At 44.5% G+C, this 57,671-nt stretch carries 50 protein-coding genes (1 of these 50 running past the window's edge); 24 read left to right on the forward strand and 26 right to left on the reverse strand.

Annotation, left to right across the window (positions count from 1 at the left end):
- Positions 1-174: 174 nt before the first annotated feature.
- From ftcD to BLR84_RS29205, 5 genes are all read right to left on the reverse strand, one after another.
- Entirely contained in the window at positions 175-1,833 is a 1,659-nt protein-coding gene (ftcD, locus tag BLR84_RS29185; protein WP_090473796.1) for a glutamate formimidoyltransferase, read from the reverse strand.
- Positions 1,830-3,092 (reverse strand): imidazolonepropionase, encoded by a 1,263-nt coding sequence (hutI, locus tag BLR84_RS29190; RefSeq protein ID WP_090473797.1) that lies wholly within the window; start codon positions 3,090-3,092, stop codon positions 1,830-1,832. Before hutI ends, ftcD begins: the two co-directional genes overlap by 4 nt.
- 320 nt (positions 3,093-3,412) lie before the next feature.
- Positions 3,413-5,086: a urocanate hydratase gene (gene hutU, locus BLR84_RS29195; RefSeq protein ID WP_090473798.1), complete on the reverse strand. Its 1,674-nt coding sequence runs from the start codon at positions 5,084-5,086 to the stop codon at positions 3,413-3,415.
- Positions 5,064-6,623: a histidine ammonia-lyase gene (gene hutH / locus BLR84_RS29200; protein WP_090473799.1), complete on the reverse strand. Its 1,560-nt coding sequence runs from the start codon at positions 6,621-6,623 to the stop codon at positions 5,064-5,066. The genes hutU and hutH overlap by 23 nt, the downstream gene beginning before the upstream one ends.
- The gene (locus BLR84_RS29205; protein ID WP_090473800.1) at positions 6,616-7,125 is read right to left on the reverse strand and encodes a MarR family winged helix-turn-helix transcriptional regulator; all 510 of its coding nucleotides are present in this window, start codon (positions 7,123-7,125) and stop codon (positions 6,616-6,618) included. Before BLR84_RS29205 ends, hutH begins: the two co-directional genes overlap by 8 nt.
- A 231-nt stretch (positions 7,126-7,356) precedes the next feature.
- On the opposite strand from BLR84_RS29205, the gene BLR84_RS29210 reads away from it, so the two are divergent.
- The 3 genes from BLR84_RS29210 (at position 7,357) to BLR84_RS29220 (ending at position 10,946) form a co-directional block, all read left to right on the forward strand.
- Positions 7,357-9,225, forward strand: a complete 1,869-nt coding sequence (locus BLR84_RS29210; RefSeq protein ID WP_090473801.1) for a patatin-like phospholipase family protein — start codon at positions 7,357-7,359, stop codon at positions 9,223-9,225.
- A gap of 41 nt (positions 9,226-9,266) precedes the next feature.
- On the forward strand, positions 9,267-10,112 hold the full coding sequence (locus BLR84_RS29215) for a class I SAM-dependent methyltransferase (RefSeq protein ID WP_090473851.1): 846 nt from the start codon (positions 9,267-9,269) through the stop codon (positions 10,110-10,112).
- Positions 10,113-10,184: 72 nt separating this feature from the next.
- Positions 10,185-10,946, forward strand: coding sequence for a hypothetical protein (locus BLR84_RS29220; RefSeq protein WP_090473802.1), 762 nt, complete (start codon positions 10,185-10,187; stop codon positions 10,944-10,946).
- Between the two features lie 32 nt (positions 10,947-10,978).
- Here BLR84_RS29220 and BLR84_RS29225 read toward each other — a convergent pair whose 3' ends face one another.
- A complete protein-coding gene (locus BLR84_RS29225; protein WP_255367076.1) occupies positions 10,979-11,515 on the reverse strand; it encodes a YdeI/OmpD-associated family protein in 537 nt (178 codons plus the stop codon).
- Between the two features lie 149 nt (positions 11,516-11,664).
- Here BLR84_RS29225 and BLR84_RS29230 point away from each other — a divergent pair, with 149 nt between their 5' ends.
- On the forward strand, positions 11,665-12,093 hold the full coding sequence (locus BLR84_RS29230) for a nuclear transport factor 2 family protein (protein ID WP_090473803.1): 429 nt from the start codon (positions 11,665-11,667) through the stop codon (positions 12,091-12,093).
- Positions 12,094-12,251: 158 nt separating this feature from the next.
- Positions 12,252-12,680 (forward strand): nuclear transport factor 2 family protein, encoded by a 429-nt coding sequence (locus tag BLR84_RS29235; RefSeq protein ID WP_090473804.1) that lies wholly within the window; start codon positions 12,252-12,254, stop codon positions 12,678-12,680.
- A 56-nt stretch (positions 12,681-12,736) separates the two neighbouring features.
- On the opposite strand, the gene BLR84_RS29240 is transcribed toward BLR84_RS29235, so the two are convergent.
- The 4 genes from BLR84_RS29240 to BLR84_RS29260 form a co-directional block, all read right to left on the reverse strand.
- Positions 12,737-13,396, reverse strand: coding sequence for a GDSL-type esterase/lipase family protein (locus BLR84_RS29240; RefSeq protein ID WP_090473805.1), 660 nt, complete (start codon positions 13,394-13,396; stop codon positions 12,737-12,739).
- Between the two features lie 73 nt (positions 13,397-13,469).
- Positions 13,470-13,964, reverse strand: a complete 495-nt coding sequence (locus BLR84_RS29245; protein ID WP_090473806.1) for a cytidine deaminase — start codon at positions 13,962-13,964, stop codon at positions 13,470-13,472.
- A 650-nt stretch (positions 13,965-14,614) separates the two neighbouring features.
- Positions 14,615-16,510, reverse strand: coding sequence for a DNA topoisomerase IV subunit B (locus BLR84_RS29255; RefSeq protein WP_090473808.1), 1,896 nt, complete (start codon positions 16,508-16,510; stop codon positions 14,615-14,617).
- A 313-nt stretch (positions 16,511-16,823) separates the two neighbouring features.
- Complete coding sequence (locus tag BLR84_RS29260) at positions 16,824-17,513, reverse strand: hypothetical protein (RefSeq protein ID WP_090473809.1); 690 nt, start codon at positions 17,511-17,513, stop codon at positions 16,824-16,826.
- Positions 17,514-17,812: 299 nt separating this feature from the next.
- On the opposite strand from BLR84_RS29260, the gene BLR84_RS29265 reads away from it, so the two are divergent.
- Complete coding sequence (locus tag BLR84_RS29265; RefSeq protein ID WP_090473810.1) at positions 17,813-18,106, forward strand: GNAT family N-acetyltransferase; 294 nt, start codon at positions 17,813-17,815, stop codon at positions 18,104-18,106.
- A gap of 135 nt (positions 18,107-18,241) precedes the next feature.
- Here the strand turns inward: BLR84_RS29265 and BLR84_RS29270 are convergent, their stop codons facing one another.
- Both BLR84_RS29270 and BLR84_RS29275 read right to left on the reverse strand, forming a co-directional pair.
- A complete protein-coding gene (locus tag BLR84_RS29270; protein ID WP_090473811.1) occupies positions 18,242-19,009 on the reverse strand; it encodes an SDR family NAD(P)-dependent oxidoreductase in 768 nt (255 codons plus the stop codon).
- A gap of 167 nt (positions 19,010-19,176) precedes the next feature.
- Complete coding sequence (locus BLR84_RS29275; RefSeq protein WP_090473812.1) at positions 19,177-20,892, reverse strand: IlvD/Edd family dehydratase; 1,716 nt, start codon at positions 20,890-20,892, stop codon at positions 19,177-19,179.
- A 318-nt stretch (positions 20,893-21,210) separates the two neighbouring features.
- Between BLR84_RS29275 and BLR84_RS29280 the strand changes: the two genes are divergently transcribed.
- The 4 genes from BLR84_RS29280 to BLR84_RS29295 all read left to right on the forward strand — a co-directional run bounded on the left by BLR84_RS29280 (position 21,211) and on the right by BLR84_RS29295 (position 29,326).
- Positions 21,211-21,816 carry a DUF1684 domain-containing protein gene (locus BLR84_RS29280; RefSeq protein ID WP_090473813.1) on the forward strand — a complete coding sequence of 202 codons (606 nt, stop codon included), beginning with the start codon at positions 21,211-21,213 and terminating at the stop codon, positions 21,814-21,816.
- A gap of 194 nt (positions 21,817-22,010) precedes the next feature.
- Positions 22,011-24,332 (forward strand): glycoside hydrolase family 31 protein, encoded by a 2,322-nt coding sequence (locus BLR84_RS29285; protein WP_176852191.1) that lies wholly within the window; start codon positions 22,011-22,013, stop codon positions 24,330-24,332.
- Between the two features lie 290 nt (positions 24,333-24,622).
- On the forward strand, positions 24,623-26,797 hold the full coding sequence (locus BLR84_RS29290; RefSeq protein ID WP_218128526.1) for a carbohydrate binding family 9 domain-containing protein: 2,175 nt from the start codon (positions 24,623-24,625) through the stop codon (positions 26,795-26,797).
- A 441-nt stretch (positions 26,798-27,238) separates the two neighbouring features.
- Complete coding sequence (locus tag BLR84_RS29295) at positions 27,239-29,326, forward strand: TonB-dependent receptor (protein ID WP_090473816.1); 2,088 nt, start codon at positions 27,239-27,241, stop codon at positions 29,324-29,326.
- A 164-nt stretch (positions 29,327-29,490) separates the two neighbouring features.
- On the opposite strand, the gene BLR84_RS29300 is transcribed toward BLR84_RS29295, so the two are convergent.
- A complete protein-coding gene (locus tag BLR84_RS29300) occupies positions 29,491-32,046 on the reverse strand; it encodes a family 20 glycosylhydrolase (RefSeq protein ID WP_090473817.1) in 2,556 nt (851 codons plus the stop codon).
- A 188-nt stretch (positions 32,047-32,234) separates the two neighbouring features.
- Entirely contained in the window at positions 32,235-33,164 is a 930-nt protein-coding gene (locus tag BLR84_RS29305; protein WP_090473853.1) for a cobalamin-binding protein, read from the reverse strand.
- Between the two features lie 134 nt (positions 33,165-33,298).
- Here BLR84_RS29305 and BLR84_RS29310 point away from each other — a divergent pair, with 134 nt between their 5' ends.
- The 6 genes from BLR84_RS29310 to BLR84_RS29335 all read left to right on the forward strand — a co-directional run bounded on the left by BLR84_RS29310 (position 33,299) and on the right by BLR84_RS29335 (position 37,584).
- A complete protein-coding gene (locus BLR84_RS29310) occupies positions 33,299-33,922 on the forward strand; it encodes a LysE family transporter (protein ID WP_090473818.1) in 624 nt (207 codons plus the stop codon).
- Between the two features lie 153 nt (positions 33,923-34,075).
- On the forward strand, positions 34,076-34,636 hold the full coding sequence (locus BLR84_RS29315) for an NUDIX domain-containing protein (RefSeq protein WP_090473854.1): 561 nt from the start codon (positions 34,076-34,078) through the stop codon (positions 34,634-34,636).
- Between the two features lie 40 nt (positions 34,637-34,676).
- The gene (locus BLR84_RS29320; protein WP_090473819.1) at positions 34,677-35,420 is read left to right on the forward strand and encodes a lysophospholipid acyltransferase family protein; all 744 of its coding nucleotides are present in this window, start codon (positions 34,677-34,679) and stop codon (positions 35,418-35,420) included.
- Between the two features lie 269 nt (positions 35,421-35,689).
- Positions 35,690-36,163 (forward strand): ribonuclease H-like YkuK family protein, encoded by a 474-nt coding sequence (locus BLR84_RS29325; RefSeq protein ID WP_090473820.1) that lies wholly within the window; start codon positions 35,690-35,692, stop codon positions 36,161-36,163.
- A gap of 59 nt (positions 36,164-36,222) precedes the next feature.
- On the forward strand, positions 36,223-37,059 hold the full coding sequence (locus tag BLR84_RS29330) for a sulfurtransferase (protein WP_090473821.1): 837 nt from the start codon (positions 36,223-36,225) through the stop codon (positions 37,057-37,059).
- Positions 37,060-37,107: 48 nt separating this feature from the next.
- Positions 37,108-37,584 carry an SRPBCC family protein gene (locus BLR84_RS29335; RefSeq protein ID WP_090473822.1) on the forward strand — a complete coding sequence of 159 codons (477 nt, stop codon included), beginning with the start codon at positions 37,108-37,110 and terminating at the stop codon, positions 37,582-37,584.
- A gap of 370 nt (positions 37,585-37,954) precedes the next feature.
- Here the strand turns inward: BLR84_RS29335 and BLR84_RS29340 are convergent, their stop codons facing one another.
- The 5 genes from BLR84_RS29340 to BLR84_RS29360 form a co-directional block, all read right to left on the reverse strand.
- Positions 37,955-39,280, reverse strand: coding sequence for an acetylxylan esterase (locus BLR84_RS29340; RefSeq protein ID WP_090473823.1), 1,326 nt, complete (start codon positions 39,278-39,280; stop codon positions 37,955-37,957).
- 8 nt (positions 39,281-39,288) lie between these two features.
- Complete coding sequence (locus BLR84_RS29345; protein ID WP_143014022.1) at positions 39,289-40,104, reverse strand: hypothetical protein; 816 nt, start codon at positions 40,102-40,104, stop codon at positions 39,289-39,291.
- A 218-nt stretch (positions 40,105-40,322) separates the two neighbouring features.
- The gene (locus BLR84_RS29350) at positions 40,323-41,663 is read right to left on the reverse strand and encodes an acetylxylan esterase (protein WP_090473825.1); all 1,341 of its coding nucleotides are present in this window, start codon (positions 41,661-41,663) and stop codon (positions 40,323-40,325) included.
- Positions 41,664-41,671: 8 nt separating this feature from the next.
- Positions 41,672-42,502 (reverse strand): hypothetical protein, encoded by an 831-nt coding sequence (locus tag BLR84_RS29355; protein WP_090473826.1) that lies wholly within the window; start codon positions 42,500-42,502, stop codon positions 41,672-41,674.
- Positions 42,503-42,536: 34 nt separating this feature from the next.
- The gene (locus tag BLR84_RS29360; protein WP_143014023.1) at positions 42,537-43,760 is read right to left on the reverse strand and encodes an acyltransferase family protein; all 1,224 of its coding nucleotides are present in this window, start codon (positions 43,758-43,760) and stop codon (positions 42,537-42,539) included.
- Positions 43,761-43,865: 105 nt separating this feature from the next.
- On the opposite strand from BLR84_RS29360, the gene BLR84_RS29365 reads away from it, so the two are divergent.
- Positions 43,866-44,387 (forward strand): hypothetical protein, encoded by a 522-nt coding sequence (locus BLR84_RS29365; RefSeq protein WP_090473828.1) that lies wholly within the window; start codon positions 43,866-43,868, stop codon positions 44,385-44,387.
- Between the two features lie 10 nt (positions 44,388-44,397).
- Here the strand turns inward: BLR84_RS29365 and BLR84_RS29370 are convergent, their stop codons facing one another.
- Positions 44,398-45,348: a tRNA modification radical SAM protein MnmL/YtqA gene (locus BLR84_RS29370; RefSeq protein WP_090473829.1), complete on the reverse strand. Its 951-nt coding sequence runs from the start codon at positions 45,346-45,348 to the stop codon at positions 44,398-44,400.
- Between the two features lie 179 nt (positions 45,349-45,527).
- Between BLR84_RS29370 and BLR84_RS29375 the strand changes: the two genes are divergently transcribed.
- The 3 genes from BLR84_RS29375 (at position 45,528) to BLR84_RS29385 (ending at position 47,893) form a co-directional block, all read left to right on the forward strand.
- On the forward strand, positions 45,528-45,932 hold the full coding sequence (locus BLR84_RS29375; protein WP_090473830.1) for a DoxX family protein: 405 nt from the start codon (positions 45,528-45,530) through the stop codon (positions 45,930-45,932).
- 406 nt (positions 45,933-46,338) lie between these two features.
- On the forward strand, positions 46,339-46,614 hold the full coding sequence (locus BLR84_RS29380; RefSeq protein WP_090473831.1) for an ArsR/SmtB family transcription factor: 276 nt from the start codon (positions 46,339-46,341) through the stop codon (positions 46,612-46,614).
- A gap of 76 nt (positions 46,615-46,690) precedes the next feature.
- Positions 46,691-47,893, forward strand: coding sequence for an MFS transporter (locus tag BLR84_RS29385; RefSeq protein WP_090473832.1), 1,203 nt, complete (start codon positions 46,691-46,693; stop codon positions 47,891-47,893).
- Positions 47,894-47,957: 64 nt separating this feature from the next.
- Here BLR84_RS29385 and BLR84_RS29390 read toward each other — a convergent pair whose 3' ends face one another.
- The 3 genes from BLR84_RS29390 to BLR84_RS29400 form a co-directional block, all read right to left on the reverse strand.
- Positions 47,958-48,536, reverse strand: a complete 579-nt coding sequence (locus BLR84_RS29390) for a YdeI/OmpD-associated family protein (RefSeq protein WP_090473833.1) — start codon at positions 48,534-48,536, stop codon at positions 47,958-47,960.
- 6 nt (positions 48,537-48,542) lie between these two features.
- Positions 48,543-48,977 carry a VOC family protein gene (locus BLR84_RS29395; protein ID WP_090473834.1) on the reverse strand — a complete coding sequence of 145 codons (435 nt, stop codon included), beginning with the start codon at positions 48,975-48,977 and terminating at the stop codon, positions 48,543-48,545.
- Positions 48,978-49,111: 134 nt separating this feature from the next.
- Positions 49,112-49,318: a hypothetical protein gene (locus tag BLR84_RS29400; RefSeq protein WP_090473835.1), complete on the reverse strand. Its 207-nt coding sequence runs from the start codon at positions 49,316-49,318 to the stop codon at positions 49,112-49,114.
- A 281-nt stretch (positions 49,319-49,599) separates the two neighbouring features.
- Here BLR84_RS29400 and BLR84_RS29405 point away from each other — a divergent pair, with 281 nt between their 5' ends.
- The gene (locus BLR84_RS29405; protein ID WP_090473836.1) at positions 49,600-53,211 is read left to right on the forward strand and encodes a methylmalonyl-CoA mutase family protein; all 3,612 of its coding nucleotides are present in this window, start codon (positions 49,600-49,602) and stop codon (positions 53,209-53,211) included.
- A gap of 48 nt (positions 53,212-53,259) precedes the next feature.
- On the opposite strand, the gene BLR84_RS29835 is transcribed toward BLR84_RS29405, so the two are convergent.
- Positions 53,260-53,460, reverse strand: coding sequence for a hypothetical protein (locus BLR84_RS29835; RefSeq protein WP_143014024.1), 201 nt, complete (start codon positions 53,458-53,460; stop codon positions 53,260-53,262).
- 153 nt (positions 53,461-53,613) lie between these two features.
- On the opposite strand from BLR84_RS29835, the gene BLR84_RS29410 reads away from it, so the two are divergent.
- The gene (locus BLR84_RS29410; RefSeq protein ID WP_090473837.1) at positions 53,614-54,189 is read left to right on the forward strand and encodes a pentapeptide repeat-containing protein; all 576 of its coding nucleotides are present in this window, start codon (positions 53,614-53,616) and stop codon (positions 54,187-54,189) included.
- Here the strand turns inward: BLR84_RS29410 and BLR84_RS29415 are convergent, their stop codons facing one another.
- Complete coding sequence (locus BLR84_RS29415) at positions 54,190-54,966, reverse strand: hypothetical protein (protein WP_090473838.1); 777 nt, start codon at positions 54,964-54,966, stop codon at positions 54,190-54,192.
- A 145-nt stretch (positions 54,967-55,111) separates the two neighbouring features.
- Here BLR84_RS29415 and BLR84_RS29420 point away from each other — a divergent pair, with 145 nt between their 5' ends.
- Entirely contained in the window at positions 55,112-55,822 is a 711-nt protein-coding gene (locus tag BLR84_RS29420) for a M23 family metallopeptidase (RefSeq protein WP_090473839.1), read from the forward strand.
- Positions 55,819-56,580, forward strand: a complete 762-nt coding sequence (locus tag BLR84_RS29425; RefSeq protein WP_090473840.1) for a DUF4846 domain-containing protein — start codon at positions 55,819-55,821, stop codon at positions 56,578-56,580. Before BLR84_RS29420 ends, BLR84_RS29425 begins: the two co-directional genes overlap by 4 nt.
- A 391-nt stretch (positions 56,581-56,971) precedes the next feature.
- Here the strand turns inward: BLR84_RS29425 and BLR84_RS29430 are convergent, their stop codons facing one another.
- A protein-coding gene (locus BLR84_RS29430; RefSeq protein ID WP_090473841.1) for an aldo/keto reductase crosses the window boundary here: on the reverse strand, positions 56,972-57,671 show its 3' portion. The gene runs 320 nt beyond the window's last position; the window shows 700 of its 1,020 coding nt (coding positions 321-1,020); the start codon falls outside the window, past its right edge; its stop codon occupies positions 56,972-56,974.

Here is a 57,671-nt window from a genome sequence, read left to right on the forward strand (position 1 = left end):
AATGTGAGTCACTAACTCGGAGCGAAGCTTAGTTTACCCTGCTTCTTGCTCAATCAAATAGTCCAATATAATAATTATGCTAATCTAAAGGAGCGGAGCGTGGCAATCTCATCCCAGGTAGAGGTGCGCGAGGAGATTGCTTCGTCGTTCCTCCTCGCAATGACATATTTTTATTTACACTCCTATCTTCCCGTTCACCAGTTCAATAACTTCTGCTTCCAGCGCAATCGACTTACGTTCAATATCATTGCCTTTTGCAATTATATCAGTCACAAAATCTTTATCCTTATAGCCGGAAGCATTGATCTTTACGTTCATAAAAGCCCCTAGAACGGCAGTACGGGCACAAAGGGCAGCAACACCGGCGTCAGTTACCGAATTGGGGTTACCGATCTCTGCCATAGCCTTGATCACTTCCATACTGTTCAATGCAACCTGCATCACTTTAAACGGTACTTCAATAGCGTATTTGGTAGCATCCTGTATAGCTTTATTTCTTGCGGCTTTTTCCTCTGATGTCGATTTTGGTAAACCAAATGATTCCATGATGCGGTTAAACGCGGTTGTATCCAGATCAACGAGGCGAATGAGTTCATCTTTATAAACCTGTGCTTTTTCGGCCCAGTTACTAAATTCCTCCCAGCGATCATCCCAGCCTTTTTTATGCGAGCTGAGGTTAGCCACCATCCCCGCCAACGAAGCTCCTAAAGAACCAACATAAGCAGAGATAGAACCACCACCCGGAGCAGGGCTTTCACTGGCTGTTTCATCGGCAAACTCCACTAGGCTCATGCTTACCAATTTGCTGGCAGCTTTATCTTTCAACAGATATTCAATAATACGTTCCTCGGGGATAAAAGGTCCAAGTTCATCCAGTCCCATGGATTTAATGGCAATCCGAATCAGTTCTTTTTCACTCACGCCCACCGAGCGTTTTTGTTTCTGCAGAAAGTATTTACCAGCATCCAGCATGGCTTTCAGCGGTATCAATCCCACCAATTCGCTACCGGTAACCCGGATGCCGCGCGCATTGGCCTTATCACAAACTTCATCAAAGGCTTTATGTACGGGTGTTATTTCGATATTGGTCAAATTCATCGAAATCTGGGCAATGCCGTACTCTTCAATATACCAACCGATAGCTTTTACCGCTTTCAATGAACCGGGGATGTTTTTGGGTTTGCCAGCCTCGTCGTTTACCGTACGACCCGCTTCGCGCACATCAAAAGCAATGGCATTTGCCCTGCGGGTTGATGTGGTGTTCAAATTCACATTATAAGCCACCAGGAAATCGCGCGCACCAATTACCGTAGCCCCCCGTTTTACATCATTCTCTGCCGGACCAAAATCGGGAGCCCATTCCGGCAGTTTGATCTTCTTGAAAAAGCCTTCATACTCGCCAGCCCTGATCACCGACAAATTGCTGCGGCTTTTATTGGGCTGCGCCTGCTCGTACAAATAAACCGGGATCTGTAATTCTTCGCCAACACGTTTAGCCAACTGGCGCGCGTACTCCGCAGTTTCTTCCATGCTGATATTACTGATGGGTATCAGCGGACAAACATCAGTTGCCCCCATCCGTGGATGTTCGCCTTTTTGTTTGCTCATATCGATCAGTTCACCGGCCTTTTTTAAAGCAAGGAAAGCTGCCTGTATCACCTTCTCTGGTTCGCCTACAAAAGTTACCACGGTCCGGTTAGTAGCCTTACCGGGATCAACATTCAGCAGACGCACGCCTTCTACAGACTCTACTTCATTAGTGATCTGTTTGATAATATCAAGGTTTACACCTTCACTAAAATTCGGAACGCATTCAATTAGTTTCTGGCTCATTGGTTTAGTATTTTATTTGTCCATTGGTTGATATCGTTCATTTGTTCACCAGCCGTCCACACTTGATCCGGTTTTAATTTCCCCTGGTGATATAATATCTCGCGGTAATCATCGCATGGATAAGCTTGCATATCGGCCAGCTTATTTTTGATCAATATACCGCGGTCGTTTAATTTTAATGCTGATGCCGCCCGGAAAGTCAACCCTGCAAATACTTCAGCTGCGCACAATTTTTCGGCAGCGCCCATTACGGCAGCTTGCATCAGCAGATCGCCCATCGGGGCCGAGCCGGGGTTCCAGTCGCTGGCAATAGCCAGGCAGGCCCCGGCATCCAGTAGTTTACGGGCAGGCGCATAGGCCATTCCCAATCCCAAAGATGCACCCGGCAAAGTTACGGCTACGGTATCAGATTGCGCCAGCATATTTATTTCCCGATCTGTACTGGCTTCCAGATGATCCGCCGAAACCGCCCTTGCTTTAACAGAAACTTCACTGCCGCCGGTAGTAAACTGATCAGCATGAACAGTTACTTCAAAGCCCATTTGCTTGGCTTTGGCCAGGTAGTTCAGCGCATCGCTGATATTAAAAGCGCTCTCTTCAATAAATATATCAACACGGTTTGCCAGGCGCTGTTGTTTAATAACCGGTAACAGATTTTGCAAAACATGGTTGAGGTATTCGGAATGGGTTCCATCAAAATCTTTGGGCAGCATATGTGCAGCGAGACAAGTTGACACCAGGCTCGCTCGGGTTTTATCGGCAGCTGATTTGATGGTTCTTAACTGTTTTAATTCGGCATCAATACCTAAACCGTAGCCGCTTTTTACTTCGATAGTGGTAACCCCTTCTACCAGATGCCGTTGTACCCGATTTAAAAGCAGATTAGTTAAAGTGGCCTCATCAGCTGCACGGGTTTGGGTAACCGAATCCCAGATACCGCCACCTGCTTTGGCTATTTCCAGGTAGGTTTTACCCGCTGTACGCAGCGCATAATCCTTTGCCCGGCTGCCTGCAAAACAGATGTGCGTATGGCAATCCACAAAGCCCGGCAACAATACCTGATCACCGGTAATTTCTTCAATTTGTACTGATGGGTTAGTGACTCGTAATTGCTCAAAATCGTCAACAGCCATAATCAGCCCATCATCAACCAGCACGCCCCCCTGCGAAATGATCTGCAATTGCTCATCCTTTAAAGCACCTTTTAAAGGAAGCCCCCCCAATGGTAGTATTTGAGTAAATGGACCTATTAGTTTCATTTTTTAAGCTTTGAGTAATGAGTTCCCTAACTTAACGTGAGTTCGGGATAAGAAATGCAAACCTGATCCCGATGTCTGCTATGTTAAAATTGGGTTTACATGGTTTACACTTTTTATGGTTTACATTTTTTTATATTATTGATAATCAATTGATTAATTTGTTTCATATCAAAAAAAACGGTTTACAGTGTAAACCATAAATAATGGAGTTTACATTGATCAGCTTTAAGCAAAGTATTCAGGTAGCCTTTAAATAACCTGAGCTGCTTACTCCGGGCTCAGGCTAATTTAAAACTCATCACTCAAAACTTTGGACTTTTTTACCACACCTTCAATCCAAACTTATCCGCCCATTCCTGCGCTTTATCATAACCGGCATCGGCATGGCGGAAAATACCCATCGCAGGGTCATTGTGCAAAACACGTTTAAGGCAAGTGGCGGCGCGATCCGTACCGTCGGCCAAAACAACCATACCTGCATGCTGGGAGTAGCCCATACCTACTCCGCCACCATGATGGAACGAGATCCAGGTTGCCCCGCCTGATGCATTAGCCATCAGGTTAAGCAGCGGCCAGTCGGATACCGCATCTGATCCATCTTTCATGGATTCTGTTTCGCGGTTTGGCGACGCAACCGAGCCGCAATCCAAGTGATCACGACCGATGACTATCGGACCTTTTACCTTACCCGTTTTTACCAGTTCATTAAATAATAAGCCTGCCTTTTCCCTGTCGCCCATGCCCAGCCAGCAAATACGTGCCGGCAGGCCCTGGAAGGAGATCTTTTCCTGTGCATTTTTGAGCCATTTGATCAGTGGTTTATCTTCGGGGAATAATTCCATCAGTGCCCTATCCGTAGTAAAAATATCTTCCGGATCACCCGATAAGGCTACCCAGCGGAAAGGCCCTTTCCCCTCGCAAAACAGCGGACGGATATAGGCCGGGGTAAATCCGGGGAAGTTAAATGAATCAGGTTCACCTCCTTGTTTAGCAAACTCACGCAGGTTGTTACCATAGTCAAAGGTAATAGCACCTTTATTCTGCAATTGCAGCATCAGGCTTACATGACGGGCCATGCTTTTCAGCGATAGCCGTTTGTATTCCACCGCATCACTTTTTCGCAAGGTGGCAGCTTCTACCAGCGATAATCCATTAGGGATATAACCGTTCAAGGGGTCATGTGCCGATGTTTGATCGGTTAAAATATCAGGGATAATATTGTCTTTTAGTAAATGCTCCAACAGATCGCCGGCGTCCCTTACCAAGCCTACCGAAAGGGTTTCTTTTTTGGCGATAGCTTCCTTTACCCAGGCAATAGCCTCCTCATACGAGTGGGTTATTCTGTCGATGTATTGTGTATCTACCCGTTTTTGGATACGCGTGGCATCAACATCGGCACCTAAAAAAACACCGCCGGCCATAGTAGCGGCTAATGGCTGAGCGCCCCCCATGCCGCCTAAACCCGCGCTTACGATGAGTTTACCGGTCAGGTCGCCGTTAAAATGCTGATTGCCGCATTCTACAAAGGTTTCGTACGTACCTTGTAAAATACCTTGTGTACCAATATAGATCCAGCTACCAGCGGTCATCTGGCCGTACATCATCAAACCTTTGGCACGCAGTTCATTAAAATGCTCCCAATTGGCCCAGGCAGGCACCAGGTTACTATTAGCTATCAATACACGTGGTGCTTCGGGGTGGCTACGTACAATGCCTACCGGTTTACCCGATTGGATCAGCAGTGAATGGTATTCATCCAACTCCAGTAATAACTCAATAATTTTCCGGAGCGATTCCGGATTACGTGCTGCCTGACCGATTCCGCCGTAAACCACCAGCTCCTCTGGGTTTTCGGCCACCTGACCATCCAGGTTGTTGAGCAGCATGCGTAATGGCGCTTCTGTTTGCCAGCTTTTAGCATGCAGTTGCATACCGCGTGGTGCTTTGTACACCGGGTGGTTGGCGTAGGTTTTAATAAATTCCGAACTCGTCATGGCTGAGATTGATTTGGTGATGAATAGCTGTTTCGTTGGCAATGGCCAGCAAAGAGCCCTTAGTGATCAGTTGATGTAAGTTATTGATATCGTCTGCAAAAACACGATCGTCCTGTATATGGGGCACATGCTCCCTTACCTTGGCATGAATGGCCTCAATAACCGGGGTTGATTTTAATGGCCGCCTGAAATCAACTGCCTGCGCGGCGTACAGCAATTCAATGGCCTGTATATATTCCAGGTTATCAATTACCTGGTGCAGTTTGCGCCCGCTGATAGAACCCATGGATACATGATCTTCCTGACCTAAAGAGGTAGGCACACTGTCGGCACTGGCCGGAAAACACAGGGTTTTATTTTCGGTGACAAGCGCCGCAGTGGTATATTGAGGGATCATTAAACCGGAATTTAGCCCGGCATCCTGCGTAAGCAGTTTGGGCAGGCCATAACGGCCCTCACTCATGAGGTAGCAGCGACGGTCGGCAATATTGCCCAGTTCGGCAGCGGCAACGGTGGCATAATCCAGCGGCAAAGCCAATGGCTGTCCGTGGAAATTGCCTCCGCTAATGGTATCATCGGCATTAAAAATAACGGGGTTATCCGTTACCGAATTGAGCTCTATCTCGGTCAACTCTTTCAGATGCAGCCAGGCATTGCGCGATGCGCCATGCACCTGCGGCATACACCGTAAAGAATACGGATCCTGTACCCTGTCGCAATTCACATGTGATGAATTGATCTCAGACCCGGTTAATAAAGTAAATAATCTATCTGCTACCATCTTTGTGCCTTTAAACGGACGGATGGCATGCAAACGCGCATCAAACGGTCGTGCCGAACCCATCAAGCCTTCTAATGACAGGGCTCCGATCAGATCGGCACGATTCAGGGCATCATCCAGGCGCTGCACTGCTTTTACGGCGAAGGCCAGTATAAATTGTGTACCGTTGATGAGTGCAAGCCCTTCTTTAGGGCCCAATATTAGGGGTTGCAGGTTGTACTTTTTTAGTAATTGCCCGGCTGGTATGCGTTCGTTATTTTCATATACCTCGCCCAAACCTATCAATGGCAAAAACAGGTGCGATAAGGGGGCTAGATCGCCAGAGGCGCCAACCGATCCTTTTTCGGGAACTACCGGGATAATATCATGATCAATATGCCAGATGATGCGCTGTAATGTTTCGGGTGCAACACCAGAGTAGCCCTGCGCCAATGCCTGCACCTTGGTGATCAGCATAAGCTTGGCAATTTCCTGCGGGATAGGGTTACCTACTCCTACGCTGTGACTTTTCAGGATATTGCATTGCAGCAGGCTGGTATCGGCTTCGGATATGCGGGTATCGCACAGCGGACCAAAGCCGGTATTGATACCATAAACCGGATGCTGGGCATGTACAATTTTTTCTACCTCGCGCCATGAAGCACGGATGGCTTTATCGGCATCAGCGTTAATAATACCTTTGGTTTTGCCGGCGGCTATATCCAGGCAAATGCCTATAGTTAAATGATCGGTACCATAATTAAATATACTATTCATGGTCGGTTGTTTTTAGATCGGTAATTAATTTCTGACTGATTACTTCGGCCAGGTTAGCCTGGCGAAAGGCAGTTTCCAGTCCAGTTATGGCAGGTAATAATTGTTTAGCCAGCTCATCGCTTTCAACCAGCTCAGTCATGGCGGCACTGATCGCATCCCACATGGGTAATATTTGCGTCAATAGCTCGCGGCCACTATCGGTAAGCGTTACCAGTTGCCTGCGGCCATCGTCGGTACAGGTAGCCGAAGTAACCAATTTGCGGTTTTTTAAATTGGTGATCAGCTGACTTGCAGCCGGGTGCGAAACCTCGATCTGCTCGCTCAATTCTTTGATCGATAGCGCTTCGTTTTTAGATAACAAATAAAAAACAGGAAACCAGCTGGCATCAAAATCAATACCTTCATTTTGATAGGCACGGTTAATTTCGGCCAGAAAAGCTTCGCTCAGGCGGCGTAAACGGCTGCCCAAAACCAGGTACCCCAGGCTTTGATATAAATTCATTGTGCAATTTATATAAGTGCTTATATAATTGCAAATTTTATTTTCAAAGCCTCACCCCGGCCCTCTCCAAAAGGAGAGGGAGCTAAAAACAATATGCAAAGCAAAGCCCTCTCCTTTGGAGAGGGTTGGGTGAGGTCAATACCGTGATAATACCCCTGTAAATAGGGTATTTTTACGTATACTGAAATGTTTTTTATTGCCTAATTTTACCTTAACCAAACCCATTACCTTATGGCAAATACCCCACCCGATAAGTTAGCCGAAAACAAACTCGAGGTTGATTGTATTAAACCGTTTGAAAACATAGCACTGGCATTTTCTGGCGGTGGCTTCCGCGCGGCCTCCTTCGCGTTAGGCGTATTATCATACCTGAATAAAGTAACATTTGACGACGATACTGACGGGCTTCACGGCCAGACGCTTTTGCAGCAGGTAAGCTATCTATCATCGGCATCGGGCGGCACTATTACCACTACTTTGTATGCCCTGTACAATGCGCAGGGTAAAACCTTTGGGCAATTTTATACTAAATTATCTGCCGGACTTAACGGCGACGATCTGCTGAGGCAATCATTAGAAATATTATCTGATAAAAAGCACTGGAAAAACAGACCGCAAAAAACCCGAAACATTATCAATTCCTTCGCGCTTGCGTATGACCAATATCTGTTTGACGGATCAACACTGGAAGCACTTTGTCACGGGGCATCGCCAACAGCCCACCTCCAGGAGGTTTGTTTCAACGCTACTGAATTTTATACCGGACAATCGTTCCGGCAAAATATCAAACTGGTTCCAGATAAGGGTACAGATGAACGATTTAAATATGGCAACGAAGTTATTTATGTGGATAGCTTAGTTGCCGGTAAAATAAAACTGGGCGATGTGCTGGCCGCGTCATCTTGTTTCCCGGCCGGGTTTGAGCCCATCATTTATCCTAACGACTATACGCATCAGCATTTAAATATCCACGACCTGAAAAACGCGCTGTCGCTGGTGCCACAAACCGGCGACAAGGAAGAGGCTGAATTTATACAACACAAACAATTTGGCCTAATGGACGGTGGTATTACAGATAACCAGGGTCTGCAAAGTATGATGGAAGCCGATGGCCGCCGGCTTGACAAAAAAACCAGCTTCCCGTATTTTGAACTGATGCTGGTGAACGATGTGGGCAGTCATTATATACACCCATATGTATTACCTAAGATAAGCAAAGGCTTTGAGCTGAACCTCTGGGGTGTATTTTATATTACCGCCGCCATTTTACTCGCTGCTTTAACCGGAGTTTGGTATGGAATAAGCCATCACAGCACATCCTGGGTAATCGCCGGTGCTTTATTTATACCTATTCCCTTTATATGGGTATCCGGCGTATTATATGTAAGGCACCAGTTATTTAGTGTGTCAAAAGCGTCGGCTGGAATGGACTTAAAACGCAACTTTACCGAACAGATCATCCATATACTGGTCAGTTTTTTTTCCAAAACATCCATCAGCCTTATTATACATATGCTCAATACCCGGGCGCAATCTGTACTGATGCTTAACACCAGTATATTTTTAAAACGCATCAGGCAATTGCTTTATGATAAGTTTTATGGGAGCACCCAGTGGAATAACCGTGGTAAAGGCAACCACGTTTATGACCTTTCTTTCTCCAATGATATTAACCGCAACCAGGGGAATAGTCAATACATGACCACACCATCATCACTCGCCCCCAGTACCGATATGCAGATAGTAGCTCAAACCGCCTATAATATGGGCACCACATTATGGTTCGATAAAAAATCGGCCGAACAACAACATACGGAGGCCTGCCTGGTAGCCTGCGGACAGTTTACCACCTGCTATAATCTGCTGGAATATATAGACCGGCTGCTGGATAAAAACACCGGTACTCCCTATGATGATAAATACGAAAACCGCCTGCTTAAACTCAAAGCCCAAATGACTGCGAATTATGAACATTTTAAAACTGATCCGTTTTTCCTGTACAATACATCAGGCACCGATTATCAGATACCGGGCTTTAAACCCATCAAAATGATCGATATCCCCTTTCCAAAAAATTGGAAGGAGAAGAAGAAACCATAAATACTGCCATACAAACTTACCTGAACCACAGAAAAAAACAGATGGAAAAACAACTTGAACAAATACGCGAACAGCAAAAAGAGTCATGGAATAAATTTTCATCAGGCTGGAAAAAATGGGACGATCTTACAATGGATTTTTTAAAGCCCGTGGGTGCTGAAATTATCCGATCGATCAGCCCCGAAAATGGTCAGGTAATTTTGGATGTGGCCGGAGGAACCGGAGAACCTGGATTGACTATTGCAGGTATGCTGAATGGTGGAAAAGTGATCATCACCGATCTGTCACAGGATATGCTGGATATAGCCCGCGAAAACGCTGATCAAAAAAATATTAAAAATGTTGAATTTAAGGCCTGTGATGTTTGCGAGCTTCCATTTGCAGATAATACATTTGATGCTATAAGTTGTCGATTTGGGTTTATGTTTTTCCCTGATATGTTGCTGGCAGCCAAAGAAATGGCTCGGGTACTTAAGCCCGGCGGCAAAATTGCCACCTCGGTTTGGAATGTTCCCGAAAAAAATTTCTGGATTACCGCCACTATGGGCACCATCAATAAAAACATGGAACTGCCCGCTCCTCCGCCCGGCGCACCAGGCATGTTTCGCTGTGCCAAGGATGGTCTTATTGCTGATCTGTTTTCCCAGGCTGGATTAAAAAATATTACCCAGAAAGAGATTACCGGAAAACTTAATTGCCAAACAACCGATACCTACTGGATTATGATGACCGAGATAGCTGCCCCAATTGTTGCTGCATTAAGCAAAGCAGATGAGGCAACAAAAGAAAAAATAAAAACAGAGGTTTATCATGCTATAGATCAAAGATATCCCGCAGGAGATGTGGTGATGGATTCCAGTGCGCTGGTAATTTATGGTGAGAAATAATATAAGAAATGATTGTAACTGGGTCAAATTTTAATAAGTAAATTATTTCAACTTTTATTAAATCCTGATCTTATGCCAAAAGATGAAACAAAAGATACGGACAACGGTACCGGACAAACCAACAAACCACTTTTTTCCAATACTGTAAGTGCCTGGATAGGAGTAATTACCTCGGTGATCACTATTATATTGACCATTTACACTACTTCGAACAAAGTTCGCTTAGATCAGCTCGAAACCGACTTTAAAGACCGCTCCACAAAGGTGGAAGAATCAAAGGAACGGGTTGAGCGCTATAAATGGGTTTACAGTCTTTATAACGACCTGAATGATGTTGATAAGCGAAAAAAAAACTTCACCGTTGGCTTAATAACACTCGCGTTAACTGATGTGGAATCAAAAAAACTGTTTTCGGCCCTCCAAACCTCCAGCGATACTGTATTGCAGAGCGTAGGCCAAAGCGGGCTCAAAGCTTTAAAAGCAATAGGCAATGAAGATATAACTGCCCTGGTATCAAAGATCGACACTTCAAGCTCTGCCGACAGGATAAAAGCTGTAGGCGAACTTGAAAATAAATATGCTTCATCCTCACCTGCCATAACTATGGTGCTAAATTTATACAACCCGGATAATATAACAACGCTTTCGCCCGATGGTATTATTAACGGACTATACTATTTAAACCGTACCAATGCCAAAGTTTGGAATAAGCAGCAAATTAAACAAGGACAGGATGCTGCTGTTAGAATTGCTGGCCTAAACCCCGGCAAAAATACCAGTAAAGAATTGGCTAATTTCAAATCATTATTAACACTTGCTGCAACGGGCCAATAGGGTGCTTTAAACATCCGATACTTCTGAAGGAGCTATTCCCTTGCCTTTTTCAAGGCCCTTAGCATTTCGGAATAACCCTGGTGACGTAGCATAGCCTCTATGGTATTGGCTATGCGGTTAGCACGCGTATTTTCGGTTTTGGCGCTATTGATCCATTTAATAAAATAGTCGCGATGGCCTTGTGGCAGGGTAAAAAAGAAATCATTGGCCTCGGGTTCAAAATCAAAACACTCCTGCAGATCGGCCGGAACCTCAACCTTATAATCATTATCAGGCTCCAAACGTACCCGCAACATAGCACCCCTGTGTTTGTGTAAGCCTTTACATATTTCCCGTTTTAGGGCCATAATAAAGTTGCCTTCGCCCATGGGCATCAGGGCCATACCGGCAATGGGCATCTCGTCCAGTTTACCCTTTACCCTGAATGATTTTTTATTACCGGGCTTCATTTGCTGGGCCAGATCGGCAGGAATTTCAATATAGGTCCAGCCGGTTTTTTCTCCTTGTTCTGCAAATTGCAAAATAATGGTGTTAAAATCAATCATAGCGGAGTTTAAGGCGGCTTCCATTGCTAAGAATCTAAAGAAACCAGTAATATATTAAATTTATGTTAAATCAACAAAATTTTTAACATAATCTGTAACGTAAGGCATATTGCTGATGTCTTATGAGTATAAAAATTAATTAATAATAATAAACAACCTTAAATAGCAATACAATGAAAACTTTAAAATCAATATTATTAGGCTTAACTTTATTAGTAGTAGCCACTGTTGCCAAAGCAACCACCTATACCGAAGGTGAAAATTTAACAAAAAATTATGCTATCAGCACATACATCGACGCCATGACCCATGGTAAATTAAAAGGCCTTAGTGAAGTGATTGATCAGGATGCTAAATTCAGCATGTTACGCGGTAAAACCGTTTTGAACTTTAGCAAAGATGAGATGATCCAATCATTAAACGCCTCTAAAGGTACCGAGCAAACCTGCACCACTACTACATCAGTAGTTGAAAGCAACGAAGCTATTGCCGTTATCAAAGTTGATATGCAATATGAAGGCTTTACCCGCAGCAACTTTGTAACCGTATCAAATACTGGCAAAGGCTGGAAAATCACTAACGTGTACAGCGTTTTTAAATAAGAGTTTAGTTTTAGTTTAGTGTTAATATGTAAGTAGAGAGCCCCGCCCAGCGGGGCTTTTTATTTTTATTGGTATTTATTGATTTTTCTTGTAACGTATTGAAAATAAGTGTTGTCTTATAGATATAATTTAATCATTGATCAAACAACAACAACAATATGAAAACCTTAAAATCAATAATACTCGGCTTTGCACTACTGGTGGTAGGCAGCGCCGCCAAAGCCATCCCTTATGGTGACGGCGACAATTTAACCAGAACCTTTGCCATCAACACCTATGTTGATGCCATGACCCGCGGTAAATTACAGGGGCTGAACGATGTGGTAGATCAAAATGCCAAATTCAGCCTGTTAAGCGGTAAAAAGATCGTAACCTTTACCCGCGACGAAATATTTCAATCCATAAGACTCAACAAAAATGTGGAACAGGATTGTACTACCAGCACCACCATTATTCAAAGCAACTCCGATATAACCGTTGTAAAAGTTGATATGCAGTATGAAAAGTTTGTACGCAGCAATTATGTAACCATTGCCAATACCGGCAAAGGCTGGAAAATCACCAACGTGTACAGTGTATTTAAATAGAACTTGGTTTAGTGTAATAGTTCAAGTAGATGAGAGCCCCGCCAGTCGGGGCTTTTTTATTTCACCATAGGCTGTAAAACCGACTGCCATTTATCATATCCCTTATTATTTAAATGCAGGTAATCACTTTTGAATAAACTGGAATCGGGTGTGGTGGTGCCCGGTTTATAAATTACGTTAACCAGGTCAACAAAATGGCTATTGGGCTTATTTGTAAGATACGTTTTTATCAACTCATTGGCCTGTGCCACTGTTGCATAATATTTGGCCCGAACCGGGCTTGGTTTTATGGACAGGTAGTAGATCTCGGTTTTAGGTAATTTTTGGTGCAGCAGGGGCCATAATTTAGCAAACTCCTTTGCCACAAACGGAGCAGATTTACCCTCGGCAATGTCATTTTCGCCGGCGTAAATAAATATTTTGCGTGGCTGATATGGGAAAAGGATATATGGGGTATAATAATCAACCAATTGCTCCAATGTTGAACCGCCTACACCCCGCTTAATGATAGGCTCAGCAGGAAAACGCTGTTCCAGATCGCTCCATAAGCGGATGGATGAACTGCCGATGAACAGTATCCCGCCCGGTTTAGGGAAGCTTAAACTATCCTGGTGTTTAAAAGCCCGGATCTCGTTATCAAACGGAAAACCCTGTTGTGCAGATACTTTGCCTATAAAAGTACAGGCAGCTAAAAACAAAAACAATTTCAGTTTCATGGTGCTAAGATAAGTCTTGAGTCTAAAGTCAAAAGTCTGTTTTTGTCTTTCACTTTAGACTTAATACTTCAGACTATTGACTTGATATTAGTCGTTCTTCAAAAAATAAAAATGGTAGTTGGTTCTCGATACCTTTTATTACCCATACCGGGCCACCCTCCACAAACAATAAAATTTTGATGGCTTTGTTCTGTTTTTTTTCAACTTCGGCCAGTACCTGCAGGCATGATCCACAGGAGGTTACGGGCTTGGTGAGCATAAATTCATCTGTTTGGGCGGTAACCGCCATGGCCACAACCGGGTCATTCGGGTGATTGGCACCCCAGTAAAACAGGGCCACCCGCTCAGCACACAGGCCCGAAGGATAGGCTACGTTTTCCTGGTTGCTGCCATAAATAATTTTACCACTTTGTAAACGCAGGGCTGCCCCTACCCGGAACTTTGAATATGGTGAATGTGAATTTTTTAATGCTTCGGTTGCCTCCAGGCACAACTCGCGGTCGGCGGTGGGCAGTTCTTTTAACGAATCATATTCATCAAAAGCTATTTTTATTTCATGGTTGGTCATAAATATTCATCCGCATAAAAAGCGGGGGAAACAAGATAAGGATTTTTTAACAGGATTAAAAAATTTGACAGGATTTATTAGATCCCGCTTACCTAACCTATCCTCCAAAAACTTTTTAAACCTTTAATTTTAACAAATTTCTGATCAAAAACAGGGTAAAATGGACTCAAAATCGTTCAAAAAACCCTCATTTTAACACTTTTTAACAAATTTTAACACAGTTTTGAGCAGTTTTGAAAGCTTTAAAAAGTATTAAAATATTGATTATCAAATAACTACACATCAAATACTCTGTTTTTGACCTTGTTTTGGTCTTAACAAAACAGCCCGGCTTTCTTAAAAAAGAAGCCGGGCTGGTGTTTATATAAAGATACGAAAAATCGGGGAGAATATTTCAGGTCATGCCGAACTTGTTTCGGCATCCCATAGGTCTGTGTACAACGGGGTGGTTAAATGTCCTGAGGGATCCTGAAACAAGTTCAGGATGACATAGCTGATTATGTCAATATCGCCCGCAAATGTTTGTCGTCCTGAGCGGAGCGAAGGATCTATCTCCATGCTTATCCAAGAAGATGCTTCAACCATCCGCATGACAAGCAAAAGAGACGCATTACATGCGTCTCTTACAAAATTATATCGTTCGGCTAAGTTTACACGGCTACTGGCAGGGCCAGGGTTTCGGCTTCTTCTGCTACCAGCGGGTTGATACTTTCGTCGTCCTTTTCAACACGCAGGTTGTTAACGATGTGCAGCTGACGGGTCGGCGTATTTTTACCCATAAAATATTCCAGCAAGCCTTTGATGTTGGCATCTTTCAGGATCACCGGGTCAAGGCGGATATCCTTGCCAATGAACAAACCAAATTCCTCGGGCGATATTTCACCCAAACCTTTAAAGCGGGTTATCTCGGGTTTGTTGCCCAGTTTGGCAATGGCGTTGCGGCGTTCCTCGTCGCTGTAGCAATAAATAGTTTCCTTTTTGTTGCGCACCCTAAACAATGGCGTTTGCAGTATGGATACGTGACCGGCCTTCACCAGGTCGGGGAAAAATTGCAAAAAGAAGGTCATCAGCAGCAGGCGGATGTGCATACCATCCACATCGGCATCGGTAGCTATCACAATATTGTTATAACGCAGGCCGTCGATACCGTCCTCAATGTTCAGGGCGTGCTGCAGCAGGTTAAATTCTTCATTTTCGTAAACCACCTTTTTGGTTAGTCCGTAACAGTTTAGCGGCTTACCTTTTAAGCTGAATACGGCCTGGGTTTGTACATCGCGCGATTTGGTGATGGATCCGCTGGCCGAGTCACCTTCGGTGATAAACAGCGTGGTATCCTGGCGGCGTTCGTGCGTATCTTCAAAATGAAGCTTACAATCGCGCAGTTTACGGTTATGTAAGGATGCTTTTTTGGCGCGTTCATTGGCCAGTTTTTTGATACCGGCAATATCCTTACGCTCACGTTCCGATTGCAGGATACGTTTCAGCAATGAATCGGCCGCGGCAGGGTTTTTATGCAGGTAATTATCCAGTTCCTTTTTCAGGAAATCATTGATAAATCCACGCACAGATGGCCCTTCGGGACCAATATTTTGCGAACCCAGTTTGGTTTTGGTCTGCGATTCAAACACCGGCTCCTGTACTTTGATGGCGATAGCCGCTACGATAGAAGCCCGGATATCCGCAGCGTCAAATTCCTTTTTGTAAAACTCGCGTACGGTTTTTACTACGGCCTCGCGAAAAGCTGCCTGGTGCGTACCGCCCTGTGTGGTATTTTGTCCGTTCACAAAGGAGTAATATTCTTCACCGTAGGCCTGGCCGTGGGTCATGGCTATCTCAATGTCTTCGCCTTTAAGGTGAATGATGGGATAGCGCAGTGTTTCCACATCGGTATTGCGGGTAAGCAGATCATACAGTCCGCGTTCCGAAAAATATTTTTGACCGTTAAAATTGAGCGTTAAGCCCGAGTTGAGGAACACGTAATTCCAGATCATGCTTTCCACAAACTCCGGTATAAAGCGGTAATGACGGAAAATGGTATCGTCGGGTGTAAAATTAATGGCGGTACCGTTGCGCTGGGTAGTTTCCTTTTCAGCCTCATCACGGATCAGTTCGCCTTTGGCAAACTCGGCCTGTTTGGTGCGGCCATCGCGGTATGATTGTACAATGAATACATTGGATAGCGCGTTAACCGCCTTGGTACCTACACCATTTAAACCTACCGATTTCTGGAAGGCTTTGCTATCGTATTTACCACCGGTATTGATCTTGGATACGCAATCGATCACCTTGCCCAGGGGTATACCCCTGCCATAATCACGTACGGATACTTTATGATCGCTCATGCTTACCTCAATGGTTTTGCCCGATCCCATCACAAACTCATCAATCGAGTTATCGATGATCTCTTTGAGCAATACGTACACACCATCGTCATAAGCCGAGCCATCGCCCAGTTTACCGATGTACATACCAGGGCGTAAACGGATGTGTTCTTTCCAATCCAGCGAGCGGATACTATCTTCACTATAATTAACTGCGTCTGCCATTTATAAAGTAGATTTTTTAAACCAGTGCAAAAAATGCACTTAGCTGCAAAAATATGGTTTAAGTCCCGAACTTAGGATTCAAAACTGTCAACTTATTAACATTTGTGGTGGTTTTAACTCACCCGACATCGCTTCGGCTCCGCCGCAAAGAGGGTTTGGTTTTATGTACATATGTCATTTCGATAGAGCTGGATGGGATTGAGCGCAGGAGCGAAAGAGAAATCTTCTGCAGCGTAAAAAGTTTCAACTATATATCGAAGAAGATTTCTCCTCGTACCTCGTTCGAAATGACAATACTTCCGGGACTATTCCTTTACATTTTAAACTTCAGGCTGTTACCGGCTTTATCGATATTCTTAAAAAACTCGGGATCTTTTTCGTTAGCAAAGCAAACCATTAAAATGATGCCGGTATGGTTGCGCTGCAGGGTAATGAGCAGCGCGTATTTATAATGTTTGGTGGCAGGCAGGTCGAGCAGATTAAGCAAGTATGATTTACCGGCATCGGCATTGTAACGGTCGAGCACATTTTGCGGCATGTTACGTATAAAATAATTATTATCGCCGGTAAAGGCTATAGCATGTGCCTTGCCCATCTCTACGTACAAGGAATCGGGATTGGCCAACTGACGGCCTTTATCATTCTGCGACCGTTCATAACTGGCCCAGTTTTCTTTTTGTGATTTTACCTGGAACCATACTTCAAAGCCCTTCCCGGGCATTTCCATAGCATAATCAAAAGAAAAATCCTCGTTGTTGGTAGCTGGTATTTCTTTAAAACCTTTTGGGAACGTGAACGTGGCGCTGGCCTGTGCCAATAGCTGCAAAAACTCTTTAAATTGCTGGCTTCCCTGTACTGCAGGCTTAACCAATGTGGGTATTGGTTTCTTTTTAACCTTAGTTTTAGTATGCGGATGACTTACCTGCGCCCAGCCGCCTGTAACAAAAAACAAAAGCGCAAGCTGTAGTAATATGTGCTTATTTTGTTTCACAATGGCTTTCATTTTCTGGGAAGGTCCAAATCGCTTTAAGGTATTGTTATAAATATATAAATACAAATCAAAACTAATTAAATTTTTAAAGAAATGAACAACTTGCTAACTCCTTTTAGTTTTCCTGTATAGTCCCTGTACCAAACGTATTCCCGGCCCGTTTATTGAATGGCGCATAAAATATTATTCATTAAAGTTGTTTATTATTACGGTATCAAAGCTTGTTCGTAAATTAACTTAGATGAAATAAGGATATTTATGTTACCAAAACAGACGATGTATTTAAATTATTTAAATAATACTCAATAAACATGAAGTACGAAGATATTCCATTAATAAATAACGAGGCCATACATCATTTTGAACTCACGGTTGATGGCACCAGCTCTTTTATTGATTATAAGCTACGAGGTGATGTGGTATACCTGATACACACCGAAGTGCCCGAGGAAATGGAAGGCCAGGGTATTGCCGCGGCACTGGTTGAAAAAGCCTTTGTATACCTGGAGCAGCATAACCTGAAAATGGTACCCTTATGCGCTTACATACAGGCCTACCTGAAACGCCACCCCGAATGGACCAAACTAAGAGCAGTGTTCGAATGAATTGTGAGTGGAGAGTAGTGAATAGAGAGTGGTTGATTTACGAATGATAATTCGTCACCAACAGACCATCATATTAATGATCAAAATCTTAACATATAAATAACTACTCACCACTCCCTATTCACCACTCACCAATTAATAAGGTGATGCGCTAACCGCCGACCAGCCACCATCAACTACAATATTTTGCCCGGTGATCTGTGTGGCCTGCGGCGATACCAGGAATAGTACGGCATTAGCTACATCCTGCACGGTGCCCGGCCGGCCCATAGGTGTAATGCGCGACCAGGTATCTTTATAGCTGACATCCTCCATGGTGCGCTCGGTTAAGGTGGCGCCGGGGGCTACGGTATTTACGGTAATATGATAAGGCGACAATTCCACGACCAAACTTTTGGCCAGCATCTCGAGTCCGGCTTTGGTCATGCCGTAAGCAGCCAGATCCTGATGCGCCTGGTGTCCCGTTACCGACGACATAAACAGGATACTCCCTCCGCTTTTTTGTTTGATGATCTGTTTAGCAGTACGCTGCGCCAGGAAAAAACTGCCCTGCAAATTCAGGTTCATGACACTTTGCAATGATTGTGCCGGGTAATCCAGGAAACTGCCAAACAGGGTGATGCCCGCGTTGGCTATGGCTATGGTCAATTTGCCAAACTGCGTTATGGCGGTATCAACCATTTGCTGTATAAAATCAATATCAGCAGCATCGCCGGCCAGATCAATACAGTTACCGCCAAGTCTGTTGATGGTCTCCGCAGCGTTGGCGGCCAGTTCCGGGCTCACATCATTGATCAATACTGCCGCACCCTGCAGGGATATTTGCTTGGCAATTTCAAAACCAATGCCCTGCCCTGCTCCCGTTACAATGGCTACCTGCCCGGTAAAATTATTTGATGTCATATTTGGGTTCATAATCAATTCTTATTTCCAATTCCCCTCTTGAGAGGGGAAGCGTTGTTGCAGGGGTGTGTTCTGCGACTTGCCCCCTCCCCCCTCTCAGGAGGGGATTCGCACTTACCCTACCCTTTTTATTTATTTCCTCACCCAATCAATAATTCACTAATTAATCAATGAGAGTCCCTCACTACCTCGCTGCCTGATCCGCCTTTTAAAAAGTCAAAGTCGGCACCGAGATGAGCCTGCTCCACATGGGTTTGGTACAGATGTACATAACCCCGTTTAGCGATGTTGGTATGCAATACCAGCCGCTCTTTACGGGCGGCAATTTCCTGGTCGCTTACGTCCAGATGTAATGTGCCTGCATAAACATCCAGGCTAATGATATCGCCATCCTGTACAATGGCGAGTGTGCCGCCTACAGCGGCTTCGGGCGATACGTGCAGCACTACCGTGCCGAAGCCGGTACCGCTCATGCGCCCGTCCGAGATCCGTACCATGTCACGCACACCTTTATCCAGCAGTTTTTTGGGGATGGCCATATTGCCTACCTCGGGCATACCGGGATAGCCTTTGGGGCCTACATTTTTGAGCACCAGCACGTTGGTTTCATCAACCTCGAGGTTGGGATCGTTGATTTTATTTTTGTAGTCCTCAATATCTTCAAACACGATAGCCCTGCCCGTATGGATCATCAACTCGGTACTTGCCGCCGATGGTTTCATGACCGCGCCGTTTTCGCACAAGTTGCCCTTCAGCACTACGATGCCTGCTACTTCGTTAAATGGTTTTTTCCAGCTGGCTATCAGCTCGCGGTTAAAACATTCGCTGTGTTCATAGTTATCCTTGATGGGTTTGCCGGTTACGGTTATGGTATCGCCGTGCAATACTTCATGCAGTTCTTTCATGAGGGCAGGCAATCCGCCGGCATAATAAAAATCCTCCATAAAATATTTGCCCGATGGCTGCAGGTTGGCCAGCAGTGGGATACGTTTGGCGGTAGTATTAAAATCGTCCATATTGAGCTCAACCCCAATGCGTGCCGCTATGGCCAGCAAATGGATAATAAAATTGGTTGAACCGCCGATGGCCGCGTTTACGCTGATGGCATTTTCAAAAGCCGGGCGGGTGAGTATATCTGATAGTTTCAGATCTTCCCGAACCATCTCCACAATACGGTTACCCGATAAGTGGGCCAGTACTTTTCTGCGCGAATCAGCTGCCGGAATGGCGGCGTTCTCTGCCAGTGACAAACCTAGCGACTCCACCATACAAGCCATGGTTGAGGCCGTACCCATCACCGCACAATGGCCACGACTGCGGGCCATACAGGCTTCGGCGGTATACAGCTCCTCATCGCTCATATGACCGGCACGATGATCTTCGGAAAAACGCCAGATATCTGAGGTACCGATGTCGTGCCCGCGGTATTTACCGGTCAGCATAGCACCGCCCGATACCACAATAGTAGGGATATCCACACTACAGGCGCCCATAATGAGCGCGGGCGTAGTTTTATCGCAACCGCAAAGCAGCACCACGCCATCAAGCGGATTAGCGCGAATAGATTCTTCCACATCCATACTCACCAGATTGCGGTACAGCATGGCCGTGGGCTTGATGAGCGTTTCGCCCAATGACATTACCGGGAACTCCACCGGGTAGCCGCCCGCTTCATAAATACCATTTTTTACAGATTCGGCCAGTTCACGAAAATGGGCGTTACAAGGTGTAAGCTCCGACCAGGTATTGCAAATGCCGATAACCGGCTTACCCTGCAGCTGATGTGCCGGGATACCCTGATTTTTCATCCAGGCCCGGTAAATAAATCCGTCCTTGCCTGTTTTGCCAAACCAGCCTCTGCTTCTTAGCGGTTTATTGTCCATAAGTATAATTGGTATATTGAGGGTTCAATAAGCAAATATAAATTTCTGTAAATCGTTTTAGGTAGAGATAAAATAAATTTATTTCGACTCCTTCACTGTGCGGCTCTCTCTTCGGCGTCGCGGAAAAGAGGGTGGGGAAATTTTCTCCGCGCGTCATTGCGAGGCACGAAGCAATCTCTATGCTATACAGAGCGCCCCTGTAAAGTCAGGGATTGCTTCGTGCCTCGCAATGACGCGTGAAGGGAAAGGGTTAAGGCTATGACCGAGTCAATACTCCGCTTTATTTTTTTACATATATTGGCTCAAACTTTACCCGTCATGACAAAGTACTTCCTTATCCTGCTGATGCTAACCGGTCTAAACTCTTTCGGCCAGGATTTTAAAAAGCAGATAGCCGATTACCGTAAAGGTTATATGGACGATTTTCTAAAAGACGCCCACTCGCCCCTAAAAAAGGATGATCTCCAGTTCTTACGTTTCTATGATGCCGACAGTACTTACCGCGTTACCGCGCAGGCCACAGTACAGGTGAACGCGCAGGCTTTTATTATGCCGGTATTCAGCGGTACGGGTAGCGAATACACTCCATACGCCATATTAAAATTTACGCTCAAGGGTAAACCTTTGGAGTTGACAGTATACAAAAACACCAGGCTAGCCAATGTTCCCGGGTACAGTGATTACCTGTTTCTGCCTTTTATTGATGATACCAATGGCACTACTACCTACGGTGGCGGCCGCTATATTGACCTGCGCACAGGTGATTTTAAAGATGGCAGTGTCATGATCGATTTTAATAAAGCTTATAACCCCTACTGTGCCTTCAGCGCCGGATATTCTTGTCCCAAACCACCAGATGGCAACCGCCTGACTATAGCCGTTGAAGCGGGAGAAAAACTGTTTGGCAAAACGGTGCAGCATTGAAAATATTTCCTTTTTTAATTTCAAAAAACTATTCTATATTCACAACATCAAAACAAGTGTTACTCTCACACTCATTATAAACCAATAAACTGATGTTCAATATGCTTAAACCCTTACATCATTCCCTTGCTAAAAAAATACAATCGATTGCGATAATAATATCACTCGCTCTCTGCGGCGTTACAACATCTGCTTTGGCAGTTGTTAAATCGTACAAAAAAGCCGCGGATGGCGTTACTTTTTCCCTGGATAAAGGTCTGCTGAAAGTGCTGGTGCGCCGGGCTGATATTATTGAGATCAAGTACACCATATTCAATGCTTTTGAAACCAAACCATCCCTGGTGGTCAACAATAGCTGGAAAACCCCTACCCTTTACCAGGTGGCGGAAAATAAAATTGAAGTAACTATTACCACCGCTAAATTAAAAATCAGGGTAAACAAGGCCACCAATGCTATCACCTATACCGACCTGAAAGGCAATATCATTACCGCCGAAGACAGCGAAAACAAAACCATTACCCCGGCAACTGTCGCTGGCATCAGTACCAATACCATCAGTACCCAGTTTGTTTCACCACAAAACGAGGGCTTGTTTGGGCTGGGCTGCCATCCGTTGGATTCCTTATCTATCAATTACAAGGGCCGCAACCAGGATCTGCTTATCAAATATCTTACCGGCGCTATTCCCGTACTGCTATCAACCAAAGGTTATGGCCTGATGTGGGATAACTACTCTGCATCAAACTTTTATGGCGCCGAGGCCGATAATACCAAATTCAAATACGTATCCGAAAGTGGTAAACAGGTTGATTATTACTTTTTCTACGGCCCGGGCTTTGATCATATTATCGATGCTTACCGTACCGCTACGGGCAAGGCGCCCATGTTTGGTAAATGGGCTTTCGGCTTGTTCCAGTCGCAGGACAGGTACATGAGCGAGGACGAGATTATCAGCGTTAAAGATAATTACCGAAACAACCATATCCCGGTTGATGTACTGGTACAGGACTGGTATTACTGGGATCCGCTGCCTATTGGTTCGCACGTGATGAAACCGGAGCGTTACCCGCATCCGCAGCAACTGATCGATGAGTTGCACAAGGCCAATCTGCATGCCATGATCTCCATATGGCCGGTATTTGGCAAAGGCACACCTAATTATGATGCCCTGCAAAAAATGGGGGGATTGACCGATATTACCTGGGACAACGTAGTCACCCACACTTTTGATACCTATTACGATGCCCACAACCCCAAAGCCCGTGAGCTATACTGGGACCAGGCCCGCGACAGCCTCATCAAACGCTATGGTTGGGATGCCTGGTGGATAGACCAGTGCGAGCCGGATAATGGCGCTTTGCAGGATGCCCGCCGCCAAAGCAATTTTAGTATTGGTAAAGGGATCGATTATTTTAATACTTACTCCTTACAGCATACCAAGGGGGTTTACGAAGGCTGGCGCAGGGATATTCCGGGCAAACGCGCTTTCTTCCTGGTAAGGCAATCCTTTGCCGGGGAACAGCGTAATGCTTCAACCTTATGGTCAGGTGATATTGAGTGTACTTTTAAGGACTTTAAGAACCAGGTGCCTCAGGGTATCAACACCGGCGTATCGGGCATCCCTTACTGGACATCAGACATTGGTGGTTATCATTTTCACTGGAAAGCTGCTGATTGGTCGCAACCCGATAAGCGCGAGCTGTTTACCCGCTGGTTCCAGTTTGGTACATTTTGCCCTATCTTCCGTGTACATGGTAAAGGCGAACGAGCATTGTTCAGCAAAAACTGGGATGATAAAACCAAAGCTATCCTGCTGAACTTTGATAAGTTGCGTTACCGCCTGCTGCCTTATATCTACTCGCTTGCTGGTCGCGTTACTACCGATAATTATACCATCATGCGTTCCCTGGCTTTTGATTTCAGAGACGATAGTAAGGTTTATGGCATACCCGATCAGTATATGTTCGGTCCGGCATTTATGGTGAACCCGGTTACCGAGCAGCTTTATACATCGGCTGATGCCGACAGAAAAGCCAAGGCCCGCCAGGTATATTTGCCTGCCGCCAGTAAATGGTACGATTTCTGGACTGGCGAACTGCTAGACGGCGGACAAACCATCAGCGCGGCCGCGCCGATTGATATACTGCCGCTTTATGTAAAAGCAGGTTCCATCATCCCAATGGGGCCGCATATGGAATACGCCACCGAAAAACCGGCCGATCATATCGAACTGCGCATTTACCCCGGCGCCGATGGCTCGTTTAAATTTTATGAGGACGAGAACGATAACTACAATTACGAGAAAGGCCAATACACAACTTTCAACCTCAACTGGAACGACAAAACCCGCAAACTCACGATATCCGATACCAAGGGCAAATTCCCCGGAATGTTAAAAAGCCGCACCTTTAATATTGTGCTGGTGAAAGGCAGCCACGGAGCCAATGTGGAGGTAACCGACAAAGCCGATAAGATGGTTAAATATGCAGGGAAAGCATTGGTGGTGAATTTGTAATGAAGACATATTTAGATAAATAAAGTTATTCCTACCTGTAAACATCGACCGCAGAACCGACTCACCCGATCTGCGCTTCACTGGATCCTCTCTCTTCGCCTTCAGCGGAAAGAGGGGATTACTTTTTGCGCGTCATTGCGAGGTACGAAGACAACCGACCGGAGCCATGCATGTGGGATCCAGAAATAAATTCGGGTAACCTGTTAATTAATTTTTTCAAAACACCGTAAATCGCTAACTTACCGCATCTAAGTAAATCGATTTAATAAAACCTATACAAAGCATTAATTTTGAATTTTATCCGTCCTTTATCACCAGGAAAAACATTAATGCTGATGGTATTTTGCCTGTTTGCTTTTACGGCATCGGCACAAAAAAAGAATGCCGCCTATCAATACCACATCCGTAAGGCAACCGGGCCGATAGTTATTGACGGGATGATGGATGATGCCTGGTACAAGGCCGACTCCACCAGCAGCTTTTTTATGGTGCTGCCCATGGATACCAGCAAAGCCACCTTACAAACCCAGGTACGGATGACCTATGACAATAACTACATTTACATTATTGCCACCTGTTATACCCGGGGAACGGGACAATACATGGTGGAATCAATGAAGCGGGATTTTGCCTTTCTCAAAAACGACAATTTTATATTCTTCCTTGACCCTTTTGATGCCCGCACCGATGGCTTCAGTTTTGGATCTAATGCTGCCGGAGCCCAATGGGACGGCAGCATGTACGAAGGCGGCAAGGTCGACCTGAGTTGGGATAATAAATGGGTATCTGTTGTAAAAAACTATCCTGATCGTTGGGTGTTTGAAGCATCCATCCCTTTCAAAAGCATCCGGTATAAAAAGGGTGTAGATGTTTGGGGTATCAATTTTAGTCGTAACGACCTTAAAACCACCGAAAAATCAAGCTGGGCACCTGTGCCGCGGCAGTTCCCGACCGCTTCGCTGGCCTATACCGGGTCATTGGTTTGGGACGAGCCTCCACCCGAGGCTGGTACTAATATTTCCCTTATCCCTTACGCCCTGGCTGGTGTATCTAAAGATTATCAGGCCAAAACTGGTACCACCTGGAAAAAAGAGATAGGCGGTGATGCCAAGATAGGTCTTACCTCATCCCTTAACCTGGACCTGACCGTAAATCCCGATTTTTCGCAGGTGGATGTGGACCAGCAGGTAGTTAACCTGAACCGCTATGAGCTGTTCTTTCCAGAAAAACGGCAATTCTTTTTAGAGAACGGCGATCTCTTCGCCAACTTTGGATACGCTGATATACGACCATTTTTTTCGCGCCGTATCGGGCTTAATGCGCCCATCCGCTTTGGTACCAGGCTCACCGGCAAAATTGATAAAGACTGGCGCGTGGGCCTCATGGATATACAAACCGGCGAGGCAGATGCAGCAGCTTCACCCGCTCAAAATTATGGCGTACTTACCCTGCAGCGCCGTGTATTCGCCCGCTCCAACATCGGTTTTATGTTTATCAATAAGGATGCTACAGGCACAGCCACACCGGGCACGCAATACAACCGCAACGTGGGTATGGAATTTAACCTGGCATCGTCCAATAATTTACTGACGGGCAAACTATTGGGCATCAAATCATTTACACCGGGGCTGAAAGGTCATGATATCGTAGCCGCCGGTCACCTCCAATATCTGAGTAAATACTGGACGGCTTATCTACAGGATGAATATGTGGGTAAAAACTACACCGCCGGTGTGGGTTATGTACCACGGACGGGCTATAACAAGATCAGTCCCCTGTTGCTACGTAATTTCTTTCCAAAAGCAGGTGGGATATTGAGTCATGGTGTACAGTTGGTATCTAACTATTATTTCGATGAGCATTTTAAACGCACCGATAATGAAAGCACGCTCTCCTATCTCATCACCCTGCGCAATCGCAGTACCTTTACGCTATCCGCCATTAATGATTATATCAAGCTGCTGGTACCTTTCGATCCTACCAACACCGGCAAGCCGCTGTTGCCCATAGGCACAGAAAACCATTGGAACACCATCGACGCACAATTTGTATCCAAACCGCAAGCACTGTTCACTTACCTGGCCGAAACTGCTTATGGCGGCTATTATCAAAACGGTCATAAAACTACCATCACCATGCAGCTTGGTTACCGTTTTCAGCCTTATGTGAACATCGCGGTTAACAGCTCTTTTAACGATCTGCGGATGGAACAGCCTTATGGCAATACCAGTTTCTGGCTCATCGGTCCGCGTACAGATATTACGGTAAGCAACAAGCTTTATTTTACCACTTACATACAATACAACGGACAGATCCGTAATATCAACACCAACATCCGCATGCAATGGCGCTACAAACCGGCATCCGACTTTTTTATTGTTTACGGCGATAACAACACGCCTTCGCCCTTTATGGTCAAGAACCGGCAGTTGGTTGTGAAATGGACGTATTGGTGTAATTTGTAGACCATCGGCAAAAACGGATGTCATGCTGAGCGCCGTCGAAGCATGGTGGATAGGCCTCTGCTCGCAAGTCTTCGACAAGCTCAGACTGACAGGCCCCAAGTGCTTTCGCAGTCGCTCGGCTCCCGCCGAGTGACGACTATTTGCAGGCCTCTGGCCTGCGATTCGAATATTAACACTGTTTTTCACATCGGCCAGAGGCCGGGTAATAATGGTCACTCGGCTGGAGCCGAGCGACTGCGGGGGGAATAGCGAGATTCGAAACTTATTTCATGTCATTGCGAGGAGGAACGACGAAGCAATCTCGTAGCTATTCCTATTCATGAGAACGTGAGGAGATTGCCACGCTACGCAATGACATGTTTAATTATTGTATATTGTTTTAATTCTGTTACATGGTTTTACAGGTTAAAACACATATTTTTGGGTTCTACCTGTTTATCTATGTTAAAAACTTATACCACCTTATTTTTCAGTTTTATTGTCGCGGCAAATGCCATTGCACAAACTTCAAAAACCGCATCAAAAAGGGATACCACACACCTGCAAGCCGTTACGGTTAAAGGTTACCTGAGCGAGCAGCCAGTACTGAGTGTACCCGCTTCGGTAAGCGTGCTTGGAGCGGCACAGTTAAAGCTACAACCTGATAACTCTTTTGTGAGCGCATTAAATACCGTACCAGGTGTTCGGGCGGAAGAGCGTTCACCGGGTAGTTATCGTTTGTCGATCAGGGGTAGTTTACTGCGGTCGCCATTTGGGGTGCGGGATGTAAAAATTTATTTTGATGAGATTCCGCTTACCGATGCCGGCGGCAACACCTATTTAAACTCGGTAGATATTGCCAGTGTACCCGGCATAGAAATATTGAAAGGCCCCGATGGCAGCTTGTTTGGCGCCAACTCTGGTGGTGTGGTTTTGTTAAGCCCGGTAAATCGTTATGCCGATACGAGTTACAGATCCATCGGTATCAATACAGGGTCATACGGACTTTTTCATGAGAAAGCCAATATACAGCAGCAATTTGGTAAAAACCTGTTGAGCATTAACCAAAGCTACCAGGCCTACCAGGGCTATCGGCAAAACAGTAACATGAGTCGCAATTATATACAAGTGGCAGACAAATGGAACTATAGCGGTAAAAATGAGTTACGGTTTTTAGGCTTATACTCCGATCTTACGTACCAAACACCCGGCGGACTGAACCTTGCCCAGTTTACTGCCGACCCGCGCCAGGCCAGACTACCTACACCAACCATCCCGGGGGCTCTACAGCAACATATCGGTATCAGTACTACTATGTACCTGACCGGCTTGGTGAATGAATATCATTTCAGCGATCGGATCCGTAACGTATTGTCGGTTTTTGGCAATCATGTTGATTTCGCCAACCCATTTATCACCAACTATGAGCAGCGCGGCGAAAACACCTTTGGTTTCCGCACCTATTTTGAGCTGGCCGGTTTACCCCATGAAAATATTAACTGGAAGGTTAACCTGGGGATGGAATGGCAGCAAACCAACTCTGTGATTAGCAATTATGGCAATAAAAGGGGCGTGAAAGACACCATCCAAACCAGCGATTATATCCACACCAACCAGCATTTTATATTTGCCCGTTACTCGGCGGATATTTATAAACGCCTGCATTTGGAAGCTGCGCTGAGCCTGAACTGGTATGGCTATGATTTTAAGAACATCTATCCGCTGGCCCAAACCAATTTTACCAATCGCAATTTTAGTCCGCAGCTGATGCCGAGGCTTGCCTTGAGTTATCAAGTAACCAATAATTTTATTTGGCGCGCATCCGTAAGCCGGGGCTACTCTACCCCTACCACTGCCGAGGTTCGCCCTACCGACAATATTGTGAATACCTCATTGCAAGCCCAAACCGGCTGGAATTACGAAACCGGTTTCCGCCTGCGCAATCAGGACGAAACGATGTTCCTGGATGTAGCTGCGTTTTACTATCGCATCAGCAATGCCATTGTGCGCCGTGTAAATGCCAACGAAACCGAGCATTACATCAATGCAGGTGGTACCAATCAGCCTGGTGTTGAGCTATCATTTACCGATTGGCTCATCCGGCCAAACAATACTCACTTTGTACGCGGATTACAGTTTAATGAATCATACACCTATAGTAAGTTTACTTTCAGGAGTTATGTAGATGCGGTAACCAGCGCCAGTTACTCGGGCAATAATCTTACGGGTGTGCCGCAAAATGTTTTTGTGAGCAGCTTGCAATTGCGGGTACCGTACAACCTATCAATATTTGCCCAGCACAATTATACTTCCAAAATCCCGCTGAATGACGGCAACACCGTTTATGCGGGAAGCTATAACCTGTTACAGGCCAAAGTAAGCTGGCAGCCTACCATTGGCCATAAAACACACCTGGAAATTTATGCCGGTGCCGATAATATCCTGAACGAAAAATACAGCCTGGGTAACGACCTGAACGCCGTAGGCAACCGCTACTATAACGCATCGCCATTGCGGAATTATACCGTAGGTATGGGGGTAGTGTTTTAGTCTATGGACCATGGTATTTCTTACATAATAAAAAGAGACGCATGTGATGCGTCTCTACGTTTCATTTTTTGTAGAGACACATTACATGTGTCTCTCATTATTCAAATTTTTCTCTTTAAGCAAACTATGGACTATGGACCATCGTCCATGGACCCAAAAAAACCTTACGGATTCAAGCTATTGTTACCCCCTTCGGCTACATTACCGCCACGGCCCTTCACATCAAAGGCCCGGAACTTGATCACGCCACCGGTGTAATTTACCGGACCGGTATATGGTTTGCTTTTCTCATCCGGATCTTTGCCGTTAGTAGTATATCGGATGGTTAAGCCTGGATAATCAATATTACTCAGGTATTTGCCATCCTGCAGACTGATACCTGGTTTGGGGATACGGTAATTGTAACCGCCTTCGTAATAACTTAAACGTGGCAGTTCTCTTTTACCCAAAACATTCAAAAAGCCCGACCATGCCGTTTCGTATTTCTGTTTTGCCTTAACCGGATCGGTTTCAGTTGCCCATTGTGGGTCGGGGGCCCAAGCACGTTCGGCCAATGCCAATAAACGTGGGAATATCATATAATCCATACGCTCGGTACTTTTTACGGTTTCGGCCCATAGCGCGCCTTGCAGTCCTACTATATTGCCTTTACCATAATCTGTTAGGCGTTGTTTGCCTATAAATAACGACTGAGGGATAGGGTTACCGTTTTTATCCACATCGGCATTTTTGAAATAGTCAAAAGGGATAAACGAGTAAAATTTATCGATGCCTAAAAACGCGCCCCAGTAATAACCCGGTTCATCAAATGATTTATAGTTGGCCATATCAAAGTACAGGTTGGTAACGCATGTAAGCACTACTTTATAACCGGCATTAGCCAAACGGTAAGCCAGGTCTTCTTGTCCACCACCCAGTACGTTGTTCCATACATCGGCTTGCAGGTGCTCTTTGGTAAAATCAGGATTGGGTACATAAGCCGGACGGCCATCGAGCGTGGTTTTGCGCAGCGCCATTTCTTCCCAACCGGAAAGCAACAGACCTTTGGCTTTTAGTATATCGTTCACGCGGCCATAAAAGTAATACCACAGATCATTGGTACTTTGTATCTCCGGGTGACTTGCCTTTAAAGCCAGGTAAGCAGGCGATTTTTCCCATACGTGTGCAGGCACTTCATCACCACCAAAATGGATAGTTTGCAGCGGTGCGCCAGCTTCTTTGTATAAAGCAGCAACGTCATCCACTACTGTTGACACAAAATTATAGGTTGATGGCAATGATACATCGATCACGTTATCGTTCCAATACTGTACCGAGCGGTATTCTGATTTATCATTCAGATCGCGCAGCAGGTATTTTTCAGCATCGGCTTTTTTGCCCTCGGCCATCAGGCGATCATACCGGGCATCCATCGCTTTGATAGGCGCGCGGGCGTGACCGGGTGTTTCAATTTCGGGGATCACTGCAATGTGGTGATCAGTGGCGTATCTTAATATTTCGATATAATCGGCACGACTGTAAAATCCTGTACCCACCGTATTATTCACATCCGGACCAGAGCCATGCGAGGCGGGTAAAAAATGTTTACTATCCAGTGTGTGGCCACGCTTAGCGCCAACCGAAGTTAGCTCAGGGAGCGATGGCAGTTCCAACCGCCAGCCTTCATCATCGGTTAAATGCAGGTGCAGGGCGTTCAGTTTATACAGGCTCATGGCCTCCAGCAATTTTAACACCTGTTTTTTAGGCTGAAAATTACGGGCTACATCCAGCATCACGGCACGATAGGCAAAACGGGGAGCATCCTTTACATCAACCCCGGGTATCTGTACCGATTTTTGTTTTTTGGCAAATGCCACAGCCGGTATTAGCGACCTTAAAGACTGAACACCGTAAAAAGCGCCGGTACTTGTTGAAGCATTAATGGTGATACCCTGCGGTGTTACCTTTAATTCATAAGCCTCCGGAGCCAGTCCGTTTACTTTGGTTAAACTGATAACCGAGGTTTTGGATGTACCAACAATCGGGCTGACTAACAATTGGTTGAAGCCTGCCTTTAATTGACCGGCTTCTTTTGCAAACTCTTTATCGGCAACAATACTTATCTTATCATCCAGGGTAAATGCACCTCCTGTTTCCTGGTAGCTTGCGGGTGTAGGAAAAACTTTTGGCAATTGGTCGGCCGGGATATCGGCAATATTTTTATTTCGACCGAAAACAATTTCTGGAGTGATCAAACCCTGGTAAGTAGGTTTGTATGGCTCAACGGTAAACGAGGTGATGGAGTATCCTTTTTCGGGTTGCGCGTCCCAAACCAGGTAAATACCTTCGGGCGCATCGGTGGCGTTCACTACCGGGTCGTCATTAATATATTCAATCCGCGTTGATGCACCGGGTTGCAGTTCCTTAAAACCTTCTGTTGGGGTGATGCTGTACAGGTCGCCATTTACCTGGTTTATTTTGGCGTTGTTACTTACCGTATGCTCTACAAAACCACGACCGGAGTTAAAGTAGAACTTCCAGCCAGCAGCGGGCAATACCTCGTGCCCGCTGTTGGTGATGATCAAGGCAGTAAGCGCCTGGTTCTTGTTCTGGTAATTATTATCAACCACCTGCCAGGTAATGCGCAGATCGGCAACGTTAAACTTGATATCATGATGAAGGGTAAAGGCTGTGCTCATGAAAAACGCAGCAACCAGCATTGTTGTAATAATTTTGCGCATAGTATAACCGTGATTGATAATAGATTGAATGGTAAATATAATTTAACATTTCAATTTTAGCTATACTTTTTAAAAAAATTTAAGAAGGCACTTTGAGAGCAAGGACGAGGAGAGCAAGGAGCAAAGATTTTTAGAGCAAAAAAAGAAAAAGTCCTTGCTCTTTGTTCCCAAAATCCTTACTCCAAAAATCATACTCCAAACCTGATCCAGCCTTCGCCTTCATAACCAAAGGCAAACTGCTTGGGGCGAAGTATCTCGGCCAATATCTCGATAGAATCAACAATACGCGGACCGGGGCGGTTAAAGTATTGGTTACCGTCGACGATAAAAAGCTGGTTATTCTTGATAGCCTTAAGTTCCGTAAAACCGGGCAGGCTCATTAAAATATCAATCTCTTTAAGGGTTCTTTCAATAGAAAAACCGCAGGGCATCACCACTAAAAATTCCGGATCCTGCAGGCGGATATCATCCCATTGTACATAGGACGAATGTTTGCCATCCTCCCCTACCAATATAGGCGTTCCTCCGGCAATTTTCACCAGGCCGGGTACCCAGTTGCCGGATATCATCATGGGGTCGAGCCATTCAATGCAGGCTACCGTGGGCCGGCTTTCGCTGAATTTTAATTTATGTTTGATGATATCTATACGTTCAACCAAATTCTCTACCAGTTCAGCACCAGCTTCAGGAACATTCAACGCTTTAGCTATAGTAATAATATCATTCATGATATCTTCCAGGCTGTTGGGCCGCAACGAAATGATACGGGCTTTTTTTTCCAGGTAATCATCCAGCGCCAGCTCTACGTCGGCCAGGGAAACAGCGCAAACTTCGCATTGATCCTGTGTGATCACTACATCAGGCGCTAATTCTTTGATCTGTTCGCGTTTTACCGTATATACCGATAGCGCATCGGCCAGGATCTCTTTTACCTTTACATCGATCTCATTGCTACTTAAATTATCCGGAAAATTAGCTTCGGTACAAACCGGCAATTGTTTTAGGGATGCGGGATAATCGCACTCATGTGAGCGGCCTACCAGACTATCTTCTAGCCCCAGGGCACAGATGATTTCGGTAGCGGATGGTAGTAAGGAAACTATTTTATCAGTTGACATGTTGTAAATGTGCGGATGATTTATTTGATGTGCAAATGATAGATTAAATGTGCTTATCATGGTGCGGGCAAAAATCTGCACATCTATAATCTGCACATTTGAAATTTGCACATTTGCGACTTATCTTTGCGGCAATGATATTCCTAACCTTTTTTATCGGGATCATTGCCAATTTTATTGGTTATATCCCCCCCGGAAACATAAATCTAACCCTGATACAGATCACCATGAACCGTGGGATGAAAGAGGCCCTACGTTTTATTATCGCTTTTTCCTGCGTTGAGTTTTTCTTTACTTACTTCATCATGCATGCCGCCCGCTGGCTATCGGGCGAGTTAAAATTAACCGTTATTATCGACTGGATAATGGTGATCCTGTTTGGTGTTTTGGGTACTATTACCTGGGTAAACCGTAATAAACCACCCGAAACCCATTACTCTGAACATGCCAGTATCAAATACGGTATACTCCTGGGATTTTTGAACCCCATGCAGGTACCTTTCTGGATGGTGACAGGCACCTACCTCATTACCCATGAGTGGATTCTGGATGGCAGGATCGCCTTGATCATCTTCAGCATTGGATCGGCTGCGGGTGCGTTCCTTTGTCTGTTTCTTTATGCCAAATTTGCTAAATACATCCAGGATAAGTTTGCGTTGAGTACACGTTTCATCAATACGGGTATTGCTATCCTGTTCTTTGCTTTTGCAGGGTACCATATCGTAAAACAGGTCTATCTGTCGTTTTTTAAACATTAAGTATACCGACGTGCCCAAAGGGAATTTTCGTAACAAAAACTAAACTGATTAAAAAATCTTTCCTGACGGAGCGATTATTCACGATTATTTCTTTTTTTTATTGTGTTAATGAATGCTTCGCAGTTTAGACGGGCTTTTACTATTTTTAACGCTATGCACCATCCTGAAGAAAACCCCTGGAAAATAACATCAGAAAAAAACGTTTATGATAACCCCTGGATAAACGTTACCGAATACCAGGTCATCAACCCTTCGGGAAACCCGGGTATTTATGGCAAAGTTCATTTCAAAAACATAGCTATTGGTGTACTACCGCTTGATGACGAGCTGAATACTTACCTGGTGGGGCAATTCCGTTTTCCGCTGAACCAATATAGTTGGGAAATGCCCGAAGGTGGCGGCCCCGAGGGTACGGATCCGCTCGAATCGGCTAAACGTGAATTATTGGAAGAAACAGGCCTGAAAGCCAGCCAATGGACGGAAATTCAGCGTATGCACCTGAGCAATTCTGTAAGCGACGAACTAAGCATTATTTACCTGGCACGGGAACTTACCCAGTTTGAGGCCGAGCCTGAGGATACCGAACAGCTGACCATCCATAAGATCCCCTTTGCCCAAATGTATCAAATGGTTTGCGACGGGCTGATCACCGACTCCATGACCGTAGCCGCTGTACTAAAAGTACAGTTGCTTTTGGCAGAAAATCGCTTATAAAACAACTCATTTGTACAAAAAGAACTAAATTTGTTGGTCGATGAAAAAGTTTTTAGGCTATATTTTATCCCCCTTTGCTACTGTAGCATTTTTTTTGGCACTCCTTATCTTTCACCCCATACAATGGGTGAGCTTCCGTTTGTTTGGATACGCCGCCCATAAACGCTCAGTCGACGCTTTAAACCTTTGTTTGCTGAGTACCGCTTACCTGCTGGGCAACACGGTTACTTTTATCAATAAACAAAACCTGCCAACCGGTCGCCCTATTATATTTTTAGCCAATCATCAAAGCTTGTTTGATATACCACCACTTATTTGGCACCTGCGTAAGTATCATGCAAAATTTATCTCAAAAATTGAGTTGACTAAAGGTATTCCTTCCATCTCTTATAACCTGAAACATGGTGGCGGCGCCAATATCGACCGTAAAGATTCCCGTCAATCCATTGCCGAAATTGTTAAGCTGGCTCTGCGTATGAAAGAGAATAAGTGGTCGGCAGTGATATTTCCAGAAGGTACGCGCTCCAAAAATGGCGACGTAAAAAGCTTTCAGGTGGGTGGTATTGCTACCATATTAAAAAAATGTCCTGAGGCGCTGCTGGTGCCTATTGCTATCAAGGATTCCTGGAAAATGATCCGTTATGGATATTATCCGCTTAATACTTTTACACCTATGACCTGGGAAGTGCTTGTCCCCATTGAACCCGGCAACGCACCCATGGAAGACCTGGTACTGGAAGCCGAAAACCGCATTAAAGAAGCGCTATCCTCCCAAATCCGATAATATAAGAGACGCAAATATGCGTCTCTACATTTTTTTCACTTGTTGTAGAGACGCATATTTGCGTCTCTTTTTATTAGTACGCTCCCCGTACATGTACCAGGCCATAATCTCAGGTCGGGGTAAAAGCCGCATCCAAATTTCCAACGTGTTAATAATCAGTTAAATGTTAACAAATAAATGACGTAGTGTTTACGTTAATATGAAACCTTATCGCTTATTTTTATAGACCCATAAAAAAGGTCGGCAAAAATTTACCTAATACAAATTTTATGACCTGGAGAAAATTCAGTGGCGAGGTTATCCAATCGTCCATTTTAGAGGAGGTTGAAAGAGCAATTGAAAGGGAGGCCGCCCTCGGCAACAAACTCAAAGTATGTATCGGCACCGACTCACAGGTGAAAGGGGCTGTAACCGATTTTGCAACCGTTATTGTTTTTTTACGGGAGCAACGCGGCGGTTTCATGTTCATTCACCAGGAGCGTACCTCGCAAAAAATGAGCATCAAAGAAAGGATGCTGAGCGAAGTACAAAAGTCGATCGACATTGCTTACAAGCTTTGCGACCTGCTTGACTTGTATGATGTTGACCTGGAAGTACATGCCGATATCAACACCAACCCGATGTTTAAATCGAACCAGGCCCTGCATGAGGCTATGGGTTATATTTTAAGCATGGGCTTTGTGTTTAAGGCCAAACCCGAAGCTTTTGCCAGCTCCTACTGTGCCAATAAAATAGTGCAGTAAAAGCGCAAAAGTAGCCGCGACGTATTTATATTTGATTTTTATACAAATCGAACATACCTATGTCGCCACTAATAGAAATCAACGACCCGGCTTTGTCCGGCGCGAATACCATTCTTATCGACGCCCGTGCCGGGCAGGATGCACACCAACGCTACCTTGCCGGCCATCTGAAAACCGCGGCTTTTGTTGACCTCGACAAAGATCTTGCTGCTAAAGTTACCGATGCCTCCCAGGGCGGAAGGCACCCATTGCCCGATATACATGATTTTGCAGCTTTGCTTGGTAAACTGGGTATAACTCCTGAAAGCCATGTAGTAGTTTATGACGACAAGGCAGGCGCCTTTGGCGGTGCCCGTTTCTGGTGGATGCTGAACGCTATTGGTCACACCCATGTACAGGTACTGAATGGCGGCCTGAATGCCGCGATAAAAGCCGGCATTGAATTAAGCACTGAGGAGTATACACCAACGCCAGTATCCCCTTACCCTGTACGTGGTGAATTTGAAGGCACCGTTGATATTGAAGAAACCGGCAGCGCAGCGTATGATGAAAGCCGCATGGTGATAGATGTTCGTGAAACGCCACGTTACCTGGGTCAGACTGAACCGATTGACCTGATAGCCGGCCATATCCCGGGCGCGCTTAACTTACCCTATGTTTATAACCTGGATACTGATGGTAAATATCTCCCGGCAGAAACGCTGCGACAGCTTTATAATGATGCTATTGAAAACGTAGATCACAGCCAGGTAATTGTACATTGCGGATCGGGTGTTACGGCATGTCATACCCTGTTGGGCATGGCTTACGCTGGAATCATCGGACCAAAATTGTACGTAGGCTCCTGGAGCGAGTGGTCGCGCAGGGATCTGCCTATTGGTACAACCCACCGGTAAATTATTGCCGATTCAAACAATTAGTGTTCACGGATTGTCAGCCTTTTGATGAAATCATACGTATTAAAAACAGAACAGGCCATACCCATTAGTTTAGATATGGCCTGGGATTTTTTCTCGTCACCATTAAACCTGGCTAAGATCACTCCACCCGATGTGCACTTCGTGGTAACATCTGATTATACTGCTGATACCAAAATATATCCGGGCATGATCATTACCTATAAAATAGCGCCGCTACTGGGCATCTACATGAACTGGATGACCGAAATAACCCATGTAGCCGACAAACAATATTTTGCAGACGAGCAACGCTTTGGCCCTTACGCCATGTGGCATCACCAACACCATTTTAAAGAAATCGATGGAGGCGTATTGATGAACGATATTTTACATTACGCCATCCCCTACGGCATTTTCGGCAGATTAAGCAATACCCTTTTTGTAGCCAATAAGGTAAAGGAGATCTTTGCTTTTAGGGAAAAGGCAGTTGAAAAGATATTTGGAAAGATGCCGGGTTCTTAGAGACAAGGGCCAAAGAAAATGCTCTGGCGCCTGTCTTTCTTCTTTTCCCGTCAGCAGAACAGCTTCGGGCGGAAGCAGGCAGAATATGATGGACTGTGGGGTAGCAGGGGGCATTAGCAAACCTTGCTGAAGCAAGGGTATGAGTGAACGAAGTGGAGGTAAGGTTTAGCAGCCCGTGATTCTGGCTGCTTTGCAGGGCAAAGGCCAAGAGCGCAAAGAAGCATTTCTAGTGACTTGATTTTTGGTTACTTTGTATCAAGACAAAGTAACAGCCTTAGCGGCAATTGAGCGCTCTACGATTTGCATTATTCACCCTGTATAAAGGGGATTGCTTCGTACCTCGCAATGACGCGTGGAAAAGGTATGTCCTTTAAAACAACCCAAAAACATCCCGCATTTTATGCCCATCCTCGTCCAAAAATGATTTGGGTACCTCATGCCCCAGATCTTTGTAGATACGGATGGTAGCGTACTTAGAAGGAATGCTATTGTAAAAAATAAATGAATTTGTCGGTGGTGCCAAGTGGTCAAGCAAGCCTACACCCACCAGTATAGATGATTTGATGTTTGGCGCAAAATTCTTGATATCATAATAATCCAGGTTATCCATCATCTTGTTATAGCTTAGGGCTGGTCTGTTGGCAACGTATTCTTTAATATCATTAATAGGCCATTCAGCTACACCTGCCAGGTCGCGGATATCACCGAGAATAGGGTTTTGGGCCGATACCAGTTTGATGCGGTTATCTAAACCTGCCAATGCCACCGCCAGGAAGCCCCCCATACTGCCACCCGATATTTCGATACGGGTAGAGTCCAGATCTGGTCGCGAACAGATAAAATCAATGGTACGTATACAATCCATAATGGCGCCGCGCAGCACATATTTATTCCTGTCTTCGATATTGAGGGTAATGTAATCGGGGCGTTTAGGGTGTATCACATCACGACTGTTACCCTGGCCGCGTACGTTGATGGTGATGATGGCCAGATCTTCGTCCTCACCCAGCATAGGTTTCAAATCAACCTGGTAGCCAGGCAAGCCTACAAATACCGGAAACCGGCGGTTCTTGCTACTGCCTTTAGGTATAGTTAACCAACCACGTACCGTAATATCATCCAATGATTTCATCTCGAACAGGAAAACACGGCGATTATCTTTTTCCAGCTCTGGCTTTTCGGTTACTTTATAATTAGGTTTAACAGCTGCCAGTTGCGATTTTGCCGTTTGCCAAAAGCTATCAAAATCAGCCGGACGCGGATGGCTTGACCTGATCTCTTTTGCTCTTATGCCAAAAACACGTTTGGTGGTATCGTCATAATCAGATACATTGATTATGAAATTGATCTTATAAAAACCCGGTTTCATGGCCGGTATGGTAAAGTTATAGCTGTTACTGCTGTTTTTGGAGATCTTAACGCTGATAGAATCCCGCAGCAAGGGTTTACCTGCCGGCGTGGTAACCACGTAAGCCACGCGCCCAGTTTGATCTGTATGATAGGTGTTTTTTACCTCGAAAGTATAACTGGCGTTTGAATTAAAAATACCATCGTCGCTGTGGGCTACCAGTTTGGTTACCACCTCTTCATCAGCTTTTGATGCGGGTTTAGCGTTGCCTGCAAAACCTATACAGAGCATGCAAGAACTGATAAACAGGCTAAATATATATTTAAGTTTATTCAACGTTTTTACCATCTGGCTATTTACTTAGTATCAATATGATAATTTAACGATGCCGAAATATTACTGCCCGCGCCGGTATTTCTGCCGGTTACAAAAGTTCCACCGCTTATAAACAGGGCGACTTTTTTGCTGAACGAATGCCCGTAACTTACTGATACCTGATTAAAGGCAAAGTTTTTACTGGTATTGGGGTTTGGTGAAAACGATTTGTTATCGCTGCTCGCATAAAATCCGCCAAAGCTTACTGATATCTGCTCCCTGAATTTTTTATCCAGAGTTAAGCCATAAGTAGCATTATACCTATCCTGAAAAACCGACTCATAGCCAAAGTATTCGCGCACGCCGTTCTCCAGTATAAAGTAGCTATTTTTACCAAACAGGTGCCCGCTGCCCGCAAAGGCAAGTCTTAATTCGCCGCCTTTTTGGTTATAACCCAGGTTAAGATTGGTATACATAGGTATAATGGCTGTAGCCTGTAAACTGAAATAGTATTTATAGTTGATATTGGCCAGGTAATACCGTATGCCAACTTCCGCATCACCAAATCCGGAATTTTTATAGGTTGCCGTGTTATCCTTATAAGTATTAGCCGCATAGGGTATTAAGGCCGACAGGGTAAAACGCCTGCTGAGGCCATACTCAGCGTATAATGATGTGCTCAATGAAGAAAATTTACCATTATCCGCAAAAGGACCTTTATTACTGTGCGAATCCCATTGCTTATCGGCAAAAAAGTAACTTACCGATGGAGATAAAGTAAGCCTTCCTGGCCTAACCGGGAAACCACCGCCCGCATAGCTTTTACTTTGCACTACGATGAGCAGCACAACAGCCATTAGTAAAAATTTATATAAAGTAGTTTTAAAGATCATATTTACAAGGTGCTTGATTTTAATTTGCGGGCTTGAAGCAACTCCTTCTTCATATAGTCGCATCGTTCCCATCTTTAGGAGATTGCCTCGTTCCACGCAAATACCATTTCGTTATTTTTATTGCTATAAATAACTCCCTCAAATCCTTACACGCCATAGGGTAGTCTAATACCGTGCCGTAATCAGGGTATGCGGAATTTTTCGCGAACCCAAAGGTTTTGGAACATGAAATAGTTAAAATCTACCTCATGTGTGGAATTTGGTACACACACAAATTCCTTATTGGTACTGCTCAGATGATTAAATAGTGCCATGCTGCAACGCGGCGGGCAAAACTGATCCAGCAAACCGATGCCCATCAATACCGGGCATTTTACCATCGGTGCAAAATTTTGCGGATCATAATAATCAAACGTGGCATAAAACTGCTCCCAGCTAAATTCAGGGTGCCGGTTTTTATATTGCCTGAACATTTTAAACGGAACCACCTGCTCTTTATATGATGCCGATATGCTGTAATTATCGCGGATGTCTGCATACAATGGTACCTGCATGGTGAGTACCTTAACCCTTTTATCGAGGCCGGTGGTAACTACAGCCAGTGCGCCACCCTGGCTGCCACCTTCTACAAATATTTTGGAGGTATCAATACCGAGATTGGCATGCGAGTACAAAAAATCGAGCCCGCGCAGGCAGTCCATATAAACGCCGCGATAAATGTATTTGTCTTTATCCTGAATGTTGGTTGTGCTATAATTATCGGTGTTGATATGCACCACATCTTTACTATTGCCATTACCACGAACGTTGATATCAAACGCTATATAGTCGTCGTTATCCATATTGGGTTTAAGCTCTACCACATAACCGGGCACACGGTAATGCACCGGAAATTTACTGCCATCGGTAGGGATCACCAGCCAACCACGGATCAGCAGGTTTTCATATGATTTCATTTCTACCGAGTAAACCTTTTTGTATTTGGTTGACAGATCCGGACGCAATATCACTTTATACTGCGGCGATACTTTTGACAACTGCTGGCGGGTTTCCTGCCAAAACTGATCAAAATCATCAGGTTTATGCAGCTCGGAGGTAATAGCCTCAGGGTTCACCCCAAAAACCTTGCGCACCGTATCGTCATAAGTCGACAGGTTGAACATAAAGTTGATATGGTAAAAGCCTGCCCCTTTAGGCGCTACTTTTACGTTGAGGCGTTTAGAGCTACCGGCCCCAACAGAAAAATCGGCAGTGTTCTCGAAGATCTTTTTACCATCATCAGATGTAACGATGTAGGAGAATTTACCCTCCTGCTTTTCATTGTAAGTGTTTTTTATGCTTAGCTTATAGCTGATCTCTTCGCCCTCTTTAAACAGCGCGTTTTTGTTAGCCGGCTTAGCATCCAGTATCACTTCACCTTCATTATTCTTTTGCAGATACAAAGCATGGGCTTTAGCTACCGGGATGACCACGGTCAGTAGCATAAACAGAGTCCCCTTTAAATATGTATTGATGTTACGCATCGCTAATGTTATATTTTTATAATTGCCAAAACAGAACCACCATAACCTACTCCCGTATTTTTACCAAAGGGTGTATAATAACCGCCAATGAACGTAGAGAACCTGCGGGTAAATTGATGTCCATAGTTGAGTGATGGTTTAAAAAACGCATAATCCCGGGCGTTGTTAATATTAGGATTGAAAGCTTTGTTAGAGCTGAACGAACGGAACAACAACAACTCCAAACTCAATTGATCATGATGACTGATGGGATAACCCACCGTACCACTAAAGCTCAGCTGATCTGGCCCCTGTACATCAAAATACCTTCGGTAAGCCACTTCCGTATTAAAATAACCTTTGCTGGCGATAGATTTGGGCAGGTTACCGCAATACATCAGCTTCAGTTCGGCACCATAATTACCCAGGCCCAGCTCCAGGCTACGATTATAGAGCGGGGCTATACCAGATACCTGCACCGATAGATAACGCACATAATTAAAATTAACCAGGTTATAGCTCAGGCCCATATACAGATCACCCAAACCCTGATTGGTTATCTTATCGCCATTAGCAAATTTGTTTTGTGTGTATACATAAGGCACGCTGGCAATAAGATCCAGCCTGCGTGAAATGCCATAGCCTACATAAAGATTGGCCGAGTAAGAAGTAAACCCGGTACCCGGATCGCCTTTGATACGGTGCCCATCGCGGTCAAATCTGTCGGTTTGATGATACAGAAACATGGATGGGATCACAATATCCCGGTATTTACCTATGGGCCAGCTGGCAAATGATCTATAGGGATTTATGCCTATAAAAACCAGTATACATAAGCAAGATAGTATCAGTTTTTTCATCTTTGGTTCAGGGAACTCTTAATTAATTATTTATTTAAACGATTGATTTGGTATGACTCGGTTTATACTTAACCAAAAAATTCGACCGGCGGATATAGTGGTTTAGCGGCTCCTCGATCAGTTTAAACAAGGTTACGGACAGTGCATTTAGTACGATAAAGGCATATAACAAGTTCAGGCTATCATACTGAAAAGGTGAATGCCAGGTTACGCCCCATTGATCATATAGCTCAAAAACCTTATCGTTTAAATGATCAAACCAGGTATGCATCAAGTTATATATCCAACCCAGGTGTATCAGGTAAAATATATAGGAACTCTTACCCAGCAGCTCAATAAAGGGCAATGCCAGGAATTTTTTGAACAAGGTTGTTTCGGTCAATATACCGTAGAAGAACAGGGCTACGGCTATGCATAAAAAGTAATTATTAACAATAATACCGATAGGGCTCTCTACACCTGCGGCCCAGCCTTTGGGGATAGGTTGCAGTGCCATTACAAACACGCAAACAAATATGAGCAGGAAACCGGTATAAGTATAGTTTACTTTATTGGTACGGGTAAAGCCCTTTTTTAGCACATAGCGGGCCAGTTGTATCCCCACAAAAAATTCAAAGCAACGCCCCAGGAAAGTGAATAACATGACAAAGGTAAAGTTGCCAAAGAAACCATGCCAGTTAATATGACTGGATATAAAGTATAATAAAATACCGGTTAAAGTAAGCACAACCGGCTGTATGTAGAACTTACCAAAACGCTTGGCGATCAAAAATATAACCGGTGCCGAAAAGTAAAAACACTCCTCAACCGTTAACGACCAGCCCTGGGCTATACCTGTATCCCAAAACTGATAAAAAAAGCCGCGGACAAACGTAATGTTCATCAGCATGAGTGCTACAGGATAATCATATCCTTTGGTTATGGTTTCGTCTTTAGTAATGAAGTAGTAAACAAAGGCAGCTACGGTAAGTAAAAAATACATGGGGTAAATGCGGGCTACCCGGTTTTTGAGGTACTGCATAAACCAGGATTTACTTAAACCATCAAAGTTTTGGTAATACCTGAAAGTGATCAAGAAGCCCGAAAGCACAAAGAAAATGCTTACACCAATGTGGAACTCGCCCAAAAAGCGTTGCACAATGTGAGGAAAACTTTCATCAAAAACATAGGCAAAGTGCGATATGAAAACCAGGTAAGCGGCCATTGCACGTACACCGGTTAAAGCAGGAATGTAGTTGGGTTGCGCTCGTTGTGACAAATCAGGTATAAATTTAACTAATAAACCATTATTTTATAACTAAAGGTTTACAAATCTGATACCACTATTTAATCGGTATATTAGCTTATCACCTAAATCGTCAAAATGAAACTATATTTCCTTGTATTTGCTTCAATGATTTTATCATCATGTGTTAAACCCGTAGACCTCGACACAAAAGAAACCAAATTATTATTTAATCAGATAAGCATTCTTAAAAGAGACATGCTTCCCTATAAGAGAAAGTTTCTTGTTATAGATAGTGTTATTTATAACGACCAATTTATATTAAGGATCTGTAAAGAAAGTCTGATGAAAGACGATATTCAATACATTAAAGCCCAAGTGGCATCACATATTTATATTAAATGGCAACAGTCTGTTTTTGATAGTTTAAAGGTTGTGGATATGAAACTTATTGACTCGTTATCTAAACCAGATCCGTTTATTCATACACCCTCATATATCAGGCTTTCCAAACCATATTTTTCAAAAAAGAGAGATTATTGTTTATTGCTTTACAGCTATTACTGTGGTAATCTGTGCGCAGAATCTGCTGTTAGATTATACAGGAAAGTTAATGGTAAATGGGAGTTTGTTGAATCCTTTGGAAGAATGGTAAGCTAATCTCAATACATTACAAAGCCGAACCCTGTACTACACCGCGGCTCAGGATCCTTTGGTCAATATAATACTGGATCTCTGATTTTTTGAGGCCCCAGTTGGGTGCTATCAGTAATTCGCGGTCGCTCAGACCAAACAGGCGTTGTATCACAATATCAGGACGTACACGTGGAAGTAGTTCACACAGGAAATCGGCGTACTCATCAATGCTGAAAACCTTAAAAGGTTCGCGCTTGTATTTTACACCCATAACCGAGCCTTCTACAATATGAAGGTGATGGAATTTTACGAATTTAATTTGCGGAAAACGATTGATCTCGTCGGCATATTTCAACATCATATCATGCGTTTCCCAGGGGAAACCGAATATGGTGTGCACGCAAATATCCAGCTTGCTGTTCTCGACCAGCTTCAAGGCTTTCACCAATTCTTCGTGATTACAGCCACGGTTGATCTGTGACAGCGTATCATTATAAATGGATTCCATACCCATTTCCAGATCCACATCAAAACGGTCGGTATAGCTCTCGAGCAGGGCTATCTTTTCCATATCGATACAATCCGGACGGGTGCCTACACTCAGGCCTACAATATCTTCGGTACCGTAGCTCAAGGCCTCGTCATACATCATTTTCAGATAATGCGCCGGAGCGTAAGTATTGGTATTCGGTTGAAAATAGATAATAAATTTATCAGCCTTATTGCCTTTACGGGCACGCTCCATCCCTTCTATTACCTGCTGGCGTATGGTAGGGGCGTTGCGGCTTACTGATGGGGTAAAGGAATCAACATTGCAATAGGTACATCCGCCATAGCCTTTGGAACCATCACGGTTAGGGCAGGTAAAACCACCATCGACAATTACCTTGAACACCCGCTGCCCTTTATATTTATCGCGCAACCACGGACCATAATTATTATAGCCCTTTTCCCATACCGCTGTTGTTGACTCTGTTACCTGCATTTGCCGCAAAGATACGTAATTGGATTGATGTGTGGATATTAGAACCCTTTAGTGGATCTCTCCTCGTAAAAGACGACTAAGACCTAAGCAATTTGTCGTAATTCCCCCCTGTAATTGTCATTTATGCGCATCACGCGCGGTTTAAATCCAACCTACCTTTACTAAAAAAACAATAACTCATGGAAACTACTCAATCACAACCTGCAACTACAAAAAACAGTAAAGCATCATTTATTACCGGTACCGTTATCAGTGTACTTTGTATATTATTCCTGCTATTTGACGCGATAGGCAAAATAGTACTCGAAAAGCACGCCGTTAGCGCCTCCGCTAAATTAGGCTGGGTCGAGACCACCTTACCGGGGATGGGAATTACTTTATTGATCTCCACCATACTGTACACCATTCCAAAGACCAAAATATTAGGAGCAATTCTGCTTACCGCTTATCTTGGTGGAGCTACCGCTACCATGGTGCGCGTTGGGTTACCATTTTACTTTTCAGTAGTATTTGGCATACTGGTTTGGGCAGGCGCTTACCTGACCAATAGTAAATTGCGCGACCTGCTGCCTTTGGTTAAATAAGTTGGCGGATACTAAATTTATTTAAAAACAGGGTGTCACCCTGAGCTCCGTCGAAGGGGAGAGCGCAGAAGCCCGCCCACCATGCTTCGACGGAGCTCAGCATGACATCCTTTTGAACGATGTCCAATCATGGACCACTATGCCGACCAAACGGGGCCATTTTACTTATAAAGTGGGTTTACATGGTTTACACTTTTCATGGTTAACATTTTCGTATACAATTGATAATCAAATAATTAATTTATTTTACCATCAAAATGTGGGTTTACAGTGTAAACCATAATTAGCTTGCTGTTACTTAAATGACATAATTAATACATAGAAACATTTCTATGTATTAATATTTTTTATTTACCTTTGTATCGTACAAAGATCATAGGTTAACGAATATGATCGACCGGAAATAATGGACAATAAAAAAATAGAAAAAATATCCAGGGCATTGAGCGATGCTAACCGGATAGCTATTTTACAACAATTTAAAAAGAAGAAGGACTGCCTGTATTGCGCCGAGGTAAATGATCTGCTGGATCTTACCCAGCCTTCTGTTTCCCATCACCTGAAACAACTGGTTGATGCTGAATTATTGTTGCCCCAAAAAGAAGGCCGCAACTTGAAATACGTACTGAATCAGCAGGTCTTGGACGAGTATATAGCCTGCCTGACCGAATTGAAAGATTAACCCCCTCTTCCCAAAAAGAAGAGGTTTATTTTGACCTTATACATCGAAATATTTGAATATTTAAATACTAAAATCTATGAAAAAATCTATCTATATCATGGCCCTTGGGGCATTCGGCATCATTACCACCGAATTTGGGGTTATCGGCATACTGCCTATGCTGGTAAAGGAGTTTCATATCTCCATTGATACGGCAGGTTGGTTGTTAAGCGCTTTTGCCTTGACCGTTGCCCTGGCCGGACCATTTACCAATATGCTTACCGCAAAAATGAACCGCAAAACCATCATGTGCCTGGTACTGGGGATTTTTGTGATATCCAACCTGCTTTCGGCAATAGCGCCGAATTTTACGGTGCTGATGATAGCGCGTATTTTACCGGCCTTCTTGCACCCGGTGTTCTGGGCTGTATCTATGACGGCTGCCTCCAAACAGGCCGGACCAAAAGATGCGCCAAAGGCTATCGCCATAGTAATGGCCGGCTTAAGCGTAGCTACCGTATTGGGTGTACCCTTAACTACCTATATAGCCGATCTGTTTAGCTGGAGGGCTTCATTTGTTTTATCCGCCTTAATTAACCTGTTAGCCTTTGGCGCGCTGGCCTTATTTGTGCCATCTATGCCGGTTAACGAAGCTGATGCAAGTCCTAAAAGTCAGGTACAACTTTTGGGCAAATTACATATATGGGTAAAACTCTTAACCGCGACCATTATATTGGCCGGTATGTTTGCCACCTACGGTTACCTGGCCGAATACCTCAACAAGGTTTCGCACATGAACGGTATGCAAATTAGTATGATGTTACTGGTATTTGGTGGTACAGGTATCATTGGTAACTGGCTTACAGGTATTGCGCTCAGTAAGAATATAATGGTTACCAGTCGCTTATTTTTATTAGCATTGGTCGTAATGCATGCGCTGGCTTACCAGTTTGGTGGATTGTTTATCCCAATGGTGATCATTTTATCCGTATGGGGTTTGGTACATACCGGGGGCTTCTTAGTAGCCAATTTACTGGTTATCGATGGTATACACGGCACCGCGCTTGATTTCATCAACAGCCTGCTGCCCTCTTTTTTTAATGCAGGTATTACAGTAGGCACTTTGCTGGGAGGCTTTGTTATTGCCCATTATGGCATCCACCAGGTGATCTGGATGACCATTCCCCTGTTAATACTATCCCTTGGCTTGACTTTTATTAAACAAAACGAAAAAGAAAAGGCTACCGAAAATGTAACAGCAGAAATTGCAGAACCCGTAGAGGCTCCTGTTTTTGAATAATATCTTACCTGATAATTATAAAAAAGGGCCACAGGCGTATTGCTTGTGACCCTTTTTATTTTGATTAGCTTAATTGTTTTGGCTTTTTATTTTGGGCCGCGGATTCAACAACCTGATGGAGCCTTAACTTCCTGGTCTCCGGGCGCTTCGCCAGCACCAGCCACTGCAGGATCCGCTTTTTATCAGAGCGGCTCAATCCTAAAAAGTAGACTTTAGCAACAGGTTTCTTATCAAATTCTTTTTCCAGATCAGGCGGAATGATCAGCTCTTCCACTTCATCCAAAATCGACCAATAGCCATTGTTTTTGGCAGCTTCAATACTATCAAAACCAGCTTTGGCCATCAGTCCCTCCTTAATAAACCTTTCTACTTTTTCTTTATTGATCTTGCTCCAAACACTTTTAGGTTTTCGTTTGCTGAACGACTGCATATAACTTTCCTCATCAAATGATCGGGCCAGGCTATCGATCCAACCATAGCAAAGCGCTTCCTCAACCGCCTCGTCATGATTGATGCCCTTGCCTCCAGCGCTCTTTTTTGAGCATATCACCCATATGGTTTCGCCGCTATCATGATTTTCATGCAGCCATTTCCGCCATTGCTGCCGGCTTTCGGGCGAAATTGTGTTTACTTCCTTTGCCATTTGGAGTTATGCTTTATTAATAGCACCCAGAATCTCCAGGTAATGCGGATTATACATGATACCCAAAACATTGCCAAACGGATCAACTACCGAGGCGGTAACAAAACCGGCGTCCCCGCGCTTAGTGATCGGTTCGTACTCTTTGGCACCCATAATTATTAGCTTTTTAAATACAGCCTCAATATCATCAACATGCCAAAAGGCAATGGCGCCGCCAGGACCAGTAGCAGCTACTTTGGGTGCGTATTTACGATCGATAAAACCCAATTCATGCTCATAATCACCAATGCGAAACTCAATGTATGCTGGGTTACCCGTGGGCGGAAAAGCAAAATAGGCATCGATACCCAGGAGCTCGGCATACCATTTTTTCGCGGCGGTCAGGTCGTCAGCAAAAAAGCAGGTGGTAGCAAGCCCCCTTAATGTTTGTGTTGCAGTCATTTAATGTGTTTTAAGGTTAATAATAACCAAAGCTAAAAAAGCAAACGGCAACGCTATGGCAAGAGCCTGGTTTATTCGCTTTTGCTTGAAAAAAGATGTTTTACGCATATTACCTGGCAACAAATTCCTGGCAATTATGCAGCCTCGCTCATTTTATATACAGATGAGCTTTCTTCGCCATTATCGCTAATACAAAATTCTATATAATCCGTTTTTCCGGCAGGTAGAGAAGTGAAGTAAGCGTCGATACCCAGCAGCTCCGCATAACATTTCGACGCTGCCATGTCATCTGCTAAAAAGCAGATGTTGGCGAGTGTTGGTAATGTATGTTTTGCGGCCATTTTGTTGGTTATTGATTTATTAATAACCAAAGTTAAAACCAGCTACTGACAACCCTATGTCAGCAGGATTTTACTTTATTTTACAAACATTAAAAGAATTGATTTGTACTTCTTTATTTCTTAACTATTTCAAACCCGTCCCCCTCAAAAACCCGTTCTCATCCAGCCAGTTGCGGTACCAGTCCTCAGATCCCACATCTGATAGTCCTTAATTTATTATGCATGCATAACATCCACTTGGAAACAATTACTAAATTTGTGTTGACCAATCATCTATCTTCATGGAAAGCATTGCCCCATATCAATCCCGGTACAAGATCCGTTTTGTAACAGCGGCTTCGCTGTTTGACGGACATGATGCTACTATCAACATCATGCGCCGGATACTACAAAGCAGCGGTGCCGAGGTAATACACCTGGGCCATAACCGCTCGGTTGATGAAGTAGTGAACTGTGCCATACAGGAGGATGTACAGGGCATCGCGCTTACCAGCTATCAGGGTGGTCACCTGGAATATTTTAAATACATGCATGATCTGCTGGCCGAACGCGGCGCGGGTCATATCAAAATATTTGGCGGGGGTGGGGGTGTGTTCCTACCACAGGAGATCGAAGAACTACAAGCTTACGGTATCAGCCGTATCTACTCACCCGATGATGGTCGTACCATGGGTTTGCAGGGCATGATCAATGATATGCTGCAGCAATGCGATTTCCCTACGGTTACCCATCTCAATGGCGAAATGGACCACCTGCCAGAAAAAGACGCGGGCGCTATTGCCAGGCTGATCAGTATGGCGGAGAATATCCCACCCAAACCCTCCCCGGAAGGGAGGGCTTTTGAAAAGCAAGGAGGACAAAAAGTCTCCCCCCTCGGGGGAGATTTAGAGGGGGTTGTCCTCGGCATCACCGGCACCGGTGGCTCGGGCAAATCGTCATTGGTAGATGAAATTGTGCGCCGTTTTTTGATGGCTACGGATAAAACACTGGCCATTATTTCGGTTGATCCATCTAAACGTAAAACAGGCGGTGCCCTTTTGGGCGATAGGATCCGCATGAATGCTATTAACAACCCGCGGGTATACATGCGCTCGTTGGCTACGCGACAGGCCAACCTGGCGCTATCTAAACACGTGCAGGAGAGTATAGATATCTGCAAGGCGGCAGGTTTCGATCTGATCATTGTGGAAACCTCGGGTATTGGTCAGTCAGACACCATGATCACCGATTATTGCGATGTGTCTTTATATGTAATGACCCCAGAATTTGGCGCAGCCACCCAGCTGGAAAAGATCGATATGCTGGATTTTGCCGACCTGGTAGCCCTTAACAAATATGATAAACGCGGCGCCCTCGATGCCATCCGCGATGTACGCAAGCAATATAAACGCAACCATCAACTCTTCAACGCCAAGGATGATGACCTGCCTGTATATGGCACCATGGCCTCACAGTTTAATGACCCAGGGATGAACACGCTGTTCGCCGCTATCATGAAGACCATCAAGGCGAAAACCGGGACCGATCTGTTAGCCGGTGCGGGGAGCCAGTTACCCGGTTTAGGGGAAGAATCCGAAAAGGTTTACATTATCCCGCCAGATCGTAACCGCTACCTGGCCGAAATTGCCGAAAGCAGCAAGGCCTATGACGATTGGGTAAATGAACAATGTAAAATCGCCCAGCAGTTGTTCCAGGTAAAAGGGGTGATGGAGCTTGGTGAGATGCTGGAGCAAGGAACAAGGAGCAAGGACAAAAATCAGCAAGGCAAAGGCCCCTCTTTTGGAGAGGGTTATTCGCAATCAGTTATTTCGGGTGCTCATGAGGTGCTTCGCAGTTTAGGTGAGGTATATGCTCATTTGGAAGCTCAACTTCACCCCGAATGTAAACGCCTGCTTAAAGAATGGCCCGAAACAGTTAAGAAATATAAGGCGGAGAACTTTATTTATAAGGTACGTGATAAAGAGATCAAACAGCCTTTGTATTATACTTCGCTCTCTCAATTGCAGATCCCAAAGATCGCTTTACCCCGGTACGAAGCCTGGGGCGATGTGCTGCGCTGGTTGCTTACCGAGAACGTGCCTGGCGAGTTCCCTTACGCGGCGGGTGTGTTTCCGCTGAAACGTGAGGGTGAAGACCCAACCCGCATGTTTGCCGGCGAAGGCGGCCCCGAACGCACCAACAAACGTTTCCATTATGTATCGCTTGGTCAGCCGGCACACCGGTTATCCACCGCGTTTGATTCGGTTACCCTGTATGGGGAGGATCCGCACGTACGACCTGATATCTACGGCAAAATTGGTAATTCAGGTGTGAGCATTGCCACATTGGATGATGCCAAAAAACTATACTCGGGGTTTGACCTCTGTGCCGCGTCTACCTCCGTATCCATGACCATCAACGGACCAGCTCCCATGCTGCTCGGCTTCTTCATGAATACGGCTATTGATCAGCAATGCGAAAAATATATCAAAGAACATGGTTTAGAGCATCTGGTAGAAACCAAATTTAAGGAGCTGTATGATGATAAGGGGCTGGGGAGACCCCAATATAACCCCTCCCAGCCTCCCCAAGGGGGAGGAGCAAAAAATCAGCGTGAAAAGAAAGTCCTCCCTCTCGGGGAGGATTACTCGCAATCAGATGCTGTGGGTGCTCGTGAGGTGCTTCGCAGTTTAGGAGGGATTCTTCCCGCCGGCAACAGTGGCCTAGGCCTTATGCTTCTTGGCCTTACCGGTGATCAGGTGCTTCCCGCTGATGTTTATGAAAAAATAAAGGCCTACGCGATATCTACTGTTCGCGGTACAGTGCAGGCTGATATTTTGAAGGAAGATCAGGCGCAGAATACCTGCATTTTCTCAACCGAATTTGCGCTCCGCATGATGGGCGATATGCAGCAATATTTTATCAGGGAGAAAGTACGTAACTTTTATTCCGTGTCTATATCCGGATATCACATTGCCGAGGCCGGGGCCAATCCTATCACCCAGCTGGCTTTTACTCTATCCAACGGGTTTACTTACGTAGAATATTACCTGAGCCGGGGTATGCATATCGACGATTTCGCGCCCAACCTGTCATTCTTTTTCAGTAATGGTATCGATCCGGAATATTCGGTGATCGGTCGTGTAGCACGGCGCATCTGGGCCAAGGCCATCAAAAATAAATACAAAGGGAACGATCGTTCACAAAAACTCAAATATCATATCCAGACCAGCGGGCGATCATTGCATGCCCAGGAGATCGATTTTAATGATATCCGTACTACGTTACAGGCGCTTTATGCCATTTATGATAACTGCAATTCGCTACATACCAATGCTTATGACGAAGCTGTTACCACTCCTACCGAAGAATCTGTTAGGCGGGCGATGGCCATACAGCTCATCATTAACCGGGAGTTGGGCCTTGCCAAAAATGAGAACCCTATTCAAGGCGCTTTCATCATCGATGAGCTCACTGACCTGGTAGAACAGGCTGTATTAACCGAATTTAAGGCCATTAATGATCGCGGTGGCGTATTAGGTGCTATGGAAACTATGTACCAGCGCGGCAAGATCCAGGAAGAATCATTATACTACGAAACCCTCAAACATAACGGTGAATACCCCATCATCGGTGTCAATACCTTCCTGAATAAAAAAGGCTCCCCAACTATAGTACCCTCTGAAGTGATCAGGGCTACCGAGGATGAAAAACAATACCAGATCCAAACGCTGCAGGCATTTCAGCAACGCAACCAGGAACGTATCCCCGAACTGCTCAAGACTTTGCAACATGCAGCCATTGCCGGCGACAACATTTTTGAAAGCCTGATGGAGGCCTGCAAATATTGTTCACTGGGGCAGATCAGCCATGCGCTGTACGAAGTTGGCGGACAATATCGGAGGAATATGTAATTGGATAAGCCCGTATTATTAGCCTATTAAAACTTCGAGTAATAAATACTACGTAGTTTGTGGGCACACCACCGCAGGACACAGCATGTCTGGAGGAAACACACAAGGATGAGTTGGACAGCATCCATCACACACTGGTAAATGGCCAATAATAGGTCCGCCGCCCATGATTTTCCCCATTTGGCTTCTCGAAAGCATTCCTGTTGCACCAAGTTCTAAAGCCTTTGCTTTTAGTTGTAAATTTTTCATAAGAATAGTTTTTTAGTGGTTAAAACTCAAGGATATATATCAAATATAATTATTATATATAATAATTAATATCTGATCCATAAAAAAGTATTTCCATTTTTAAATCGAATGCACGGTGACAAAACATAGCGCAAGAAACTTAAATTTGCACCCATGCAAGCCAACCACCAGGAAGATCAAACTTTTACAAAAACACCTGCCGACCAGTTAATCGGGCGCGACCGTACTTATGAAAATTGCAGGTTTATGAACTGTGATTTTGCTTATGCCAACCTGTACAGCATGGTTTTTATCGACTGCACATTTCAAGACTGCAACCTGTCGTTAGCCGATGTAAGCAACACCGGTTTTCAAAACATTACCTTTAAACACTGCAAAATAAGTGGCGTGAATTTTGGCAAAGCCCGCGACTTTTTGTTCGAAGTACATTTTGAGCATTGCATCCTGGATAATGCCGTTTTTTACCAAAAGAAAAATAAAAAAGCAAGGTTCAGCGAATGCTCTATGGTAGAAACCGACCTCACCGAATGTGATTTGACCGATGCCAAATTTATTAATTGTAACCTGAACAGGGCATTTTTTAGTCGCACTATATTAAAAGGCGCCGACCTGCGCAGCTCTTATAATTTTATGATCGACCCGGACGATAACATGATCAAAAAAGCGCAGTTCTCTTTGCACGGATTGCCAGGCTTATTAGGCAAGTACGATATCAGAATAGAAGGCTGATTAGACCGGTAATTCCACTTTATCTTTTTTTGCATAATGCAGATAAGTGTAACCTGCTATTAAAGTGCCTAATATGGTACATAATAAGGAGTAACCTATTGTTATTAAAATATTCATGACATTAAAGTATATCTTACTGATATACATATCCCTGATATCTCCTAATCCCCATATATCAATAAAACCAATTATCCTTCCAACCAGGAAAGAACATACATAAACACAGATCAAAAAGATGGCTGTGTTTTTCAGAACCTCGGTAGTAACCAATGACTGCCTGGTTCTTTTCAGGTATTGAAACGCGGTAATAGAACTTATGAGCAGCACAATTACCAGGTTAATTAAAGGTATCACCATTACCAGATTCATTTTTTGCAGGGTACCATAAAACTGCTGATATATCAAATTGACGGTTTGGGAATTAAGCTGATAGAACGCAATCAGGATAACACTTGTTTTAGCTATATACCATGTTTTGAGGCTGTTACCAGAGCTGATGTTAGCCCGGTATTGACACAATAAAAAGAAGGTTAACAACGTGGGGAAAATAAACAAATTCGGATAGTCTGCCTTTTTGAAAACCCCTGCTCCTACCATAAACATGTCAAAAACAAACCATAAGGAATTAAATATCCAGGCGGTGATCTCCAAACCGCGGCTTTTTCTTTGCCTCACCAAAATCACAATAGAGAATATCAGGCCCAGTAAAAGAAGCAACAAAATAGGGATGGCTATAATGAAAAGGAGAAGGAGAAAGTCTGAAGATGATGAATACATGTTAAGGTTTTTGTTTTAAATATTATAAATAAATTAAAGTGCCATATTGTTTGTGGTTAAGAAAAATACATTTGTAAATGTAAGAGCCTTGTGAATAATTCCCGGGGCAGTTACAATTTCTCTAAATTTAATTGGTTATAACCTCATGAAAAAGATTATCCTGCTGCTTGGTGTTTTATGTATATCTGTTGTTTCAAAAGCACAGGACGTTAAAACTACCTGCAACAACATCAATAACTTAAATACGGCTATTTTAAATGGCTCGATAAAAAGGCGGGATGCTGCTGTGCAGTTCAAAACTTTAATAGAACAACTTAAAAAAACGGGCGATAAAACACAGCCATCCGGTTGGCTGTTCCCGCTTAAAGGTTATAAAAGCAGCGCCATAGGAGGCACCAATGGCAACGGATACTCTGACAAAGGCTACAATTTTCTTGATGGTAACAAGCACGCGGCCCACCCTGCTCATGATATTTTTATCAATGACCGCAATCAAGATTGTCTTGATGACCGCACCCATCAACCCGTTGACGTACTGGCGGTTGACGACGGTATTGTGATAGCCTGCGCCAATGAATGGGAACCAGTAAGCAACCTGCGTGGCGGCAAATTCATCTGGATATATCACCCCGCACAAAACATTTTTACTTATTATGCGCACAACCAGGCCATTTTTGTAAAACCCGGTGACGAAGTAAAACAAGGTCAGAAAATTGCCGTGGTTGGTCGTACAGGCTATAATGCCTACAAAAAACGCTCGCCTACACATTTGCATTTTTCGGCGTTTAAGTTGGTGGATGATCTACCTGTACCCTATAACCCTTATTTACAGTTGAAAAAAGCTAAAACCTTATGAAAGCCTTCATCCTGCTGCTAACATTTCTGCTTATACCTATTATCAAACCAGATAACGTTACAAACCGGTTTAAAATCCCGGCAGGCTTTCAGCAGGGAACGGCGTCATCCGGTAGTTTTGGAGCCTGGTTGCAAGCCTTACCGCTTAAGCCAGTGGGTACACCCGCCCGCACCTATAAAGGCGATATTACCCGCACCAATCTGTACACCGCGGCCATTGTAGATATGAGCATAGGCACGCAGGACTTACAACAATGTGCCGATGCCGTGATACGTCTGCGCAGCGAGTATTTATATCAGCAAAAGAACTATAAAGCCATCTCCTTTAATTTTACCAGCGGGTTTAAGTGCGATTTTGTTCATTATGCCAATGGTTACCGCTACAGTAACGACCACTGGATGCTAAAAGCCAAAAAGGACTACAGCTATCCCAACTTCCTCCGCTATATGAACCTGGTTTTCAGCTATGCGGGCACTTTATCATTACAAAAAGAGCTCAAAAAAGTAAGCGATCCCAATCAGCTTAAAACCGGGGATGTATTTATCAGGGGTGGTTCACCGGGGCACTGTTTTATTGTGTTGGATGTGGTAGAAGATACCCGCCACCATAAAAAATTCCTGCTGGCTCAAAGTTTTATGCCCGCCCAAAATATCCAGGTACTCAAGGACAATGGCGATCCCTGGTTCAGTCTCGACAAGAAAAGCAACATCCCTTATGGCGAGCTCATCAGCAAAGCATATTTGAAACGCTTTGATTGATCTTCATTGTCAAAAACTTTTTAAACCTTAAATTTTAACACTTTTCTGCTAAAAACAGGCTAAAAACAGCTCAAAAACGTTTGAAAAAACCTCATTTTAACACTTTTTAACAAATTTTAACACGGTTTTAACCTGTTTTGAAAACTTTAAAAAGTATTAAATTGCTGATTATCAAATAACTACATACCAAACGAGTGATTTTTGACCTTGTTTTTCCCTTAACTAAACAGCCCGGCTTTCTGGTTGGAAAGCCGGGCTGTGCCGATTCATATAAATATACGAAAATTTGGAGAGAGATCAAAGAACACCTCACCCAACCCTCTCCAAAGGAGAGGGCTTTACATAGCAACTTTTAACTCCCTCTCCTTTGGAGAGGGTCGGGATGAGGTGTTTACCTCTTCTCCACCCTATCATAAAATCCGCCAAAGGAATTTACCCTTACAGCTTCTTCCTTAAAAAAATCGCCGGGGAAACCGAGTTCAATGGCGCTGGCATCGTTTAGTCTTTTTAGCTGATCATCGCTCAGGGCAACCTCTACCGTTTTCAGGTTATCCAGCAGCTGATCGACTTTGGTGGCACCTACTATCGGGATACACGAAAAACCCTGCTGACGGGTCCAGTTCAGGGCCACATGGCTCTCTGATACGCCCAGTTCGGCAGCTATTTCCATTACCACTTTGGTGATCGCTTCGCTGCGGCTGTCCAAACGTTTGCTCTCGGGTTTGATGCGACCCTTATCGCCTTTTAGGTATTTGCCCGTTAAGGCCCCGCCGGCTAAGGGAGCCCATGGCGTTACCGTCATGCCAAAATGTTTGGCCATCGGTATCAGTTCGCGTTCGGCAGTGCGGGCCAGCAGGCTGTACTCTACCTGTAAAGCGATAAACTGGCTCCAGCCCATCAATTCGGCCAGGGTATTGCCTTTGGCCACTACCCAGGCAGGTGTATCGCTGATAGCGGCGTAGTTTATTTTGCCTTGTTTTATCAAATCGTCCATGCCGCGCAGCACCTCATCTATGGGGGTAATATCATCCCAGATGTGCAGGTACAGCACGTCGATAAAATCAGTTTTTAAGCGCTTCAGGCTTTCCTCT

It is taken from the genome of Mucilaginibacter sp. OK268 (genome assembly GCF_900103125.1).
In the GTDB taxonomy this organism is placed as follows: Bacteria; Bacteroidota; Bacteroidia; order Sphingobacteriales; family Sphingobacteriaceae; genus Mucilaginibacter.

Coding starts and splice junctions, on each gene's coding strand:
- ftcD (WP_090473796.1), bottom strand. CDS start 1,833: ATGAGCCAGAAACTAATTGAATGCGTTCCGAATTTTAGTGAAGGTGTA.
- hutI (WP_090473797.1), bottom strand. CDS start 3,092: ATGAAACTAATAGGTCCATTTACTCAAATACTACCATTGGGGGGGCTT.
- hutU (WP_090473798.1), bottom strand. CDS start 5,086: ATGACGAGTTCGGAATTTATTAAAACCTACGCCAACCACCCGGTGTAC.
- hutH (WP_090473799.1), bottom strand. CDS start 6,623: ATGAATAGTATATTTAATTATGGTACCGATCATTTAACTATAGGCATT.
- BLR84_RS29205 (WP_090473800.1), bottom strand. CDS start 7,125: ATGAATTTATATCAAAGCCTGGGGTACCTGGTTTTGGGCAGCCGTTTA.
- BLR84_RS29210 (WP_090473801.1), top strand. CDS start 7,357: ATGGCAAATACCCCACCCGATAAGTTAGCCGAAAACAAACTCGAGGTT.
- BLR84_RS29215 (WP_090473851.1), top strand. CDS start 9,267: ATGGAAAAACAACTTGAACAAATACGCGAACAGCAAAAAGAGTCATGG.
- BLR84_RS29220 (WP_090473802.1), top strand. CDS start 10,185: ATGCCAAAAGATGAAACAAAAGATACGGACAACGGTACCGGACAAACC.
- BLR84_RS29225 (WP_255367076.1), bottom strand. CDS start 11,515: ATGGAAGCCGCCTTAAACTCCGCTATGATTGATTTTAACACCATTATT.
- BLR84_RS29230 (WP_090473803.1), top strand. CDS start 11,665: ATGAAAACTTTAAAATCAATATTATTAGGCTTAACTTTATTAGTAGTA.
- BLR84_RS29235 (WP_090473804.1), top strand. CDS start 12,252: ATGAAAACCTTAAAATCAATAATACTCGGCTTTGCACTACTGGTGGTA.
- BLR84_RS29240 (WP_090473805.1), bottom strand. CDS start 13,396: ATGAAACTGAAATTGTTTTTGTTTTTAGCTGCCTGTACTTTTATAGGC.
- BLR84_RS29245 (WP_090473806.1), bottom strand. CDS start 13,964: ATGACCAACCATGAAATAAAAATAGCTTTTGATGAATATGATTCGTTA.
- BLR84_RS29255 (WP_090473808.1), bottom strand. CDS start 16,510: ATGGCAGACGCAGTTAATTATAGTGAAGATAGTATCCGCTCGCTGGAT.
- BLR84_RS29260 (WP_090473809.1), bottom strand. CDS start 17,513: ATGAAAGCCATTGTGAAACAAAATAAGCACATATTACTACAGCTTGCG.
- BLR84_RS29265 (WP_090473810.1), top strand. CDS start 17,813: ATGAAGTACGAAGATATTCCATTAATAAATAACGAGGCCATACATCAT.
- BLR84_RS29270 (WP_090473811.1), bottom strand. CDS start 19,009: ATGACATCAAATAATTTTACCGGGCAGGTAGCCATTGTAACGGGAGCA.
- BLR84_RS29275 (WP_090473812.1), bottom strand. CDS start 20,892: ATGGACAATAAACCGCTAAGAAGCAGAGGCTGGTTTGGCAAAACAGGC.
- BLR84_RS29280 (WP_090473813.1), top strand. CDS start 21,211: ATGACAAAGTACTTCCTTATCCTGCTGATGCTAACCGGTCTAAACTCT.
- BLR84_RS29295 (WP_090473816.1), top strand. CDS start 27,239: ATGTTAAAAACTTATACCACCTTATTTTTCAGTTTTATTGTCGCGGCA.
- BLR84_RS29300 (WP_090473817.1), bottom strand. CDS start 32,046: ATGCGCAAAATTATTACAACAATGCTGGTTGCTGCGTTTTTCATGAGC.
- BLR84_RS29305 (WP_090473853.1), bottom strand. CDS start 33,164: ATGTCAACTGATAAAATAGTTTCCTTACTACCATCCGCTACCGAAATC.
- BLR84_RS29310 (WP_090473818.1), top strand. CDS start 33,299: ATGATATTCCTAACCTTTTTTATCGGGATCATTGCCAATTTTATTGGT.
- BLR84_RS29315 (WP_090473854.1), top strand. CDS start 34,076: ATGCACCATCCTGAAGAAAACCCCTGGAAAATAACATCAGAAAAAAAC.
- BLR84_RS29320 (WP_090473819.1), top strand. CDS start 34,677: ATGAAAAAGTTTTTAGGCTATATTTTATCCCCCTTTGCTACTGTAGCA.
- BLR84_RS29325 (WP_090473820.1), top strand. CDS start 35,690: ATGACCTGGAGAAAATTCAGTGGCGAGGTTATCCAATCGTCCATTTTA.
- BLR84_RS29330 (WP_090473821.1), top strand. CDS start 36,223: ATGTCGCCACTAATAGAAATCAACGACCCGGCTTTGTCCGGCGCGAAT.
- BLR84_RS29335 (WP_090473822.1), top strand. CDS start 37,108: ATGAAATCATACGTATTAAAAACAGAACAGGCCATACCCATTAGTTTA.
- BLR84_RS29340 (WP_090473823.1), bottom strand. CDS start 39,280: ATGGTAAAAACGTTGAATAAACTTAAATATATATTTAGCCTGTTTATC.
- BLR84_RS29345 (WP_143014022.1), bottom strand. CDS start 40,104: ATGGCTGTTGTGCTGCTCATCGTAGTGCAAAGTAAAAGCTATGCGGGC.
- BLR84_RS29350 (WP_090473825.1), bottom strand. CDS start 41,663: ATGCGTAACATCAATACATATTTAAAGGGGACTCTGTTTATGCTACTG.
- BLR84_RS29355 (WP_090473826.1), bottom strand. CDS start 42,502: ATGAAAAAACTGATACTATCTTGCTTATGTATACTGGTTTTTATAGGC.
- BLR84_RS29365 (WP_090473828.1), top strand. CDS start 43,866: ATGAAACTATATTTCCTTGTATTTGCTTCAATGATTTTATCATCATGT.
- BLR84_RS29370 (WP_090473829.1), bottom strand. CDS start 45,348: ATGCAGGTAACAGAGTCAACAACAGCGGTATGGGAAAAGGGCTATAAT.
- BLR84_RS29375 (WP_090473830.1), top strand. CDS start 45,528: ATGGAAACTACTCAATCACAACCTGCAACTACAAAAAACAGTAAAGCA.
- BLR84_RS29380 (WP_090473831.1), top strand. CDS start 46,339: ATGGACAATAAAAAAATAGAAAAAATATCCAGGGCATTGAGCGATGCT.
- BLR84_RS29385 (WP_090473832.1), top strand. CDS start 46,691: ATGAAAAAATCTATCTATATCATGGCCCTTGGGGCATTCGGCATCATT.
- BLR84_RS29390 (WP_090473833.1), bottom strand. CDS start 48,536: ATGGCAAAGGAAGTAAACACAATTTCGCCCGAAAGCCGGCAGCAATGG.
- BLR84_RS29395 (WP_090473834.1), bottom strand. CDS start 48,977: ATGACTGCAACACAAACATTAAGGGGGCTTGCTACCACCTGCTTTTTT.
- BLR84_RS29400 (WP_090473835.1), bottom strand. CDS start 49,318: ATGGCCGCAAAACATACATTACCAACACTCGCCAACATCTGCTTTTTA.
- BLR84_RS29405 (WP_090473836.1), top strand. CDS start 49,600: ATGGAAAGCATTGCCCCATATCAATCCCGGTACAAGATCCGTTTTGTA.
- BLR84_RS29835 (WP_143014024.1), bottom strand. CDS start 53,460: ATGAAAAATTTACAACTAAAAGCAAAGGCTTTAGAACTTGGTGCAACA.
- BLR84_RS29410 (WP_090473837.1), top strand. CDS start 53,614: ATGCAAGCCAACCACCAGGAAGATCAAACTTTTACAAAAACACCTGCC.
- BLR84_RS29415 (WP_090473838.1), bottom strand. CDS start 54,966: ATGTATTCATCATCTTCAGACTTTCTCCTTCTCCTTTTCATTATAGCC.
- BLR84_RS29420 (WP_090473839.1), top strand. CDS start 55,112: ATGAAAAAGATTATCCTGCTGCTTGGTGTTTTATGTATATCTGTTGTT.
- BLR84_RS29425 (WP_090473840.1), top strand. CDS start 55,819: ATGAAAGCCTTCATCCTGCTGCTAACATTTCTGCTTATACCTATTATC.